Genomic DNA, 57,671 nt, shown 5'->3' on the forward strand with positions numbered 1-57,671 from the left:
TTATTATCTTCATTCCCTTTAAATCATTAATAGATGACCGCAATGAGATTTGAATCTCATTTTTATGTAATGAAAACTTTTATCATTGCAGTCCGTGAGGAGTTAATCACGAAATAAAACTATTATAAGGATCGAACATGAAGAAAATCACACTAACGTTAAGTGCAATTGCATTAGCGCTGAGCTTTACGGCAACATCTCAAGCCAAAATTCCAATGCCAGAAACAGTCAGTGCTGGGGTAACAGTTGCGGAATTAGCGGCACAACAACCGGTTCACTGGGTCTCTGTTGAGCAAATTAAACAGAGTTTAGAAGGCAAAGCGCCAATGGCGGTGGGTTTTGATATTGATGACACCGTTTTATTCTCAAGCCCAGGTTTTTACCGTGGAAAACTTGAATTCTCTCCAAATGATTTTAGCTATCTAAAAAACCCTCAATTCTGGGAAAAAATGAATAATGAGTGGGATAAATTCAGTATGCCAAAACAAGTGGGCATCGATTTAGTTAAAATGCACTTAGAACGTGGTGATAAAGTTTACTTTATTACAGGTCGTACACAGACTAAAACTGAAACTGTGACTCAATATGTGCAAGAAGGTATGAGAATTCCTGCAGATAAAATGAATCCAGTCATTTTTGCTGGTGATGAACCAGGTAAAAATAATAAAGTAAGCTGGATGCGTGACCATAAATTAACTATCTATTATGGTGATGCTGATGCGGATATTGCTGCGGCTCATGAGTTAGATATTCGCGGGATTCGTATTCTCCGAGCTTCAAACTCCTCTTACCAACCGTTGCCAAAAGCAGGTCGCTTTGGCGAGGAAGTTGTTATCAATTCCGAGTATTAATATTCGATAAAAAGTTAGTTAAAGGTGATTATTCGCCTTTAACTAACAAAATAGTGTTTATTTATTGATGACGTATTCCTGCGATTTAATATAACTTATATTAAATTAACTCTATTGAAAGAATCAAAGACGTCAATATTTGATATGTTATATCGTTTAGTTTTGGTGGAAAACGCAAACAATTCTATTTCTCATGCTGTTTTATAAATAGCGCTTATTTCGGAACACCTCCCTCAATAACTTTTTTCATCAATAAAGACAAAATTAGTCAATTCCTATAACATTCTTCTCAGAGTTAAATATAATCAAATAGTGTCACTATAATAAAAAATAATGTTATCCATGTAGTAACTTTAAGGTGGATGTATGGCAAAGAGAAGAGTGAAAGCTCTGCAGATCTCAGTATTATGTGGGCTGATGGCGATGCAGTTCCCTGCATTTTCCGCAGCAGAAAATACGCAGCAAAGCAGTATGGAAATTCAACAACCTCAATCAGTTGTCTCTGAAGAGGTGAGTAAAGTCACGGCAAAAGAGAGCTTGGAAAAGCTTAATGCATCTTTGCCAGCAGAAACAAAATTGGTGTTTGCGGACCAGTTGGCAAAAATTTATGCTGACAGGCAAATGCAATTGTTATGGCAAGATGAAACTGCAATTAGCCAGTTTCAACAGCAATTAGCTGAGCTTGCCTTAGCAGGTTTCCAACCTCAATTTAGCGAATGGTTAGTTTCATTGGAAAATAGCCAGCTGAGCGAAATGGGGCGAGATGCTATTTTATCCGACGCTATGTTGGGTTATTTACAATATCTGTCTTCCGTTGAGTCAACGGGACAATATTGGCTATACACCAGCCGTCCTTATAAAATTATTGCACCGACTGCGGTACAAATGAAACCGTGGTTAGAGGCTGAATCTGAACATCGTTTGGGTGAGTGGGTGAAGGCTCAAGCACCGAAACACACGATGTATCAACCGATGCGCAAAGAAATGCTAAAACAGCTCGCGTTGCCGGAAGATACACTAGAAATTACGGGTACAAAAGCGTTAAAACCGGGTCAAGCCAGCGATGATGTCATTACACTCCGTGAGATTTTAGTGCGAGATGGATTGTTGGAAGGCGCTGCGGTAGGTGAAGTCGTTGATGCATCCGCGCCGCCTGAAGAGATCAATAAAGTCACCGCCAATGCCCGTGTGTATAGCGATGACTTAGTGGACGCAGTGAAAAAATTTCAGCTTCAATATGGTCTAGAAGCCGATGGTGTGATTGGTAAAGGCACGCGCGTTTGGCTCAATATGCAGCCAAAACAAAAAGCGGGGCTGATGGCACTGAATATTCAGCGTTTACGGATTGTGCCTGAAAGTAGTGGTACAGGAATTTTGGTGAATATCCCTGCGTACACATTGGATTTTTATCTGAATAACGACATCATTTTGGATTCGAAAGTGATTGTGGGTCGAGCGGATCGTAAAACGCCAATTATGAGCAGCGCACTGAATAATGTGGTGATTAACCCACCTTGGAGTGTACCAACAAGTTTGGCACGCAAGGATATCGCACCGAAAGGTAAAATGGATCCAAGCTACTTTAGCCGTAAAGGCTATACGGTTTATTCAGGATGGGGGCAAGATGCTTATGAGATTGACCCTTATTCAATCGACTGGGAAAATATTACACCAGCGAATTTCCCTTATCGCATTCGCCAAGCACCAGGCTCAAGTAACTCTTTAGGGCGTTACAAATTTAATATGCCGAGTTCAGATGCGATTTATCTCCATGACACACCAAATCATAGCTTGTTTAATAAAAATGCGCGGGCAATCAGTTCAGGTTGTGTTCGGGTGAATAAAGCCAGTGAACTAGCAACGATTTTGCTCGGTGATGCAGGTTGGGCTCAGACTCGTATTGATGGGGCATTAAAAGAAGGCTCAACGCGTTATGTGAATATTCCAGACCGTATTCCTGTGTATCTTTACTATCAAACAGCCTGGGTTGATAAAGATCAGCAGCCGCAGTACCGGGCGGATATATATCAATATGATGGTAGTATTGATAACGCGGAAAAATATCTTCCAGCAATCAAAGCGATTTTAAAATAGTGACTATTACTCGAGGAGCTTAGGCTCCTCGATGCTATTTTCTGCATTAATTCCTAAATCTTCCTAACAATTCCGTTTTAATATATTTATATATTGAATGCATTGTGTTTACATATCATCCGCAGTAAGGAATTAAAGTCGTCTTAATCGGCATGTTATAAGTGATTTCACTCACCCTTTTGCATAAAAGTGATGGATTTTCCTTAATTTACGCAATTCTTTACATAATTATACATTAAAGCTAAATATCCTTTGCTAGACTGATGAAGTTGAAATGTATATTTGATGAATAATTAACACCTGAGTTATCACCTATGGATATGATTGATAAAAACCGCAGAAAGTGGTTGGGAATTGGTGCTGCCGCAATCGGTCTGGGACTATTACCTAATCATGTATTCGCTGCAATGAGTACGCCACGCCCAAGAATTTTACGTTTTCAGAATTTAAATACGGGTGAATTTTTGAAGACCGAGTTTTTCGATGGTCGCCGTTATAATAAATCTGAATTAGCTCGATTAAATCACCTTTTCCGTGATTATCGCTGCGATAAAGTGAAAACGATTGATCCTAAATTATTTGACCAAATTTATTTGCTGCAAATGATGATGGGTACAAATAAACCTGTTCAGCTGATTTCGGGTTACCGTTCATTAGAAACGAATAATGAATTACGTCGTAAAAGCTCCGGTGTAGCGAAACAAAGCTATCATACCCGCGGGCAAGCGATGGATTTTCATATTGAAGGCTTGCAGCTAAGCAACGTTCGTAAAGCGGCATTAAAAATGAGTGCTGGCGGTGTGGGTTATTATCCGAAAAGCAATTTCATTCATATCGATACAGGTCCAGTGAGAACATGGTAATCTGTGCATAGGTGACACAGATTATGGAGTGATTGTTCGATGAAATATACTATTATCCCAGTAACGCCGTTTATGCAAAACTGTCAGGTTATCTGGGATGAAACCTCGATGAATGCAGTTATTGTTGATCCTGGTGGTGAGGCTGAAAAGCTGATTTCTGCCATTGAAAGCCGTGGATTAACATTAACGAAAATCTTACTTACCCACGGTCATTCTGACCATATTGGTGCCTCAGCCCCCCTTGCAAAACATTTCGGTGTACCGATTTATGGTCCACAGAAAGAAGATGCTTTCTGGATTGAAAACCTCGCTGAGCAAAATGCGATGTTTTATATCGGTGATTGCCCTGATTTCACGCCAGATCATTGGCTAGAAGAAGGGGACAGCATCATGTGTGGGAACATCAAGTTTGATGTGCTGCATTGCCCTGGTCATACACCCGGCCACATTGTTTTTGTGAACCACGCTGACAAACTTATTTCCATGGGAGATGTATTGTTTAAAGGTGGTGTCGGGCGCAGTGATTTCCCTCGCGGTAATCATCAAGATCTTATCGCATCGATTAAAAACAAGTTGCTGCCTCTTGGCGATGATTATCACTTTATTCCGGGGCACGGCCCGATGTCCACATTAGGACATGAACGGATTAGTAATCCTTTTTTACAGGATGAATTACCGGTTTGGTGATTTTCAGTAAATATAAATTATAGCTACATAATAAAGCCCCTTATATGGGGCTTTATTATTTTTATTTAAAACTATCTCCTAATTAATGATTAGTCATCTAGCTATATTCTCTATCTTTGATATTTTCAATTATTAATAATTGAAATTTTAATTATTAAATAACTATTATCTATATATCAGAGGTATAAATGCCAAAGCCAAATATTGAATTACATTTTTCTCAAAGTGATTTTGTAAAACATTCCAACCAGTACGATAAAAAAGGTGGGTTATTTTCCGTAAATAATGCCAAAACTAGCGACCTAAAAAAAATGGTTACATGGAATGGTATAGATTATTCTCTATCGGATGGATACTGTTATGGGTTCTCAAGTGCTTTTCTATCGTATAGTTCAATAGGCAAAGGGGACGATTATTTAAATGCGATGAAGTCATTAATTGATATTGCTAATGATGAAAGCGTTTATGAAAATAAATACGATAAAATAAGAATCAAAGCTTTAAAAAAACATGCTGGAATATTACTTAATGAGCACATGCAGGATGTGATTTTTTCTCATAGACTAGAGGTTAATTTATCAACTATATATTCTAATTCATTTTATAAATATACTTCTGGAATTAGAGGTAGAAGCTTTATAGATTATATGAATGATTCAATAATGGAGGGGGCTGATTCATACAAAAAATATAAAGAAAAAAATGGGAATAAAATAAAACATAAATATGTGGATTATTTGAGTGATTTGCAAAAAATTAAGCTTAAAGAGTTTTTGAGTTCTTTAAATCATGAGTTTGACTATTTTGAGAAAACAAATGGTCAATTATTTAGAGACCCATGGTTTGGGGCGTTTCATAAGGCTTTCTATTCTCGTAAAGATACTTTGGGAGAGAATTTTACGATTAAAGATGCAAATTTTGCTAAAGAAATGATTTTAAAAAGTATTGCGTATGATGAGTATCATTATCAGAAGGAAGTAAATAAGATAAATGGTATCGATTTAAATCTAAAGCTTCATAGTTACAATGGGCGATTGAGCTATCGTAATGAAATAAATCTGAATGAATTTATTGATAAAATTTCAAATCATACGAGATCAAGTAAAGAAATACAGCTTTTCGAATTTAAAGCTCCAGCTCATTCAATGGCGTTATCAGTAAATTATAATGAGAAAACTAAATCATGGGATTATGCATTTTTTGATCCTAATTATGGAGTCTTAAAATATTATAATGAAAATGACTTTAATAAATTTCTTACCGATTTTGTAGAAAAGCATGCTGATTATTATGGTTTTCCAAAAGACAAGGATGGAGGATATGTTGTTGCATTCTCGGAGTTTCAAGTGAGTAAAAATAGGCGGATACCATTGAATGAGCTTAATCTAGAAAATGTGAGAATCACTGAAAACATCTTGTTGGCCGATGATAAAACAACAGTTTACTTGAATGAGAATAGAAAAAATAAAATCACCTATCAGAGTTTTAATGTGGAAAATAATATAGCTAAGGTTGAATTGAAAATAGAGGGTGTAAAAAAAACAATATATACAGATATACTGAATGTGGCTGAGCTCGTATCCTTGATAAATGAAAATATAAAAAGTGTCTCTAATGTTTCCGGGGATATTTTTATTTCTCATCATGATAACAAAGTCTATGCAGTGGATGGGGAATTTGATATTGATAGTGTGAGAGGAATATCTAAAGGAATAGATTATGATGATGTTAATTTACATATAAAACCAATATCTAAAAATAATAGAGAAATTCTTACTGGAATACCTGAGCTTCATCAGCAAGCGATTATGCAAGTTGCAAATGAGGAAAACATTATCATAGGTATTCGCCCTATTGATGAAAAATCAACGAGTTTAATTTTATCAGGGGAGTACAGTAGTAAAGGATTAAATATTAAGAGTAAAAGTGCCGATTGGGGACCTCACTGTGGCTTTATTCCTGTGCAACAGGAATATGCTAAACGAACAGGACGTGAAAATAAAAATAAATATAATTTATATACACAACAGGCGATTGATGACGGACATGCAAAATCGACCATTCTTGAGCTAACACCAGAGAGGGTTAATGAATTAACTGTATATAATGAAATTACACCATTAGAAAAAGTTAATGGTAGTGAATATAGTAAAACGACATCTCTTCTCGATGGGAAAGAAAAAATCTTTTTATTAAAAAAAATAAATCGAGATGGAAAATATTTTTGGCATGTATTCCATGAAGATGAAGGAAATATTAAACCATTCCATGTTATTGCGGATCCTCTAACTGGAAAAGCTTTAACGGCTGACTACGATCTTTTTACGGTTATTTTTCCTTTTTCTGATTTAGAGCATTACGTGAAAGTGATTGAAATGCCAAATTGGTCTGAGTGGAAATCAAGTGTTATTTATGATGAATTAACACTAGAACAGAAAAAGTTATATAATAATGAAGCAGAGTATAATAAGAAGGAAGGAAGGGATAATGGAATTACAAATAAAAGAATCAAAGAGATAAATAAAAAATTAAATAATAAAATTGGTCGTCCTGATGGGTTTGAACTTATTCATCATGGTGCAGATGATGCAAATCCTGCCAGTGTTATGAACGATAATTTTCCAATAACATTTTTTTTACCTGAAAAAATAAAAGGAAAAAATAAGTTATCAGGATCACCTGAACCTATCGATACTTATTTTAAGATGAATGCTCAAGGTGCCATTATTATTAATGATGTTGAACAGTTGTCAAATTTACAACAATTATTAATTAATCAAGGATATCGCGCGCCATTGAATAAAAAATGGAGTGAGGGAGATTTAGCGCAATATTTTGATAAAAAAAGAAAAATATCAGCAACCCATATTGAAAAGACAGCTGAAGTACAGCGAAAAATGAGTATTCCTCCAGATACTGTAAGTGGGCAAGAAATTAACATAGAAAAAATCCTTGGAAAACCAGTCATTCAATTAGATTCAGGTTTTGATGATGTGTATTTAAATTATGAAAAACAACACATTATGGAGGTTGCCGCAGGGGAACATTCACCTAATACGAATGCCATTGATCACTGGCCAGATCCTATGGCTCATTATTGGGATGTGAAATCTCGTGATGCAGAAACAAACAGAAGAATTAAACCGACTGAATACGATTATAACGTCATTATCCAACTCGAGAATGATGCGGTGATAAAACGGGTGGTTGCGAATGCGTTTTCTAAGCACCCTGATGATAGTATGGTTATCCAATATGATATACAAACTAAACAATGGAAAGTTTTGCATGGCGATTTAGACAGGGTTAAGCAAGGTAAGATTCGGTACATTACCGCAGGACATGGAGACTATAAGGGGCATAATCAATCAACACTATATGCGGGATATACTGCTAATCAGTATGCGGATGGTATCAATCATTTAAGGAAAAAGTTATTAAACAATAAAACCCCGGATAAATTGGTTTTAATTGGTTGTAATTTAGGTCGAGGTGGTGCTAGCGAAAACTTTGCTTTCAAGGCGACAAATGCATTAGCTGAGCATGGCATGTATATGCCAATCACTGCGTATAATCGACCGTTAATAAATATGTATTTGGGGAATAAGCTTATCGTTCCTGACCCTGCTATAAGGGAGAGTGTCAGTACAAAAGGTCATAAATTTATTTATCAGTACCTCCCTGATGCGCAGCAAATTCGCATTAACAAAAATTCATCAATACTCTATTTTATAAATGAATTTCGCCGTGGTGAGCTAAAATTAAATCAACTTAATAGCTATTCAGAGCCTGATGTATTCGCTGCATTTAGGCATCCAGAAACGAGAAGCTTAAATTTCGATTTGCTTAAAACGGTGGCTTATAATCCAGAAGTTTATCAACTATTTGTAAGTGAATTAAAACATCATAATGGCGTGCTACCAGAGAGCTTTTATCACGATTTCTCTCAGAAAGTGGATAGATTGCATATGCCATCAGTACCAATATGGAAAATGGTTGATGCACGACATATTCTGCATTATTCCTTATCCCATTCGACCCCTAATGATGCTTCTTTGACCGTCATAGTACGGGTCGTTAATGATCCTAAAGGGTTAGTACAAGCAGAAAAACTTGCAGCTAGAAATCCTAAAAATACATTGATTTTTCAGATGGATGCAGGTGCTAAAAATTGGGTATTGGAATATGGTAGCGCGGAGCTTTCTTCTTTGCTTGAAAGCCAAAAAAAGACCCAATGGGTAATTATTGGTGATGCCGCTACGGTGAGAAAACCCACCGATAATTTGGCATCAATGCTGTTAAGTGTTAAACACACCTATCCTTTCACTACACCTGAGCAAATCTTATTTCATTCGACAAGCCCTGCGATGATAACTGATTCTGGTGAACAACAATTATTTACATCAAATTTATCCACAAAACTCAAGCAACTTGGTATTGATGCCTCAGTATCATCAAAATTCACACCGACAGGCTCGTCTCGACCAATACACCCAGTAATACCAATGACGGATGTTTCATTAATTACGGATAAGGGGCTGGCGCGTAAAATTGGGCATTCTCAGATTCAATCTTTATTTGAAAAAATAGCATTGAAGGAAATTAATATCGATGATATCCGCTTAGTTGAACATCCTTATTTGGCAGACTATTTTACGAATGAAAATGGGCAATTAGATAAACAGAAAGTAAAAAATGTCGTTTATGACCCTCTCTTTAATATTGAGTTTAATCGTTATTTAAATGGTACAGAAAATAGTGCAACGAATGCGTCTGAATTATTTTCATTGTCATTACCGAAGGGATATGCGCAGCAAGCCGACCATATTCATACGTTATTAAGTGGAATCAAAGATGATTTATTTGTATTAAACCATTTAAGTCCAAGATCTAAAGCATTACTGCAAACTTTATTTCCTAGTGGAGATGGGATTGATAATGGCAAAATTCTTGATATTGTTACGGATAATAATAAGTTTTCATTATTAAGTGAGAAGTTAGTTAGATTTAGCCAATTAGGCGCTCATAATTTTGAAGGTGAAACTGCAGCGCTGAAAAACCTCACGTTTGAAGACGCATTTAACTTATATGATGCGGGGTATACTCAGCGTTTACAGCAATTTAACAGATTGATGAATCAGCAAAATACTGGAGATGTAGGATATCAGGTTGGTTTAGTGAATCATGGGGGAGTTCGGTCAAATCACTCATCTCATGCTAGGGATCAAGCGCTAGGTTTGGTATATGGTATTGAATATGCGCTTAGTGATGTGCATGTTGCACGAGATCTTATTGAGCGACAAGCGCAGCTAGAAGAAGCTAATTTAAAAAATAGACTTTCTCCAGTAGAAGAAAAATGGCTAATGGAGATAAAAAAATATAATCAGACTCTCAATGAGGTTATTAGCCGTGAAGGGATTTCAGTCGCTGATCAATCAGTGAGTAATCTGTTTTCCAGCCAGAGCGACATAAAAAATGGCATCACTTTCCTGAAAGGCACTCAAGCCGTTTATACCGTGATTAATCGTGAACGTAACGGCGTTTATGAGTACTGTCTATTTGATCCTCAAGGGATCCAGTTCAGTGTAAAACATGAAAATCGCCAATTAGCGAGACAACAATTTCAACAGCACGTTGAGGGGTATTTTGCTGAAAATATTCAATTGGCCGATGGTCAGCAGATATCTCGAGGAAAAGCTGCTGGTTTCAGCGTGATGAATAATGGTGACTTTAGAGGTGATATTCAATCTATCGATTTGGATGCCACTCATGTGAAAGCAATATTATCTAATTCATTAAATGAACGAAGTTTAATTCTTCAGAATAAGGCATTTATTACTCCCAAGAATTGCTGGGTTGAGTTTGGGAATGAGCGAATTGCCTTCGCAAAATTGCAGAATCTTGGTGCCACGATAAATGGCCAGCCATTATCAATGAGCGATCTTTCCATTGATAATTTGCACAAAAAAATCCGCTTCTCTCCTGAAAAATTAGCCAGCTATTTTACGCTAATGGAGGGGAATCAAGATGACTTAGCGTTTATTAAGATTTTTAATGAGCAAATGAAATCGAAAGATATCTATCAACTTGTGGATCATGAGGGCAGTTTTGCTGAAACCGCAGTGTTGAAAAAACAGCTTAATTATTTGGCAAATGATGTTGATCTCCAACAAGATGTTATTCCAGCTTCCACATTAAAAAACCTACAGCAAGTGGGCGTTAAGCTTCCACGATATCAACGAGTTGCAAACCGTTTTGGTCAAGGGATGGGCGCGGCAGGTGCGATACAATGCCTTATTAGTGCCCAGACGATTTTAAATCGATTAGACCACCCTGATGTTACGGATACAGAAGCGAAGGAGTTAGAAAAACAGTTTTATTTGCTATGTGCATCCGCTTTTTTCAATCATGGGGATAAAGTATTACAGCCGATGCTACTCAATATAGCCTCCAAGAGTGGGCCAACATCGTTACTTAGAGCGAGACTGGCATCGGGAACGGTGGTTGTGTTTAGTCTTGTGGGAATGGGCCTTGATGCTTATCAGGCCTATGACAGTCTATCGAAGCTAGATACGGTGACGGATCCTAAGCAGCGCCAAGATTTGATTGTCAATGCATCATTTTCTATTGCGAGTTTTATTGTCAGTGGTGTGGTGGTGGTTGGGATATTGATTGGAGCGTCAACTATCCCTGTTGTGGGATTAGCCATTGGCGGTGTTCTCATTGTTGGAGGATGGATTTATAGCGGTGTGCGTGCAGTGGAAAATATAAAAGAGGTCATTGATATTGATTGGGATCGAGAATTAGAAGAGGGCATTCGTGGTGCATTAGGTATAGAACCCACTCTGCGAACCCAACAAGAGATAAATGCAAAGCGGTATATTGATGCATTTAAACAACAAGATTGGAATATGGATCTTGCTCAATTTGAACAGCAGCTTTTACCTGCAGGTTTTGATCAGCACTTTAGTATTGTTGAAAAACCAATTCAGCGCAGTGAGGTTCGATTCTATTTAACTGATGATCATGGTAACTATTTCTTGGGGGGATTAAAGTATGCTAAATGGAAAAATATTCCGAAATCGCTGCCATACTTCAGTATAAAAGGTGCACTTTCATTTACCGAGGCTGATGTTGATTTTATTCTTGAAAATAAAAGCTATAAAAATACCGCTTGGTTTAGAAATCTGCCCTATGTTTATCGCGAGCATGGGCTACAAGTAAGAAAACATTTCTCGATAAAAAAAGAAGTTAAAGCCGTAAATGATTATGTCAAAGTGGGTTCAGAACCCACGAATGAACAGTATTTCCTGAATCCAAATTATCAAAATCCACTATTGGAACGCTTTAAGGCTCGTTTGCGTATCCCTGATGTATATACCCGGTCATCCATAAAGCAACAGTTGATGGTATCAAGTCCAGAGCAAATCAGCTTGTTTTCCCGAAAAAAGAAATACGGTGTATCTGAACCAGTGGTAGCGCAGGACGTATCAAAAGGGGAACAGTTTATTAATGATAGGGATCGCATCGGGTGGTATTTGGAAGATAAAAACAGTTCAGGGACAAGCTGGAATACAGCGAATGGAAATGATGTGATTATCGGGTACGCTGAGCAAAAAAATGCGTTTCAAGTATTATCAGGTGAAAAATATTTTGCGGGCGGAAATCATGATGACCTGTTTTATATCCGAGATGGCAATTTAGACTCATTGCAAGCTCGAGCCGATAACCAGCCAACTAAATACCTTGATGGGCAAGCGGGCGTAGATACCGTTATTGTCGACACCTTGCCGAAATATCATCATGTGTATGCGAATTTAGCCAAAAATACCCTGCATTATAAAAAAGAGGGCAATAATCCTTTTATTTCAGTCGCAAGTTTACAAAATGTAGAAAATTTCATTGTGAAAGGAAATAGCAATGATAGTTTACGCGGAAATAGTGAAGATAATATTTTAGATGGTGGGTATGGTAAGGATCTATTAATTGGTGAGGCAGGTAATGACAAGCTAATTTTAACCCAAGGCTCCGCGATTGGGGGGGAAGGTAATGATCGCTACCATGTTCGTCGTTATAAATGGTTCGACGCGGTAGATAACTTTTATGTATCGGATCGCTATTGGGATCGTAAAGAGAAAAAGGTTAAAACGCGTAGATATTTGTCTCCTGTTTATCAGACTATTACGAAAACGTATGAAGCTAATGTTGTGATAGAGGAAACGTCCCAATCACAAAGTATGATTAGTTTAGAATATTCCCTTGATGAAATTAAGCGTGTTTTTGTTGATGGAAAGGATCTTCATCTGGTTATCAAATTACCAAATGCTACGGTTGATGGGAAAACCTACGATAACATCGAAAGTGTAGTGACGATTGTACTGAAAAATGCAGTGGGTGAACTCGAAGGCCAGAAGGTGATTCATCATCAATACCGTGTACAAACTCAAGATGGGTTTATGCTGGAAACACGGTTTGAGGACAATCGACCGCATCAATATTTTACCCTTTGTTATGTGGAGTCTATTGATCAAACTAAGAGCAGTGAGCGCCAAGTTGTTAAGATTAATGAGGATCTGAATACCATTTTAGTGGGCGAAAATCGGCATTATATCAGCCCAGATTGGGGGTGGTTCTCCCATGTTGGGCGTGTAGATCAGTTAGAGTATCAGGGTAACGCACAAAATAATATGTTGCCTTTTTTGCAGGCGGGGAGCCATATTCAGGTGAGCCGAGGTGTTGATACCTATCAAGTGGTACAGACTCAGCCTGATGACCGGGAAATTACGTTCGATTTTTCAGCAGTAAATTCGCAATTTACTGAGAAAGATAAAATCATTCTGGTATTACCTAATGAAAATGGGTATATGTTGAAAATGAATGGTTTGAAGTTACAGCGTGTTGATAAACAAGGTAAAGCCCAATTAAGCATTCACTTTACGCAGGTGGGTAATGAGCTTGGAGATGCGGTACTGGTCCAAGATAAATACAGTAATTTGTTTAATGTGAATTTAAAAACACAAACGTTATCGCCGTTGAATCCAATTCCAGAAAGTACTGACAGTCAAGATGCTATCATCTTACCGATAGGATATCAGTCACCGTCGGCAGTGATTAATGGTAAGCAGGGTGACGATATTATCATTGACCGAAGTGGTTACGGTCATATTCTTACCGGTGGTGAGGGCGATGATAAGTTGCTGGCTTTAGAAGGTGAAAACGTGTTTATTTCCTTAGAAGGCGAAGATAATTTGACCGGGGGTAAAGGCGATGACTTGTATATTGTCAGTGCGCATGGTGGCGCTGATGGTCATGGTGACGTAATTATTTCTGATATTGAGGGGCACAACCAAGTTGTCCTCATTGATTTTAATCCGTATTCGGTGAGCCATCATCAGATTTCTGCTGATATGGCAGAAACCCGTTATCAATCAGAAAGTGGGCGGAGAGCCATTATACGGCACAGTAATCTCCTTAAATCAGAAGATAATGTCATGACGTTTAAACATTTAACAGGATATCAGTCATTAGCGAAAGTGAATGTGGAATCAACCGTTGATCGCTTAGTGCAATTGCTAGCGGAGCAGCGTCTTGCTGATGACAGTAATTTTGAGCCATCGGTGAGTAATAAAGATAACCATTATAAATGGGGAGCGGTGCAGGCAACTGAACGCTTCATCAATCAGCTAACCTAATGAAATTATTGTAATAAAAAACACCCCATGATGGGGTGTTTTGCAATTCATCAGACTAAAATTTAATCTTAAAGTACTTTCACAATGGCATCACACAGAGGAACCATGTTTTCCAGTGTTAAGCCAGCCACGTTGATACGGCCAGAACTTACTGCATAGATACCAAATTCGCTACGTAGACGCTCTACCTGCTCTTTAGTCAGCCCACTGAAGGAGAACATACCATTTTGGTTGATGATGAAGCTAAAGTCTTGTTTAGCGCCTTTCTCTTCTAATGTTTTAACCAGCAACTGACGCATACGTTTGATACGCTCGCGCATTGAAGTCAGTTCTTGGATCCACTCAGCTTTTAATGTTTCATCAGACAGGATAGTGGTAACAACCGCCGCACCGTGTGCTGGTGGGTTAGAGTAGTTAGCACGAATAACCGCTTTCGCTTGGCTAAATGCGCGCTCAGCGTTATCGCTATCTTTGGCGATGATGGTGCAAGCACCCACTCGCTCATTGTACAGACCGAAGTTTTTCGAGAATGAGCTTGCCACAATCATTTCTGGGTTGTTTTTGGTGAAAATACGTAAGCCTTCCGCATCTTCATCTAAACCTTTCGCAAAACCTTGGTAAGCGAAATCGAATACTGCTAATAACCCTTTTTCAGCACACAGAGCAGCCAGTTGAGCCCATTGCTCTGGCGTTGGGTCAATACCAGTTGGGTTATGGCAGCAGCCATGAAGAACAATGACATCGCCTGCAACTGCAGAAGAGAGGCTGTTCAGCATGCCAGCAAAGTCCATACCGTGGTTAGCCGCATCGTAGTAATTGTAAGTCAGCACTTCTAAGCCAGCTGCTTCGAAAATATTCTTATGGTTAGGCCACGTTGGGTTGCTTATCCAAACACGCTTTGCGTTAGTTTGTTTAGCAATGAAATCGGCTGCGATACGCAGGGCACCTGTACCACCTGGTGCTTGTGCCGTACGAGCACGTTGTGAGCTGATGATTTCATGGTTAGCACCAAACAGCAGGGCTTGAGTGACACGACCAAACTCCGGCATTCCACTAATCGCGAGGTAATTTTTGGTATTCTCGTTTTCTAGCAGGAATTTCTCTGCTTTTTTGACCGTGTCTAGAACCGGGGTTTTACCTGATTCGTCTTTGTAGACACCGATACCGAGGTTGATTTTGTTATCGCGAGGATCAGCACGGAAACTATCAGCAAGACCGAGGATAGGGTCAGCTGGGGCAGAAATGATTTTCTCAAACATATTGTCGATTCCAAAACTCTGTGGTTTAGCTGAAAAGAGGTATAACGGAAAATGTCGAGCCATCAGAGTAACTTGGAAGAGGGTTTTTGCCAATTGTTTTACTAAAAATTGGTGTGATCTTGTGAGCTAGATAGCCATTACATCAAATTTAACCAAAAATAGAGTATAGACCAGTGAGTTAATCTAATTAGTGGGATTATTAACAAATAAGACGGTTTGCAGATTCGATAATGGGGAGTTCAGAGAAGTCAGGTTTGGGGGAGTGCAGTAAGTTATCGGTAAAACAAAATTTATAAAAAACGATCTATTTATAAAAATAATCTATAAAGCTCAATTTATAAAACATGAGCAATAAAAAAGCAGCGCCGGAGCGCTGCTTTCAAAAACATGATTTACTGTTTTCAGATTATCCGTTAACGGATAATTAGAATTGGTAAACTAAACCTAAACCAACTACGTTGTCAGTCATCAGACCAGCTTCGTTAGTGAAGTCGTTGTCTTTCAGCAGGTTGATTTTGTAATCAACAACTGCAGACATGTTTTTGTTGAAGTAGTAGTAAGAACCTACAGAGATATATTTAACTAAATCTTGGTTCTCATATTTGTCACCAGCGATGCTAGTGAAACCTAATGATTTACCTTTAGATTGGTTATAACCGATAGATGGTTTCAGACCGAAATCGAACAGGTATTGAGCAACTAATTCAACGTTTTCAGTTTTGTTAGCAATAAGGTTGTCTGAACCATAGTGAGTAGTGTTCAGAGATTGACCGTACATAGCTGCTAAGTATACGTTGTTAGCGTCAAATTTAGCACCAACGTTCCATGCTTCAGCGCGTTCGCCACGAGCAGTAGAAGTCAGAGCTTTTTGAGCTTCAGTACGAGCAGAGTTAGAGTAACCACCACCCAGAGTCACGCCCCAACCTAAGTCATAAGCGGTAGAGAAACCGTAACCGTCACCGTTGTCTTTGCTAGCTTTGTCAACACCTGATTTGTTTGAATCAGTGTTTTTGCCTTGATATTGCAGAGCGAAGCTCAGGCCATCAACATAACCGAACATGTTGTTGTTACGGTAAGTCGCTAAGTTACGGTTACGTGAAGTCATGAACGTATCAGACTGAGCCATGGTGTCGCCGCCCCATAATGGGAAAACGTCGGTCCATGCGTTCGTGTCATAGATAACACCGTAGTTACGGCCGTAGTCTACAGAACCGAAATCTTTGAATTTCAGACCAGCGTAAGCTAAACGGTTTTTGTTTTCTGCGTTAACTTCAGTTTTGTTAGTCTTAGTTTCCCACTCGAAACGACCAAAACCAGTCAGTTGGTCATTGATCTGAGTGTCACCTTTGATACCTAAACGAACGCGTGAATCGTCGCCATCTTCGCCGCTTTCTGAGTTAGCGAAATAGTGACGAACGTCAACTTTACCGTACAGGTCTAATTTGTTGCCGTCTTTGTTGTAGATTTCAGCTGCGTTTGCTGCACCAGCAGCTAACAGAGCTGGGATAACCATTGCAAGAATATTGCGTTTCATCATTATTATTACCCTCATTGGTGTTATTCGGACACCTGCCACTGCCAAAAATAATCCATAAATTTCTTTTGAACTATTTATGAGAGATTAGTGTCGTCTTTAGTCGGCGTCCAGTGTTCCATTGGTAGATAAATTTATCCACCCCCAAAATGCTACAAAAACGAAGATTCTGAAACAAATGGTAACAGAGTGTTTCTAAATGTAAAAAATAGAGTAAAAAACAACCGCTCATCCTACCAGTTGAAAAAATTTTACAAAAAAGAGGGAACTTTTTTGAAAGACAAATTGAACTTTTTTCGAACGATATCATTCATTGATGAGGGAAAAGTGTACTGACAAATAAGAATGGCAACACGCTCAAAGCAGATTATTCTTAGTCGGAATAGGAATCGTTAATAAAAAAGCAAAAAATAGGGTAATAAAAGGAAAACTGTGACAGTGCTCTCAAAATATTCAGTCAGGGACAATAATTAGCGATAAATCAATGTTAGCGACCCTTTTGGGTATGACGTTTTGATAAAAACGAGCAATAAATAGTCGGGATAAAAATATCGGGCCACTCAGTGACCCGATATGAATAACTATTTAAGCCGTATGACGGGCAATTAGCATTAGAATGCTGCGTTTCTTGGGGTACGTGGGAATGGGATCACTTCACGTACGTTGCTGACGCCAGTGACGTAAGCAATTAAACGCTCAAAACCAAGACCGAAACCGGAATGAGGCACAGTGCCGTAACGGCGCAGATCACGATACCACCAGTAATCTTCTTTATTCATGCCCATTTCTTCTAAACGTGCATCCAGTCTATCTAAACGTTCTTCACGCTGAGAACCACCGATGATTTCACCAATACCAGGGGCTAAGACGTCCATCGCGGCAACGGTTTTACCGTCTTCATTAAGGCGCATATAGAAAGCTTTAATATCTTTCGGGTAGTTTTTAACCACCACTGGCGCTTTAAAGTGTTGCTCAGCTAAGTAACGCTCATGCTCAGAAGACATATCGACACCCCAGTAAACCGGGTTTTCGAATTTCTGGCCGCAGGTTTCGAGGATTTTGATCGCATCGGTATAGTCAACTTGTGCAAAATCAGAATTCACAAAACGTTCCAGACGGTTAATCACGTCTTTATCAACACGCTCAGCAAAGAATTCAAGGTCATCACGACGTTCAGTTAATGCCGCTTTGAACGCATATTTCAGCATTTTTTCAGCCAGACCCGCGATGTCATCTAAGTTAGCAAATGCCACTTCAGGCTCTAACATCCAGAATTCAGCTAAGTGACGGCTGGTGTTGGAGTTTTCTGCGCGGAAAGTTGGACCAAAGGTATAGATTTTGCTTAATGCAGTCGCATAAGCTTCACCGTTCAACTGACCCGAAACCGTTAAGAAGGCTTCGCGACCGAAGAAATCTTCGCTGAAATCCACTTCGCCTTTGTCATTACGCGGCAAGTTGTTGTAGTCCAGTGTAGAAACACGGAACATTTCACCCGCACCTTCGGTATCTGATGCTGTGATAAGTGGGGTTGATACCCAGAAGAAACCCTGCTCATCAAAGAAACGATGCAGAGCTTGCGCTAATGTGTGGCGAACTCGTGCGACAGCACCGATTAAGTTAGTACGTGGACGCAAGTGAGCGGCTTCACGTAAAAACTCGATGCTGTGGCGTTTGGCTGCCATTGGGTAAGTGTCAGGATCTTCAACCCAACCAACGACTTTCACGGACGTTGCTTGTAATTCAAAAGATTGACCTTGACCTTGAGATTCGGTCACGACACCGGTGACTTCCACAGAGCAGCCTGTGGTTAAATGCAGGACTTCGTCATTATAATTAGATAAATTATTATTGATGATAGCCTGTAATGGGTTAAAGCATGAACCGTCATAAACGGCGAGGAAAGAAAAACCAGCTTTTGAATCTCTCCTTGTACGTACCCAGCCTTGAACGGTGACTTCAGAGCCCACCGCCACACGGCCTTGCAGTACATCGACTACAGGCGCAACGATCATAAAAATTACTCTCTTTTAAATAATATTAACGATATGAGATGACGAGTATGCGTTATTGGGGTTGACTGCTTAAGGGTTTACTAAGAAACACTATATAAGAAGAAAACTCACGATAAGAAAAAGCGATAACCCGACATCTTTTCCGAAATCCCATATTTCAGGGGTAATCTGCTATGTTACTTGCCATTTGGCAGGAAACAAGTAAAAAATCGCTATCGGGTTATTAATTTGTTTTTAGCAGGCTTTTTCCATTTTAGGAAGGTCAAAGGCTTTGCGTAGCTGATTCACAAATTCATCATCTTCACAGATGGTTTTTCCGGGGCTATCGGATAATTTAGCAACGGGTTTGCCATTACATTCCACCAGCTTGATCACGATATTCATCGGAACCACATTCGGAATGTTGCAAGTGAGCCTTGTGCCAATACCAAACACTAAATTTACCCGTTTATTGAAATAGTGGTATAGCTCTAAGGCTTTTTGCAGGTCTAAATTATCGGAGAACACCAGTGTTTTACTCAGTGGATCAATGCCCAATTTCTGATAATGGGCGATAGCTTTTTCACCCCATTCAATAGGATCCCCAGAATCGTGGCGTAACCCTTGGTAACGATTAGCAAACTCGCGGTCAAAATCACGCAGAAATGCATCCATCGTAATACAATCGGTGAGGGCGATACCCAAATGATTTGGGTACTCATCTAGCCAGCTTTGTAGGGCTTCACGTTGGCTATTGGCGAGTTCAGGGCTTATCTGTTGATGAGCTTGGAACCATTCATGTGCTTGGGTACCTACAGGCATTAAGCCCAATTCACGAGCTAATTTGTAGTTACTGGTACCGACTAAATAAGGAAACTCTTGCTTGAGCATGCCCACGATAGCCGCTTGTACTTCATAGGAAAAACGCCGACGAGTACCGAAATCCATCAACTTAAAACCGGATAGATTCAATTGGCGTTCGCTGGCTTCTTGATAAAACAGTCCCAGTAATTTGCGCAGTTGGTTAACGGCAGCATCCGCGGTAATGGTAGGGTGTCTATCACGTTGAACAATTTCACTCACGAGCGCTAATAGTGGTACTTCCCACATAATCACTTCGCGCCATGGGCCACTGATTCGCATTGCCAGTTGACCATTATCAGCGACGCTGACGACAACTTGCTCAGGATTAAAGCGGAATGTTTTTAGCCACGAGAGGTAGTCTTCGGTGAAAAAGGGCAGAGTACGCAGGTACTGATATTCATCATCCGAAAGCGAAAGCTGTGCCATCAATTGGATCTGTTGTTCAATCTCATTGGCATAGGCACCTAAAATATCACTGCTACGGCAACGAAATTCAGCGACAACAGGCACTTGGTTGTAGCGGTGAAAAACGGCTTGCTGCATATGAAGCTTATAAGCATCGGTATCCAGCAGTGATGTAATAATCGGTGTTACGTCTAAATTCATGCGCGCAGAGTTCCTCGCGGAGCTGACTAATTGCTAAATCGTTAAAGTTGAAAAAGTATACCCGCTTTAACAAAAGATAGAAGTTTTATTCTATCTGTATGTTGTTGGAAGATAATTCAACTTTAATCCACCCAATTAACTGTTGAGTTAAACGTTTTAATATTGTTCTTTTATATAGGAGGCATCTTTTATTTACGGTTAGATAACATACTCAGAACAATAATCACCGAATGATACTAACATGTAAATTTAGATTTAATAGATCTATAGCACCAACAGGCAAACCGTACGCCTACAAAGTTGGATACTACTCTCATAAATTTGATGGGGAATTATAGAAAAATATCGCAATTTGTGATGGAAATGTTTCTCAAGTCCATTCACATTAGTTCATCTTATAGTATTGTATGCAGTAGAAAGAGACTATGACTCGGATATAACGAATAAAAAGGTTACCTATGACTCAGTTAAGACAAGCGAAATATCGTCAAGATTATCAATCACCTGATTATACAATTACAGAAATATCCCTTGATTTTGACCTTGATCCCGCCAAAACCAAAGTGACCGCTATCAGTAAGGTAAAACGCCTTAATCCGCAGTCTTCCACCTTAGAATTATTTGGTGAAGATTTAACTCTTATTAGCCTTGAAGTCGATGGTAAAGCGTGGACAAACTATAAAGAAGAATCCGGCAAGCTTATCATTGAATCGCTACCAGACGCGTTTACGCTGAGTATTGTTAATGAGATTAGCCCTGAAAAAAACAGTGCGTTAGAAGGTTTATATGTTTCTGGTGAAGCTTTGTGTACTCAGTGTGAGGCTGAAGGTTTCCGCCACATTACTTATTACCAAGATCGCCCCGATGTTTTAGCGCGTTACACAACCAAAATTACGGCAGACAAATCCCGTTATCCTTATTTACTTTCTAACGGTAATCGCATCGCAGAAGGTGAACTGGAAGATGGTCGCCATTGGGTCAAATGGGAAGACCCGTTCCCGAAACCAAGTTATTTATTTGCATTGGTCGCTGGGGACTTTGATGTTTTACGCGATGAGTTTGTGACTCGTACTGGTCGCAAAGTCGCATTAGAGCTGTTTGTTGATAAAGGCAACTTAGACCGTGCGCCATGGGCAATGAAATCCCTGCAAAATGCAATGAAATGGGACGAGGAGCGTTTCGGTTTAGAATATGACCTTGATATCTATATGATTGTTGCCGTTGATTTCTTCAACATGGGCGCAATGGAAAATAAAGGCCTGAACGTATTTAACTCGAAGTACGTTTTAGCGAAAAGCGAAACAGCCACAGATAAAGATTATCTGAATATTGAATCTGTGATTGGTCACGAATATTTCCATAACTGGACTGGTAACCGTATTACTTGTCGTGACTGGTTCCAATTAAGCCTAAAAGAAGGGCTGACCGTATTCCGTGATCAGGAATTTAGCTCAGATTTAGGTTCACGTTCAGTTAACCGCATTAATAATGTCAAAGTCATGCGAGCGGCACAGTTTGCGGAAGATGCGAGCCCGATGGCGCATCCAATTCGCCCTGAAAAAGTGATCGAAATGAATAACTTTTATACACTGACAGTGTATGAAAAAGGTTCTGAAGTTATCCGCATGATCCACACTTTGCTTGGAGAAGAGATGTTCCAAGCAGGGATCCAGCTGTATGTTCATCGCCATGATGGCAGCGCGGCAACCTGTGATGATTTCGTGCAGGCGATGGAAGATGCATCGAACGTGGATTTATCCCTATTCCGTCGCTGGTATAGTCAATCAGGAACGCCAGTACTGACAGTTCGTGATGAATATTCCCCAGAGAAGCAACAATATACGCTGCATGTTAGCCAAATGACGCCACCAACTGCCGACCAAGCAGAAAAGCAGCCTCTGCATATTCCGCTGGATATCGAATTGTATGGTGAAGATGGTGCAGTGATCCCGCTTAAGCGTGATGGCAGTTTGGTTAACTCAGTCTTAAACGTCACTCAAGCGTCACAAAGTTTTGTGTTTGACCATGTGACTTCTCGCCCAGTTCCTTCTTTATTACGTGAATTTTCTGCGCCAGTAAAATTGGATTATCCATATACGGATGCTCAATTAGCATTTTTAATGCAGCATGCGAGCAATGAATTTTCTCGCTGGGATGCGGCGCAGCAACTAATCAATAACTACGCCAAAATTAACGTAGAAAAACTGCACAAAGGGGAAGCGCTGGTTCTGCCTGAGCATGTTGTGGATGCATTCCGCGCTGTATTGCTCAGTGACAATATTGATCCTGCATTAGCCGCTTTAATTTTGACTCTGCCTTCAGAAAATGAAATTGCGGAGCTGTTTACCGTTATTGATCCTGTGGCAATCCATAAAGCGATTGATTTTATTCATTCAACGCTCGCGAATGAAATGCACGATGAGTTCTTAACGGTGTATCGCTCGATTAATATTGATGGGTATCGTGTTGATCACGGAGATATTGCGCTGCGTTCACTGCGTAATACTTGCTTGCAATATTTAGCGGCCGCGGACGACCGTGAGTTAGCAAACAAGCTGGTGGAAGCCCAATATCGCAGTGCGGATAATATGACAGATTCATTAGCTGCATTAACCGCTGCAAACGAAGCGGGCTTGCCATGTCACGCTGAGCTGATGACTGATTTTGATGATCGCTGGCATCATGATGGTTTGGTGATGGACAAGTGGTTTACGCTGCAAGGTACCAACCCAGCTAAAAACACACTGGCGAAAGTACGTGAATTATTAAACCACCGCTCATTTAGTATGACTAATCCGAACCGTGTGCGTGCATTAGTGGGGTCATTTACGGCAGGCAACCCAGTGAACTTCCATGCGGAAGATAGTAGCGGTTATCAATTCCTGTATGAGATCTTAGTGGATCTAAATACCCGTAACCCGCAAGTTGCTTCTCGATTAATTGAGCCACTAATTCGTTTTAAACGCTATGATGCGAAGCGCCAAGGTTTAATGCGTGAGGTTTTGGAAAAACTGAAAGGGCTAGAAAATCTTTCCGGGGATCTGTTTGAGAAGATAACCAAAGCGCTAGAAAGCTAATTCTTAGAATAAATGTATGTAAGCCCTTAGATTTTCGAGTCTAAGGGCTTTTTTATGGTAGAAGATCAAAACAATTAGCACTTTTAGTGATATTTTCATGGATTATTACCCCACAGTTGGGGTAGCATATGTGCCGTTTTATCAAGCCAATCTCACTTGTATGCTCACAAACCCTATTTGGTAAAACAGGTTTGGGGGTATTTTTGCACGCGCTGAGTTTGAGTGTGTCGTGTAGAGAAATGCATATTCAATCGTACTTAGACAGAAAGTAGGTTAATAGCTATGTTATATCACCTTGCCCGAAAGGCACTGTTTCAGCTCGACCCTGAAAAGGCCCATGAATTAACGTTTCGTCAGCTTCAGCGTTTAAACCACTCTCCTCTCCAATTTCTCCTCCGCCAATCTATTGCAACCAAACCCGTTACCTGTATGGGACTCTCCTTTAAAAATCCATTAGGCTTAGCCGCAGGACTCGACAAAAATGGCGAGTGCATTGATGCGTTTGGAGCTATGGGATTTGGTTTTGTAGAAATAGGAACCGTTACACCACGTCCTCAAGACGGAAATGACAAACCAAGATTATTCAGAGTTGTTGAAGCGGAAGGTATTATTAACCGCATGGGTTTCAACAATAAAGGGGTTGATAACCTTGTTGAGAACGTTAAAAAATCAACCTACGGCGGGATTATCGGGATTAATATTGGTAAGAATAAAGATACGCCCGTTGAGCATGGTAAAGACGATTATTTAATTTGTATGGATAAAGTGTATGCTCACGCAGGGTATATCGCGATTAATATTTCATCACCAAATACCCCTGGATTACGCACATTACAATATGGGGAAGCGCTGGATGATTTATTAAGTGGCATTAAAGAGAAGCAATTAGCACTGCAATCACTCCATCAGAAATATGTTCCTGTTGCGGTCAAAATTGCACCGGATTTAACTGAAGAAGAAATTGTGCAAGTTGCTGACAGTTTGGTGAGACATAATATTGATGGCGTTATTGCGACGAACACCACATTAGATCGTTCTTTAGTTCAAGGTTTAAATTATTGCAATGAAGCCGGTGGTTTAAGTGGTCGTCCCGTGCAATTAAAAAGTACCCAAGTCATTAAACTTATTTCCCGTGAATTAAATGGAAGATTACCAATTATTGGTGTTGGTGGTATTGATTCATTAACGGCCGCCAGAGAAAAAATGGAAGCAGGGGCATCATTAGTCCAAATTTATTCTGGTTTTATTTACCACGGACCAAAATTAATAAAGGATATTGTTAATCACATCTAAAAAATGGTGATTAATTATACAAGGGGGTTTATTTATTCCCCCTTTTATCCTATATTAAGGTTGAACATAAATTATATCCATTAAATGACAAGTTATACGTGTAGTTGTGCGGCATATAGTTATAGCTTTGCTACATATAGTTTTCGCTCATCTGATTAATTCGTTATTAAAAAGTCGACATTGACGTTTGCTTATATTGATCAGTCTATCGTGTATCTTTTTCTTTTAAGCTTCAGGATATAACAGAGATATGTTTAAAGGGATCTTAATAAAGGATCCAAACAAAGCTTATTTGCTTATAACATCGCTAAAGGATCGTTTATGAATATTAAACCTGATGATCATTGGCGTTGGTATTTTGATCGTGACCATGACAGAGTGATGTTAGATCTCGCCAACGGCATGATATTTCGGTCTTGTTTTCCAGCTAAAATGTTGACTGTTTCTGCACAAAATGAAATGCCTTTTAGTATCGAAGATGCAGCAGAGTTTTATTTATTTGATGAGCAAGCCAAAAGATTAAATATTAGTTATGAAGAGAGAGCGGAATTAGTCTTAAATAGCCTAGTTGCTTACCGCTTTTTAAAACCCCAAATGCCCAAAAGTTGGTATTTTTCCAGTTTCCATTTTATGAGTACGCCAGAACGCGGTCAGCTAATTCAGGTATGCTTAGAAAATACCAATGTATATTCAACGTTTATTATTGCAGAGGCGGGTGACTCAGCAAGCTTATGTTTATTAGCTGAACCATCATTAGAATTACCAGATCGTACTTTACGATTCTGTGATCCAATTAAGATCATGAACGATCGGATGATGCATTATCAATCGAGAACTAAGCGTCTATTATATGGAAACGCCATGTAATTGATCACTGATGATCATATTCGTATTTCGATTATTTTTATGCTGAATAAAGTTTTCTATGCAAAATAAATAAAATGAAAAAATAGGCATGATAAAATTTATACGATAAATGCAGCTGAAGAATATGAGAAGAATTTATCTTTAATTAAGAGCCTCAACTAAAAAATCATTTTCTTAGTTGAGGCTTTATTTTTATTTAATCAGCTTGATTAAAAGCAAGCTTGATGGCAGTTTTTGGAATACAGCTACAAGCTAAAATATCCCCATTGTCTTTGATAGCGCTTTGTTTTAGTGGGGAGACTTCCCCTTCAAGCAGTGAAATTCGGCAACGCCCACAAATCCCCGCGCGGCATGAATAAGGGATTGAAAGCCCATGAGATTCAAGCTGTTCAAGGATCACATGCTCTGTGTTTCCACTATATTCTATCTCTTCAAAAACTAACTTCACCGTCGTTGGAGTAGGTTTTGTGGTCTGGGTAATAGGGGCTTCTCTATCTCGTAATGGATACTGTTTTGGCTGCTTAGTTTCTAATACGGTGAGGGTATCCCCTACGCGGATGATCCCCGTATTTTCGATTAATACATTTTGCCCAAAATCTACATCACCGGAGTCATCCATACGGAAGGTTTGTAGTGTGGCGAGCGGTTCTGCTTGTGGGTGCTTGATCCCTTTTTCTGGGCTAACGGTGGTCAAAATACAGCGGCTACAAGGTTTATCTAAAGTGAAGATCACATCGCCAATTTGAATGCGTTTCCAGCTATCTTCTTCGAATGGCTTAGCACCGGTAATAATTAAGTTACCACGAAATTGTTCGAGTTTTACGCTAGCTGGGCAGCGGCGTTGCAGCTCTTGTACTGAGGCTTCATTGATCAGTAAAAATGGGTAGCCATCAGCGAAAGATAAGGGAACGTCTTGGTGCTTTTTGACTCGACGAGATAATTCAGGACTTAACCATCTTAGTTGGACTGGCTCGTCAAAAAAGCTGCTTAACCAACTATTTATCTCATTAGGTGCAATAAGTGCATGAAAATGATTGCCCCAAACTTCTGTAGGGCTCTGTTTCTCATTAAAGTCCTGATACAATACGGTGGCGCTTTCACCATTAGGTGCTTTTAGATAAAGCCCATTATTGAGCATCGCTGGGGTAAATAATAACATCTGCGGATATTTACGTGCAGTGATAAACTTACCTTCTAATGTGGTGACCATAAAGTTACGATCAAACGTCAATCCGCTGATATCAGCGTAACCATGAGATAGACGAATGCCCCTCATTGACTTGACTGGGTGTGTATACAGGCGCGAAAGCGTAATCATTTTTTAATCCTATAATTGTTGTGCAGCAACTTTATGACAAGTGCATGAGATTAGCTATAATGCGCAACAATTTTTCATCGAAATCGGTAATAAATACTATGAATTCTCTGTTTGCCAGCACAGCTCGAGGCCTGGAAGAACTACTGAAAACTGAATTGGAAGCGCTAGGCGCTAGCCAGTGCAAAGTGGCACAAGGGGGCGTCTATTTTCAGGCTGATGACCGTGTGATGTATCAAAGTCTACTGTGGAGTCGACTGGCATCCCGTATTTTATTACCGTTGAGTGATTTTGATGTCTATAGTGACCTTGATTTATATCTCGGTGTGCAAGCAATCGACTGGTCAGAAATATTCTCTGTAAATGATACTTTTGTGGTGCATTTCACGGGAACCAACGAAGAGATCCGCAACAGCCAATACGGTGCATTGAGAGTTAAAGATGGTATCGTGGATAGCTTTGTTCGCAAATTGGACCAACGCCCTGATGTAGCACGCCAAGAAGCTGATATTCGCATTAACGTCTACCTGAATAAAGAACGCGCAAGCGTGGCACTCGACTTGAGCGGTGATTCACTGCACATTCGTGGCTATCGTGACCTTGCAGGGCAAGCGCCATTAAAAGAGACGTTAGCGGCAGCAATTATTAGCCGTTCAGGTTGGCAGAAAAATACCCCGATGGTCGACCCTATGTGTGGTTCTGGGACACTGTTAATTGAAGCAGCAATGATTGCAGCAGATAGAGCGCCGGGATTATATCGCCAGCATTGGGGATTCAATGCATGGCTGAAACATAATCCTGAATTATGGCGTGAAGTCGTCACAGAAGCTCAGGTACGTTTCCGTCAAGGCTTGAAAGATACCACTTCCCGTTTCTATGGTTTTGATATTGATAAGCGTGTGTTGGATATGGCGCGTGCCAATGCTCGCCGTGCAGGATTGCAAGATTTAATCACTTTCAATCATGGTGATGCCGCGGCACTGGAAAACCCAGTTAAAACGGATATTAAGGGAACTATTATTAGTAACCCGCCATACGGTGAGCGTCTGGAAAGTGAACCTGCATTAATCGCATTACATAGCCAATTTGGCCGTATTGTGAAAGCGCGTTTCCCAGGCTGGCGTTTATCGATTTTCAGTGCATCCCCTGAGTTATTAAGCTGCTTACAATTACGTTCTGAGCGTGAATTTAAAGCGAAAAATGGTCCATTGGATTGCGTACAGAAAAACTACCAATTAGCGGAAACGCCATCAGAAACTATTGCGGAAATTTCCCCAGATTTTGCTAACCGTTTACGTAAAAACCAGAAAAAACTGGCGAAATGGGCGAAGCAGCAAGGTATTGAATGTTATCGTCTGTATGATGCGGATTTACCTGAATACAATGTGGCCGTGGATATTTATGGGGACAAAGTCGTTATCCAAGAATACGCACCGCCAAAAACCGTTGATGAGCGTAAAGCGCGTCAGCGCCTGTTCGATGTGATCACCGCAACGATGAATGTTCTTGAATTGACATCAAATCAGTTAATATTGAAAACGCGTCAGCGTCAAAAAGGGAAACAACAGTACGAAAAATTAGCGCAGAAAGATGATTTCTTCTTAGTGAATGAATATAACGCTAAATTGTTAGTTAACTTAACTGACTATCTGGATACTGGGTTATTCCTCGACCACCGTATTGCTCGTCGTATGTTAGGTGAAATGAGTCGTGGTAAAGACTTCTTAAACCTCTTTTGCTACACCGGTACTGCGACTGTTCATGCAGGGTTAGGCGGTGCGAAGAGTACTACCTCTGTGGATATGTCTCGTACCTATTTAGAGTGGGCAGAGAAAAACTTGCAAGCCAACCAGCTTACGGGTCGTCAGCACCGTTTAATGCAAGCGGATTGTTTGAATTGGTTAGCCAATAGTGATGAGCAATTTGACTTGATTTTCATCGATCCACCAACGTTCTCAAACTCGAAACGTATGGATGGAACCTTTGACGTTCAACGTGATCATGTGCAATTAATCACCAATTTGAAACGCATGCTGCGTCGCGGTGGAACCGTGATGTTCTCAAACAACAAACGCGGGTTCAAAATGGATCTCGAAGCACTGACTGAACTTGGCTTAAAAGCACAAGAAATCACCGCTAAGACACTGTCAGAAGACTTCGCACGTAACCGTCAAATTCACAACTGCTGGTTAATTAGCCACGCAGAGTAAGGAACAGAATTAATGGCTTTAATTAATTTATCGGGCGCATACCTCGCGTTTAGTGATGCGCCTCTGTTAGACAATACTGAAATTCATATTGAAGATAATGAACGCGTCTGTTTAGTGGGTCGCAACGGGGCAGGGAAATCGACCTTGATGCGCGTATTGACCAAAGAACAACCATTAGATGATGGTCAACTGATTTACGAACAAGATCTGATTGTTGCCCGCTTACAGCAAGATCCACCGCGTAACGTGGAAGGCACTATTTTTGATTTTGTTGCTGAAGGCGTCGCTGAGCAGGCGAAATACCTCAAGGATTATCACCATCAACTTAAATTGGTGGAAACAGATCCAAGCGAGAAAAACTTAAATAAGCTGGCGGATTTACAAGAGGTTCTGGATAACTTAAACCTCTGGTTATTAGATTCGCGTATTAGTGATGTGCTCAAAAAGCTGGGTTTACCAGCAGATGCAGAGTTATCTTCATTATCCGGTGGTTGGTTACGTAAAGCGGCATTAGGACGTGCTTTAGTAAGCAATCCTCGCGTGCTGTTCTTAGATGAGCCGACTAACCACTTAGATATTGAAACCATTTTATGGTTAGAAACCTTTTTGAAGGATTTCCAAGGTAGCATCGTCTTTATTTCCCATGACCGTTCTTTCATTCGTAATATGGCAACCCGTATTATCGATTTAGACCGTGGTCAGCTCGCCTCTTGGCCGGGTAACTATGATGATTATCTGATCAATAAAGAAGAAGCGCTGCGTGTTGAAGAGATGCAAAATGCGGAGTTTGATCGCAAATTAGCACAGGAAGAAACCTGGATCCGTCAAGGGATCAAAGCGCGCCGTACCCGTAATGAAGGGCGTGTTCGCGCGCTGAAAGCATTGCGAGTAGAACGCTCGGAACGCCGCGAAGTGATGGGTACTGCGCGTATGCAAGTCGGTGAAGCAGCACGTTCCGGTAAAATTGTATTTGAGTTAGAAAACGTTAATTATCAAATTGATAATAAAGTTTTAGTGAAGGATTTCTCTGCGCAAGTGATGCGTGGCGATAAAATTGCATTGGTGGGACCTAATGGTTGTGGTAAAACCACACTGTTACGTTTAATGCTGGGTGATTTACAAGCAGACAGTGGACGCGTTCACTGTGGGACTAAACTTGAAGTTGCGTATTTTGACCAGCACCGCGCAGCACTCGACCCAGACAAAACCGTTATGGATAACCTTGCGGAAGGTAAGCAAGAGGTTATGGTTAATGGTAAACCTCGTCATGTATTGGGTTACCTGCAAGACTTTATGTTTCCGCCAAAACGTGCGATGACGCCTGTAAGAGCGTTATCCGGTGGTGAGCGTAACCGCTTATTATTAGCGCGTTTGTTCTTAAAACCAAGTAACTTGCTGATCCTCGATGAACCAACCAACGACCTTGATGTAGAAACATTAGAGTTACTGGAAGAGCTGGTGGATGGGTATCAAGGTACCGTTTTATTAGTTAGCCATGATAGAGAATTCGTGGATAACAGCGTAACAGAGTGCTGGATTTTCGAAGGTAACGGCGAAATTAACCGCTTTGTGGGGGGCTATTATGATGCTCAACATCAAAGAGCACAAACCGTACGTCTGAAATCGGAGCAAACCAGTAAAGTAGCTGCGCCAGGAAAAGAGGCTAAGCCAAATGAAGCCCCTAAACGTGCAAATAAGCTTAGTTATAATTTATTGCGCGAATTAGAGCAATTACCGGCGAAATTAGAGCAACTTGAAGGGGATATTGAAGTTCTTCAAGCACAGATTGGCGATGCAGATTTCTTTAATCAGCCACATGATGTGACTGAACAAGCGTTAACTGCACTTGCCGCTAAAGAACAAGAGTTAGAGCAGGCGTTTGATCGTTGGCAGGAGCTAGAGCTGTTGAAAAACGGTTGATATGACGATTTGAATCAAAAGGAGAGAAAACACCTTGTGTTCTCATGAGCCCCATGAACATGTGCTCTGTCCACAGTGCGACATGATGGTTGCTGTTCCTGAATTGGAACAAGGCAATAAAGCCACATGTCCGCGTTGTGAAACAACACTCATATCCAAGTGGCGTTATCCTTACAGGCAACCCGCAGCATATGCATTTAGTGCATTGGTTATGCTGGTGATTGCCTGCCTTTTCCCATTTGTAAAAATGAGCGCCGCAGGTATTGAAAATGAAATCTCCATATTTCAAATCATCGAGATTATTATGGGGACGCGTTACAGCGGCTTAGCGCTGTTTTTTTTCCTGTTTTCTCTGATTATTCCCGCATTTTGCATGGTGACTATCATCTTGTTAGGGCTGCGGGTTCACCTTCCCAAATCAATAAAAGTGCTTATAACCCGGATTCTCTTTCAGATGAAATCGTGGTGTATGGCGGAGATTTTTTTGGCGGGGGTGTTAGTTAGTTTCGTTAAGTTAATTGCTTATGGAGATATTGGCATAGGGATGAGTTTTCTCCCTTATTGCGCATTTTGTATGATGCAAGTGCGCGCGTTTCAGTGCCTAGATCGACATTGGTTATGGAACAAAATTGAAGATGCGCCCAAACTCAATAAACCGTTGATTGTAGGACAAACCGGCATCAGCCAAAATGTGCGTTTATGCCTAGTTTGTACCGCGATTTTGCCTGCGGAACAACATGAATGTCCGCGCTGTCATTCCCATGGTAGTGTGCGTAAAAAGCAGAGTTTGCAGTGGACATTAGCGCTGCTGCTAACGTCAATCATGCTGTATATCCCCGCGAACGTTTTGCCTGTGATGACAACAAATGCTATAGGCAGTGATCTACCTTCAACGATTATGGATGGTGTGATCCTTCTCTGGGAGGATGGTTCATTCCCCGTCGCCATGATTATTTTTATTGCCAGTATTATGGTGCCTTCTTTGAAAATGATCGGTATAGCATGGCTATGTCTTGATTCTCAAGGGTTTGGCAACCGTGACCCCCATAGAATGCATTTTATTTATGAGCTGGTGGAGTATGTTGGTCGCTGGTCAATGATCGACGTGTTTGTGATTACCATTTTGACTGCATTGGTTCAAATGGGGCAGTTGATGAATATCGTACCTGACCAAGGCGTCATTTTCTTTGGTGTGGTGGTGATCTTGACGATGTTTGCCGCACTGACATTTGATCCTCGCTTAACATGGGATCGTTGTGAAAAGAGAGATGCAGTTAAAACTGTTGAACAAAAAGGAGCCGCAGGGTGACAGATCAAGAAACACCACAGGCCAATGCTAAAGTGAGTAAGTTAAAGAGCTGGTCACCGGTTTGGGTGATCCCGATTGTGACTCTACTCATCGGTGCTTGGATTATGTTCTACCATTTCAGCCATCAAGGCCCAGAAGTGACGTTAATCACTTACAGTGCGGAAGGGGTTGAAGCAGGTAAAACCAAAATTAAAAGTCGTAGCGTGGATATTGGGGTGGTTGAAAGCGTCACCCTAGATGCTAATTTTAGCCGGGTAATCATTAAAGCGCGTTTAAATCCAGAAATGGAAGATTTGCTACGCTCGGATTCTGCTTTTTGGATTGTGAAGCCTACGATTGGCCGTGATGGGGTAACAGGACTAGGAACGTTACTATCAGGGGCCTATATTGAATTACAACCGGGTGTGGCTAAAAAAGAACACTTTGAATTCACGCTATTAGATACGCCACCTTTAGCCTCGCCAGATGCCAAAGGTAAGCGCATTATCTTAACTAGCGACAAAGCGGGGCAGCTCAATGCCGGTGACCCTGTATTATTCCGTGGTTATCGTGTTGGATCCGTTGAAACCAGTAATTTTGACATGGATAAACGCGATATGCGTTATCAGCTGTTTATCAATGCACCATATGACAAGTTAATTAGTAGCAACGTACGTTTCTGGAAAGATAGTGGTATTGCCTTTGATATGTCTTCCCAAGGGGTGCATGTTTCGATGGGGTCGGTGGCGACATTATTGACTGGTGGCGTGAGTTTTGATGTGCCTGAAGGATGGGTACCTGGAGAAACAGTTAAAGAGAATGCGCAGTTCGAACTGTTTGATACTCAATCGAGTATTCAGGATTCGTTATATACCACATACCAAGATTTTGTGTTGTTCTTCTCTGACTCTGTACGCGGTTTACAGCCGGGCGCACCAGTAGAATTCCGCGGCATTCGTTTAGGTACAGTGGCACAAGTGCCGTTCTATACAGCGGGTCTGGATCAGTCTCTTGATAATAATTTCCGTATTCCAGTGTTGATCCATATCGAGCCAGAGCGTTTTTCTAAGGATGTCGGTAAAGATTTTAACCTGAAAAATGAACTGAATCTGGCGATGAAAAATGGCTTAAGAGCTTCGTTAAAATCCGGTAATTTATTAACGGGTGCACTGTATATCGACCTCGACTTTATTCCAGATGTACCAGAGTATAAAGGTCCTTATGTTATTGCAGGCTATAAAATTATTCCAACACACAGTGGTGGTTTAGCGCAGATCCAGCAAAAAGTGATTGCTGTGCTGGATAAAATCAACAATATGCCAATTGAGCCTATGTTGAAACAAACAACTCAAACATTAGCTGAAGGTCAAAAACTGGTTCAAGAAGCGAATGTGATGTTTACGCAGTTGAATAAATTAATGTCTAGCAAAGAGTTCCAAAGTTTACCTGTAGACATGCAAAAATCACTGAAAGAGATAAACAAAACCATGCAAGGCTTCCAACCAGGCTCTCCAGCGTATAATAAGATGGTTGATGATATGCAGCGTTTAGATCAGGTACTCCGTGAAGTTCAACCACTATTGCGCACGCTGAATAATAAGAGCAATGCACTTGTGTTTGAAGCAGAGCCAAGCAAGGATGTTGTTCCTAAAGGAGTGAAAAAATAATGAGATATCTATTAGCAATAGGTGTTTTTCTACTGGCTGCTTGTAGTAGCAGCCCTGAGAAAATGTACTATCAATTACCTATGAAGGCCCCTGAGGTTCAATCTGTGGCCGTGATGGACAAAGGCCAAATCTGGCTGCAGCGTATTACGCTAGCCGATGTGCTGACATCAAATGGGATCACTTACCAAACGTCCGATGTGGCTTATTCAAATGCGAGTGCGCATTTATGGGCTAGCCCGTTAGAGCAGCAATTAGGACAATCAATGGTGCGTGAGCTGTCTTCTGCGTTGCCAGATAGATTTATCTCTTTACAGCCTCTGCAAAACTCACCAGAGACGTTGGACATCACTCTAACGGCATTCAATGGTCGTTATGATGGGAAAGTTTTAGTGCAGGGATTTTGGACATTGATGCGTGGCGACAAAGTTGTGCGCCGCAACTTTGATATCCAATTAGAACAGCAAGAAGATGGTTATCCTGAATTAGTCAGAACGTTAGCGAGTGGCTGGCAAAAAGTGGCTACAGATATTGCCCAAGAGATAAGCAAGCCATAACTTGATAATGATTTTGTTGTTAAATGAATGCACTACCGTAAAACGTAGTGCATTTTTTTGTTATTTTACAATTCAAAAAGTGGATATTGAAGATTTTAATTGATTGATAAACAATAAGTTTATTTCTAATTGGTTGAATATCAGTAGGTTGTGATTATCTCGAAATGTAGGTCACATTTATCATAATTATGACAATAATATGAAATTCTTTACTTGCATTTCTTATGGACGGGCGCTATTTGTATAGTGTATCTATTAACAAAAATAGATGCTGTTTTCTTTTCCATTTAAATGATGAGGGAAGTAAGGCATGAAAAGACAGAAGCGAGACCGTTTAGAAAGAGCGTTATCAAGAGGTTATCAAGCAGGTTTAACCGGACGTTCCAAAGAATTATGTCCTTATCAGGCAGTAGATGCCCGTTCACATTGGCTAGGTGGTTGGCGTAAAGCGATGGAGGACAGGGCGGCAGTAGCCGTTTAATTAGCCATTTAACGAGGAATATTAAATTATTTTGCGGAAATTAATTGGACGCATAATTTAATATTATCCCCCTGAAATTATAAACCTCCGCATTTGCGGAGGTTTGAATTTAAGGCAAGCCGCGATTAGAACGCGCTTGTATCCTTAAATAAGCCGACTTTCAGGTCTGTTGCAGCATAAATCAGTTTGCCGTCTACTAGCACCTCACCATCCGCTAATCCCATAATTAACTTACGGTTAATCACGCGTTTAAAATTAATACGGTAAGTGACTTTTTTTGCGGTCGGTAATACTTGTCCAGTGAATTTCACTTCACCAACACCTAGCGCACGACCTTTACCTTCGCCGCCTAACCAGCCGAGGTAAAAACCAACCAGTTGCCACATAGCATCAAGGCCTAAACAACCGGGCATAACAGGGTCATTCGTGAAGTGGCAACCAAAGAACCATAAATCTGGATTGATATCCAGTTCAGCTTCAACGTAGCCTTTATCAAATGTACCGCCATCTTCGGTCATTTTGATGATGCGATCCATCATCAACATATTACCTGATGGCAGTGGAGGACCATTTTCCCCAAATAATTCGCCTCTTCCAGAAGCCTCTAAATCTTCTTTTGTATAGGATTCGCGTTTATCAACCATGATCTTCAGATAGCCTTTATTATGTGTAGGTCAACAGAATAGCTTACACTTGTACGCTGAACAACTCCGATCAGCTAATATTTACTCAATCTTTACTTAGCCCATCCACTTTAAAAACCAAGGTAATCTAGACTTATCCGGTGAATTTGCTTGGTTTATACGTTCTTGAATTAAAGCTAACAAGTGTACGTTATCACCTTCTACTTGTTGTTCAAAGTAAGGTTGTTTCGTTAAAATAGAAATCGCTTGAGCAACGTGTTCGACAGGCCAAATATGGAATTTCTCTTCTTTGACTGCCTCGATAACTTCTTGTTTCAAACATAGATGTCGCACATTAGACATTGGGATGATGACACCTTGATTACCTGTTAGCTCACGCTTGTCGCAGATATCAAAAAATCCTTCAATCTTCTCGTTAACACCGCCAATAGGTTGAACATAGCCAAATTGGTCAACAGCGCCAGTGACGGCAATTTGCTGGTCGATAGGCTGCAATGATAATGCGCTAATTAAGGCACATAGTTCAGCTAATGATGCGCTATCACCATCAACCTCACCATAAGACTGCTCAAATACAATAGAGGCAGAGAAGGGCTGCGGCTGTTCTAATTTTAATTCATAGTTAAGGTAGGCTTGCATAATCATCATACCTTTTGCATGAATATTGCCGCCTAATTCTGCTTTGCGCTCGACGTCGGTAAATTCGCCATCGCCCAGATGTGCTACGCAGGTGATCCGTGATGGTTCACCAATTGCATCAGGGTAACCAGGATACTGTAAGACGGATAGACCGTTAATTTGCCCGACAACTTCCCCTTCAGTTTTAATCAAAACTTGCTCTTGCAGAATGTCGTCTTGATTACGTTCAACAAGGAAGGAATGACGCCATAAACGATTTTCTTCGGCTTGAGAGAATGATTCCGCCGTTAAATGGCCTTCGTTAGCGTATTGAGCTGCATTGGTTAAGTTGCGAGTTAACCAATTAATATCAAGAGGCAAATTGTATTTGTCTTCACAACAACGCGTCGCTTGCAAAATAAACTCAGGCCAGCCGTCCGCTGCAATTTCTGGTAGCTGATTACTGTTAACAATGAATTTAATGAAATTCATCCATAAGCTTAATTGTTCTTCGTCTTCGAAAAACATGAGAGGCTCATATTCTGCATATATTGAACAATCAAATAGCTCAGGCGCTGCAAATTCAAACTCTTCTAATATAAGTCTATCACCGACAACAATCACTTTAAGTTCAAGTGGCTGTGGTTCAATTTCAATTGGCAGCGTTTGATTTTCACTATGTGGCAGCCATTCTAATTGACGGCGAGTCACCATATTTTTTAGACGAGTCCACATTAATGGCTGAGTGACTAACGCAGTTGCAGAAATAATGAGCACCCCACCGTTAATTTGGTGCAGCAAGCCTGGAACTAAATTTTGATTTGGCGTGATATAGCCGAACAGTTGTTCTGGTTCAATCCAGTGGCGGTAAGCAATTTTTTCATGTGAAGAAAAACGACCGGTAACATCGTTTTGCCACTGATATCGTTGTTTGTCTTCAGATAATTGATAATCCCCATTAATAAATTGGGTTTTAGTCAATAGCGGGGTAATAGAGTCAGTAAATAGTTTGAGATACTCTTCACTTTCGTCAGACTTGATGAACATAAAGCGCGTTTGAGCATTTTCACGAATGAAATGCTGCATCCCATCGAATAATCTTGGTTGAATATCAGCCAGTGTTGAGGGCGTCAACGTCGCTGAAGAGACAAATTTTGTCTGAAAAGACGATAAGTTAGGAGTTAGGCCTTGCCATGTTAATTCTTGACTGATCACTATAATTATCTGCTATTAGTATGGTTATCAATAAATGCCTGCCAATCAGCAGGTCGCATGTGCCTGAGTTTATTTCTGTACCGTCTGTTTTATATACAATTTCAGGCTAATTTATTACCTTAAAATATCTTCGGCTTAAGATTGTTATATTAGCCTCTGAGCGCTAATCTTGCAGCAATATTTGTCGAAATATCGAGTTAGAATAAAGAAAACATGAGGGCAACGGGTAAACTCAGTGGCCATGTAAAGCCAATCAGAAGCGCACTCAACAATCTCATGCAAAAACTAGGATCTTTGGTTACTAGCAGGGCGAATAACGCTGAACATACTCCTCCAATCCCATAGATAAGAAGTATGTGTTCAAAAGTGGACATGCGATTTTAGTGGTTTGTTAACGTGTGGATGCGAATTGTACACTATTTTTTTATTTACTGTTATTTTCTTTGTGTTAATCAATAGATAATCGATTAAATGAAATCCACCTTGAGCATTTTTCTTATATTATTGCTAATATAATGATAGGTACGATTTTCTTCGGGAAAAAATATGAAATATCAGCAACTTGAAAATCTTGAATGTGGCTGGAAATGGGAATATCTAGTCAATAAGGCGAGAAGTGGGGAGCCTATTACCCGATATATAGAAAGAAGTGCGGAGCAAGAGGCGATTGAGCTGCTGTTAAAGCTGGAAAATACGCCAGTGGATGTCTTGAAGTGGATTACAGAACATATGTCTCCACAATTGGATAACCGTATGAAACAGAGTATTCGAGCGCGTCGCAAACGTCACTTTAATGCTGAGCATCCACAGACTCGAAAAAAGTCGATTGATTTAAATTATTCAGTTTGGCAACGATTATCTAATTTAGCAGTAAAACGGAATAAAACCTTATCAGAGACGATTATTCAGCTAATTGAAGATGCGGAACATAAAGATAAGTATGAGAGCCAAATGAGTTTATTGAAGCATGATCTTCAAGCTATATTAGGTAAGTCGGAGAAAGAGTAACGATCTATAGTTGGCCAAATAGATTACTGTGACGGTCTTTCTTTCTGAGGATGAAAAAAAGCCCCAATAAATTGGGGCTTTTTATATTCAGCTCAAAATTCAAACTAGGGCTATAAATTAAGCGCCTGGTTGAGCTACAACTTCAGTTGTACCTTGAATTTCGATTTCAACGCGACGGTCTGGCGCTAAACACTCGATCAGAGCTGCACGGCCTTTAACTGCGTCACATTTGTTACCAGTTACTGGATCTTCTTTACCACGACCTTCAGCAGCGATTGCGCTTGCTGGAACGCCTTTAGCAACTAAATAATCTACTACTGACTGAGCACGTTTTTGTGACAGTGGCAGGTTGTAGTTTTGTGAACCGATACGGTCTGTGAAACCAACTACCAGCACGCGACCTTGAGTTGGGTCGATGTTGCTCAGTTCGTTGTACAGTTCGTTCAGTGCTTGCTGACCTTCTGGTTTCAGAGATGCTTTGTTGAAGTTAAACAGAACGTCTGAACGCAGAGTGAAGCGTTTGTTTTCAACAACTGGAGCTGCTGGCTCAGCAACTACTGCTGGAGCAACAACTGGAGCTGCTTCTTGACCGAAACGGTATGCAAGACCAACGCTCAGCATGCCGTTGTCTGGGCTAACACCGATGTTGTCTTTGTCACCCATGCGGCTAACCCACTGGTAGTCTAAACGAGTCGCTAATTCTGGAGTGATAGCATACTCAAGACCCAGTGCGTAAACTGGAGAAACGCCAGTGTCAGTATCTTTACCAAGGTCGTTAACTTTAGCTTCTGTACGGTAAACCATACCACCCAGACGAGTGTAAACGTCTAAGTCTTCCATGATTGGATAGCTCAGTTTAGTAGTCAGTGAAACACCCATTGAAGAAACGCTACCTGGGTTTTCACCTTTGTACTTCATTTTACCAAACCAGTCGTAGCCCATTTCGAAGCCCATGTACTGGTTGTATTGGTAACCTGCGTACAGACCCGCACCTAATTGGTCACGAGTTTTTTTACCAGTACCAACGGTCTCATCGTTGCTATCAGTAAATTTAGCGTGCTCGTAGTGAGACCAACCTAATTTACCACCAGTGTACCAAGTGTTATCTTTTGGAGCTGCTTGTGCAACAGTTGCAAACGCTGCTACTGCCACTGCTACCGCGATAGCTGTCTTTTTCATTTTTACGCCTCGTTATCATCCAATATTGGCTTGGCTTCGTGAGCCTTATTATTTGCCATTGGTTCAATTTAATTGCTAGGTTCAGCTGACATTATCCACAAAAATTTACGAAAAGTAAAAAAATAATGTCATAAGCTTAACAGGCTAAAGTCTACAACGAACTCCAAAAGATACAAGTATGGTAAGCAATAAAGGTTAAAAAAAGTCTTTTTTTACCGTTGAAATCAGAGAGATAAATATATTACCCATTTTGCTGTTAATAAATGTATCTTATTGTTTTTACAGAATTTAAATGTTTATTTTTATAATTATCTTCATGAATGTAAAATTTCGTAAGAAAAATCTTATTATTGTTTAGTGAATGTTATTGGCGTGAATCTTTAAAAGGTTTTGATGTCTAATATCCGCTGAACTTGTATTATATGTTTTTTCTGGTCTCATAATGAACCCCATTGAATGACCTACTTCTGCCGCATTTTGTAAAAGAATAAAATCTTGCTCGTTTATTTCTGGCAACCATCCTAATACGACGCTGTAATTACCACTTCTTAATGCTTTTTCCATGGCATCAATGGTTGTAATTGAATTAACTTGGTTAAGTTGCATGATTTTATTGACGGGTAAACCAGCTTGTTCTAACCAATGTTTACTCAGTTTTTTATCTGGGCTCAGCCATAATAGCCAACGTGATTGAATACCGAACTGGCGCAACATGGGTAGCAAGATGTAATCCATAATTGGGTGTTGTTCGTTATAAACTAACTCGCTCACCATACCTTGTTGCATTGAGCTATTTGCAAAACTCACTGTTGAGGTTGCATTGCTTAAATTGCTATGTGTAAGACGGTCATGCGTGAAGCTATCATTAGTAAAATGATTAAGAGAATGTTCTGCTGTATTGTTCCAAGAATAGATACTCATAATTCACCTCGCCATAATGCTGTATGAACATACAGTAACTGTATATTTATACAATATCAAGGCTATTTTTACAAAGCGCTTCGCAACTTTGTGGTTTTTATGCGAGTTATACTTGGCATTTTTAACTGAAACTTTAAAATCGATTAAACATAATTATATGTAAAAACAGTTGTTTTTTTATTGCTTGAACCTCAAGGACGATTGTATTTTTTTTATACATAAGGAGATGGAAAAGTGTCATTACAAAATGAAAGAAGTTCCCTTTTACAGCAAATTTTGGGTCAATTTGGAGTACTAAAAAAGAAAAACCATTTCGGTGGATACTGTTTGTGTATTGATAATGCACTTGTGGGGTTGGCACTGGATGGGCAATTTTATGTTCGTGGATGCCTATTTTCTCGTAGCTATTTTGAATCAGTTGGTTTTGAGCGGTTGGTATACAGTAAAAGGGGCATACCTCTAGAGATGCGCTATTACAAACTCCCGGAAGAGGCATGGTGTGACCCATCAATATTGAGTCACATCATTGAATTAGCTTATCGTTCAGCCATGGAAGAAACTCAACAAAGAGAGTCGGCGGCGGTACGTATCAAGGACTTGCCAAATATGAATATGGCAATGGAGAGGGCTCTTGGGAAAATTGGGATTTTCCATGCTGAAGACCTCATTATGATTGGCGCTAAAGCGTGCTTCTTGAAACTAAAACAACATGGGAAGCTGATACCAAGCGTAAAACAGTTGATTGGATTGGCTGCGGCTATTGAGGGTTGCCATAGTGAAGTATTACCTTTACGAACTCGGCAGGAGCTCATTAACTGGTTTAATAGCATGAACTAATTTTCATTCTTTCAAATAAGCGGGCATGGCCATTTATAGGTTTTAATGCCCGCTCATCAGTTTATTTTATAACAAGCTAATCTGTTTAATCATTGATTTTATTTCAGGTATTAATTCAACCAGTAATTTAGTCTGTTCCATGATCAAGACTGTTTTTTCATCGTCATCACTGGATGCGTGGTCAATGCGATTTAGTAAACTCACTCTTAGACGCTCTGACTTTTCGTCAATAATTGCGGGGTCTAAGGATGTGACTTGAATAGATGATTCGATATAGCAGATTGCATCATTTAATAAAGCGAGATTCGCTTCGTTTTGCATCTGCTCTCGATGGGCTCCGAGCGCAGAGATATAGCTCAGCAATGTATGGTTTAAACACAATAAGCGGAATGCTTGCTCCTGCGTGATTTGGTATGACTTAGGATCCGATGCCATATTTGAGACAATTGAAGCAAACTCTGCATCATTATTGTGGGCATCACGCCTCGCAACACGGTACTCCAAGCTATTATCTTTACCTTGATAATATTGCTGCAAAATAGCATCTAAATAACGGCAGTTACTATCCATCGTTTTCTGCACCACTTGCGGTAATTGTCGAAATTTCCAGTCAGGCCAAATAAAACTGACGGCAAGTAATGCAATAAAACAGCCTATTAGAGTGTCAATAATTCTAGGTAATGCGACTTCGAAACCTTCACCGAGTAAATTGAAGCAAAATAGGACCAGTAATGTAATAAACAGTGTTGCTTGTGCATATTGGCTGCTACGGAACATGAAGAACAGAAGCCCGGTGATCACGATCAGGGTGAGTTGCCCCTCAATGGATGGCACGATATTGAGCAAAGGTAAGCCAATGGCGATCCCTAACAAAGTACCAGTAATACGCAATGCTAGGCGGCGCTTGGTCGCATTATAGTTGGGTTGGCAAACAAATAAGCTAGTGAGTAAAATCCAATAACCACGTTCCAAATCAAATAATTGAATTATCAAATACCCAGTACAAAGCAAGGCTGACATTCTGACGGCATGACGAAACAGCGAGGACTTTGGAGTTAAATGATGTTTGAAACGGGCAAATACATCGCGAATACCCGAGACGGATTCATCAGATAATTGTTCAATTTGCTTATTATTTTGCTGCCACGACGCTTGACCTAAGCTTAAGCCTTTTAGTTGGACATCAATTCCTTTGAGATTTTTTAGCAAATTTCGTAATGCTTTGATTTCATGCAATTCAGGAGATTGTTGCTGGAGTAGCTGCAAGGAGTTTTCAATATACGTAAACGTGCGTTCAAAGCGTGGATTATGTTGATACTGTTTACGCCATAACACGGATTGGGCGACCTGCTGGCAGGCTCTGGCTTGCATGGTTAATAAGCGTTGAAAGCGAAATAAAATATCACAATGACGTAAACGACGGCTAAGCTGTTGATATTGAATATGTGATGAACTAGCTCGTTCATGAATGTCTTGAGCGACAAAGTAATATTGCAATGTATTACGCGTGCCTCGCTGGCCTCTGTCGCCTTTCAATCGACTGAGTAGCGATATTTTTGCCTGATTCATTGTACTGACTAATGTACTGTTTACTAAGGCTAAATCATAGACTGATTGCTGATAGTCATCTTCAAGGTCAGGATCAAATAAGTTTGCTTTTGCATCAAGATAAGCTGAAAGCTGCTGATAACATTGCGTAATAGCATCTTGTAGTGGGCGAACAGGGAAAAGGATATGCCCAATGAGAGTGAGAATGTTGTACCAAATCGCACCAGTTAATAACAGCGCAGGCTGGATGTACCAAGTATCAAAAATAGGTACGCCAAGCATGGTGTATATTGCAATTAGCAGAGCACCAAAAGCGATAGTGGCATAACGTTGCCCTAATGCACCAAGTAAGATAAAACCACAGGTTGAGAATGCTAACCCAAAAAAGAATAAAATAGGGTAAGGAAAAAGTAACTCAATAGAGACTGAAGCAATTAAAAAACAGAATAAAGTGATAATTAAATTTTTTATTCTGCCAGTCAATCTATCATCTAAGTCAGTGAGTGCGGCAGCGACAACGCCCAGAGTTAAAGGGATCGTGACTTTAGGCTCTAAGCCTAAAAGCCATGGAACCAAGGTTGTGCCTGTCAGCGCAATTAAGATTCGGATATAATATAAAATATGGCTGTTATAGAGCACACGACGATAACTGGTTAGCAGCGTTAGCACAAAGTACCTCAGTGGTAAGACAAATCCTTATCTATATAGAATAACGTGTTTATCTAGAATAAAAAACTATTAGCAATTATGCTTTGATTATTTTCACGAATGATTCACACAGGTGCAGAACGTATGGAACTGAAATCGACACAGATTGGACAGCGCCTGGCTCAGCATCCCTATAATCGGGTTCGCTTACTTAATGCAGGCATCGAAGTTAGTGGTGAAAACCATCAATATCTTATTCCCTTCAATGAGCTAATCGATATTCGCTGTAAGCGTGGGATCGTCTGGGGGGAGTTGGAATTTGAAGTTTTAGATGAACAAGTCGTTCGTTTGCACGGTACAGAGTGGAAACAAACTCAGCGTTTCTACCATTTTTTGAATGAAAAATGGCAGCAATGGAGCGTTGAAATGAGCGAGGTCAGTGCTCAAGTATTGACATCTTTAACTCAGTCGATTTTACAACAAACTCAGCAAGATGCATGGTTAAGTTTACGTAGTTTACAATCGATAAAAGAAAGGATCACTCAGCAATTTTCATCACTTCCTTTACCTCTTGTTCGAATGCCTTTATTTGAAAGCTGCGCCGCACATTACCAATTTTGCAGGCAGTGGCTAACGAATAGTGAACAATGCCGCAAGCAAAATAACCAAAATTGGTGCCAGTCAGTTTTAACGCGCTACGATGATTTTTTCCAACATATTGAATCCTCCCCATTAAATGACTCTCAATCATTATCAGTCATTAATGGTGAAGAAAATGTTTTAGTTTTAGCGGGAGCGGGTAGCGGAAAAACATCGGTACTGGTTGCAAGGGCAGGATGGCTTCTATTAAGGGAGCTGGCTAAACCTGAGCAAATTTTATTATTGGCGTTTGGACGTAAAGCCGCGGAAGAGATGAATGAGCGAATTCAATCTCGTTTACAACAAAAAGAGATTGAGGCGAAGACATTTCACGCACTTGCGTTGCAGATTATCCGCGAGGGTAGCAATAAGTCACCGGTAATTAGTACGTTAGAGTCGGATACCGAAAAACGCCAATCTCTCTTGTTGAATGAATGGCGAGTGCAGTGCTCCAGTAAAAAAGCCCAAGCGAAAGGTTGGAGAGAGTGGCTATCAGAAGAATTGCAGTGGAATATTCCTGACGGTGAGTTTTGGAATGATGAAAAAATTAGTCGCAAAGTGGTCATTCGACTGGAACGCTGGTTGAATTTGATCCGCTCTCACGGCGGCAGCCAAAAAGAGATGATTGATAATACACGGGAAGAAATTCGTGCGTTATTCCAAAAACGAATTCGTTTAATGGCTCCGCTATTGAAGGCTTGGAAGAGTGCTCTCAAAAATGAAGGCGCGATTGATTTCTCCGGTCTCATCCATCAAGCAGTCAATATTATTGAAAAAGGGCGCTTTATTAGCCCGTGGAAGCATATTTTAGTTGACGAATTCCAAGATATTTCACCACTGAGAGCCAAATTATTACATGCATTACGCCAACAAAATAAGCAAACCTGTTTATTTGCAGTCGGTGATGATTGGCAGGCAATCTATCGCTTTAGCGGCGCTGAATTGGATTTGACGACGTCATTTAAAACGCATTTTGGTGAAGGGGATTTATGCGCATTAGATACAACATACCGATTTAATGAACGCATTGGTGATATCGCAAATCGCTTTGTATTACAGAATCCAAGCCAGTTAGATAAGCCATTAAATAGCTTAACAAAAGGTAATAGAAAATCAGTCGTTTTATTGTATGAAGATGCGCTAGAGCGTTTGCTGGATAAAATGAGTGGTTATGTTTTAGATGATGAAAATATCTTAATTTTGGCTCGTTACCATTATTTAAAGCCGGAAATTATAAAGAAAGCGGAAACACGTTGGCCGAAATTGAAAATTCAATTTATGACCATGCATGCATCGAAAGGTCAACAGGCGGATCATGTCATTATTTGTGGTTTAAATGGTGGTAAAGAGGGCTTCCCAGCGCCTGCGCGGGAGTCGATTATTGAAGACGCTTTGCTGCCACAACCTGAACATTTTGAACATGCGGAAGAGCGACGACTATTTTATGTGGCATTGACGAGAGCTAAGCAGCAAGCATGGTTATTGTATAACCCTGATAATCCATCCGAATTTGTTGAAGAGCTAAGGCAAATGGGCGTACCTCGGCAGAAAAAGCCTTAAAACTTGAAGTACAAAACGGCGCAATTGAACCTATTCGATTGCGCCGTCTTTCTATTCATCGACTTATCTATTCATCTACCTATGGCAATTTTCTCTTGTGCGACTAATTAGTGCGTTTATTTAAATAGCTTTGATAATCAGGGATCACAATATCAATTTCCCCATCAAAGAAAGGGGAGGTAATGAGAAAATCAGCGGTAGCTGGGTTGGTGGCAACAGGAATATTCCACACAGTGGCTAATCGCAAAAGTGCTTTTACATCAGGATCGTGAGGAACGGCATTTAATGGATCCCAAAAGAAAATGAGTAGGTCGATTTTTTGCTCTGCAATCATGGCACCAATTTGTTGGTCACCACCCATTGGGCCGCTCAACATACCGGTAACGGGTAAACCAGTTTCTTTATTGACTAAGCTCCCAGTGGTACCAGTTGCAAACAGCTTGTGTGAGCTTAATTTCGTTTTATTTTTGGTTACCCAACCGAGTAAGGATGATTTACAGTGGTCATGGGCAACTAAGGCAATATTTTTTGAAGCTGTGATTTTACGGGTGGTAAATTCCATGAGGTTCCCTTAAACAAGATTGGCATCACTAATAGATAGCTGTCACGCATCTTAAAAATTGAGTGAACAAAGATGTACAACATATATCATAATGCATATGAATAGTTTACTGATTTTGGGAGATATTTTGATGAGAGATCAAGAAATTGCTGAAATTCTAACGAGCGTTAAGACGATAGCATTAGTTGGCGCGAGTGACCGTACAGACCGCCCAAGCTATGAAGTTATGGAATACCTCTTACACCAAGGGTATCAAGTTATTCCGGTGAGCCCGAAGCTCGCGGGGCAAAGCCTATTAGGGCAACGAGTCTATGCACAACTGAGTGAAATTCCTAACCCTGTTGATATGGTTGATGTTTTTAGAAATGCTGATGCTGCTGTCGGTGTTGCCCATGAAGCCGTCGCTATTAAAGCTAAAATTTTATGGCTGCAAAAAGGGGTTATTAGTGAAGAGGCGCAAAGAATTGCTGTGAATGCAGGGTTACAGTGCGTGATGGATAAATGCCCCAAGCAAGAAATTCCAGCGTTAGGTTTGGAGAAATAAGTATCGTGAGTTCATCAGCGGTAATGTAAAAAATAAAGCAGCTAGTGGGCTGCTTTACTGGATTGCGTTCATGATTAGTTACGTAGACGCGGAGCTTGTAATTGGGATCTTATTGATTCTGCTAACTCATCCATAGAAGGTTGTTCTGGATGGTCATCAGTCATCTCATAAGTAATCTGTGCTTCTGCTAAATAAGTATGAACCGCTTCCCCATTATCATCTTCCATGACGACATGATACCAAGGCAGATCGCGTAATGTACTGTTGGATGCAATGTCATCATCATGTGGTTGGTCGAGCGAGTATTCAGGGTCAACATCAACGACTACCCCAAGGTAGCCGAGAAGTTTGTGTCTGACTTGTTGCCCGATTCCATATTTACTGGTGATCATCATAGCGACCTCCTTAAAAGCCTTGCTTGTGCTGTAAACTACATGTGGGCAGTGCTGTGCGTTTTCAAGCCAATGTGTGGACAATTACTTATAACGCAATACACTGTCTTTAAGTAATAACGAAAAGCAGTGCCTCAATAATCAGATTATCTGCTGAATGAATAAAAAACAACTGCGCCAGAGGGTTTTAATTGATTAAGTAATGACATCGGAGGCTTATATGACAGCAACAGGTCGTTATTTCTATATTTATGGACGAGTCCAAGGTGTTGGGTTTCGTTACCAAACCTATCATTGGGCGAATCAAAATGGGGTCAAAGGTTTTGTTTATAACAGGGATGATGGCAGTGTGAAACTGGCTATTTATGGTTCCGAGCAGGATATTGAATTCGTCGATGACTGGCTGAAAGCGGGCGGGCCTCCAGGTGCTAAAATTGATCATTACTTTAGTGAAAGTTGGCATACTGAACCAATAGCGGATTTTTCCGTCCGCTATTAACGTATTCTTAAATGATTAGCAGGTTCTTAAATGCATTTTACGGGCTTAGGAAGACCTGCAAGTTTTGTCGCTTGCTTCGCAGGACCTTGAGGAAACAGTCGGTATAAATAACGGCTGTTGCCTTTTTCTTCCCCAAATTGCTGAGAAACCGCTTTAACTAACATTCTGATCGCTGGTGATGTATTAAATTCTAAATAGAACGCACGAACGAAACGGATAATTTCGAGATGCTCATCAGTGAGTTCAATTTCTTCTTGTTCAGCGAGTAGCGGAATAAGATCTTCGCTCCATTGTTGGCTATCAAGTAGGTAGCCTTGCGAGTCTGTTTCAATTTCTTGATTATTAAAAACCAACATACTTAATTTCTATCCAAACAAAAGTAGACCGCAAATTTAGCAAAAAACCAGCAATAACCCAAGTAAACCCTGTTGGAATAGGAAAAAATGTTGATAATTTCATCCATTGAATCAATGTGCGTCTATTTTTAAAGCGAACGAACAAATTAGGGGTTTACATTGAAAGCGCAGATGATTATAGTGCTCGTCATTGCGGAGGGGTGGCCGAGCGGCTGAAGGCAGCGGTCTTGAAAACCGCCGATGGGAAACCATCCGAGAGTTCGAATCTCTCCTCCTCCGCCATCTTCACTTCCAATCAAGTCTACTAAAGTTTTTCAATTCCAAGTAAATTTCAAATAAACCCCAAAATTTATCAATCAATCACTTTGGCAAAATTTCATTTTACCGATGTTAATTTATGCTTTTCTGAATGGCCATAATATGGCTATGCGATGGTGATGATTTATCGTGCTAGCCGATAGGGCAACTCAGTTTATCTAGCTAAAAGAGATTGTCTACTCCCTATCAATTAAGTCTTCTATATATAAACTAACTCCAAATTATCTGGGAAATCTGAACCAATCCGCTGGATTTTAGTTACAAGCAAGCCCAATTAAGACATAGTTAAATGTAATTATACACAGTGTAATGGCATCTCTAATTTGGAGCCTCAATATGATAATTCATTGCTATGATAAAAAAATAAGTGAAAATAAAATCGATGAGCTTGTTAACTTACTTTATAAGTGCGTCCTTGGCGGTGCGAGTGTTGGATATACTGATGCAGAAGCTCAAATTAATGAGATGAGAAACTATTGGATTGACGTCAATCATTCGTTATCAACGAATAACTTTAAGCTGATCTCAGTAGAGCTAGACAATCAAATTATTGGGGTTGTTGGTCTTGAATTATGTACAAAGCCAAATGGTAAACACCGAGGAGAAATCTGTAAGTTATTGGTGTTACCTGAATATAGGCGTAAAGGACTTTCAAGAAAATTGATGCAAGAGGCTGAGCAAGTTGCATGGGACTCAGGATTGAGGCTTTTAACATTGGATACCAATACTAAAGGAATAACGGTTAGTTTATATAATTCCCTTGGATGGCAGGTAAGTGGTGAAATTCCAGAATTCGCTCAATCGGTTGGTGGCATTCTTGAATCCACGACTATCATGTTCAAGCGCAAGCCCGAAAATGAAGCGTTAAATAAGATTGATTAATAGCTGCCTTTTAAAGAATATGGCCATAGGGTACTTTAAAAAATCAAAGAATATCAATTTAATTAGGAAATATTATGTCTCTACCGGAACGTTTAAAACCGATTAAAGTTAGCCGTACCACAATGAATAAAAAGCTAGAGTTACTAGAGCAAATTACTATCAAAATTGATAATGGCACCAATGAAAATGACAAAGAACTGAATTCTATGATGAGTAATTGGAATGAAGGGGTAGTAAATTCATGTGAATATTCAGATTTTCGTGATTATAACTCGTGGATAAGCGCGAAAGAATTTACACGTATAGCTTTTAATTACTGCAAATATATTGAAGATCTAACATACGGCGAGTTAATTAGTATCATTGATTTTGTATGTAGTGCAAAAGGTAAGGAATCTGAACAATCTTATGCACTTAATTTACTAGAAGAAAACTTTGATGCTAATCCATCAGATTTAATTTATTGGCCTAACGAGTGGTTTAATAATGAATCTGTCGATGATTTATCATCGGAAGAAATCGCTGCTTATTTGATGGAAAAATCTAATCGAAAATTATCCGATGCTCCTCTAGTGGAATTAAAATACATCATACCTAGTGATGTAGGATAATGTCTTATTTTCAAATGTTATGATAAAAATTAACCATCTGATTTATATGAAAATACAAGTAAAGCCCTACCATCCCCAGAATGCAGAAAAACTGCATGAAATATTTTATACCTCGGTTCATCGTATTGCAGCTGCGTATTATACAGAAGAACAGCTTGAGGCTTGGGCACCTGATTTATATGAGCGAGAGCAGTGGCAAAATAAAATGGACATATTAAAGCCGTTTATTGCATATCTCGATGAAGAGATTGTTGGATATGCAGATCTTCAAGATGACGGATATATTGACCATTTTTTTGTGACGAAACCTCACTGTGGAATTGGCTCCGCACTTATGAATAAAATTCTTGCAGTGGCTAATATTAAAGGTATCAAAAAGTTATGGTCACATGTGAGCTTGTCAGCGGAAGAATTTTTTAAAAGTCATCAATTTGAAATAGTTGAACGTCGAGAAGTTATTGTGAAGGGAGTACTACTTCATAACGCAATGATGGTTCGATTGACATCCTAGTTAAATGATTCTAAGTATTGATAGAGACTTTGATGTGAAAAGTCGACCTCTAACGTTTTTGTACCATGGTCATGATTCACGGAATTAAACATCTGTTCTGCAATATATATCCCACCTATGTACCACTCATCAAATCAGCATTTCTTACTAAGATAGTGAGTTATTTAGATGTAATCACATAATGTTAGCCTTAAAGTGTGATTATTTCATAACGATAAGCATTAGTTGTCAATGAATAATAATCTAAAAATGATGGATTATTATGTATTTCCCTTTAAAATCAAACGGCTATTATTTTTTTATTAAAAATACAATTAAATCAATCACTTCTAATGGGATGATATGGCATTTGGAAATTAACAAATGAAGTTTTCATTTATTTAAATTTGATTAATTAGACAAAAAATTGGTATTACACACAAAATAAACATGATTTACTAATAGTTTACGAATGATTAACAAATAATATAAAATGGCGATATTGTTAGGTAAGTAATATTGATCGTGTATAAGGAATAGTGTCGAAATGGCAATAACCAGAAGAAAATTTATTATTGGTGGTTCTGTAGTCGCTGTCGCGGCGGGTGCTGGTATTTTAACTCCGATGTTGACTCGTGAAGGGCGATTTGTTCCGGGTAAACCACGTGTTGGTTTTGTTGAAGGAACGCCTGGCGCATTGCCACAGCAATCTGATGTTGTTGTTATTGGGGCTGGTATTTTAGGGGTAATGACAGCGATAAACCTTGCTGAGCGTGGTTTATCTGTCGTGATTGTAGAAAAAGGGAACATTGCGGGAGAGCAATCATCTCGATTCTATGGTCAGGCAATTACATATAAAATGACTGACGAAACCTTCTTATTACACCATTTAGGCAAACATCGCTGGCGTGATATGAATGCGAAGGTGGGCGTTGATACCACTTATCGTACTCAAGGCCGCGTAGAAGTGCCTCTGGATGAAGAAGATCTGGCGCACGTTAGACAATGGATGGATGAACGTCACAAAAATGTTGGTTCTGATATTCCATTTAAAACACGTATGATTGAAGGCAGTGAGTTAAATCAACGTCTTCGTGGTGCGACGACTGATTGGAAAATCGCTGGTTTTGAAGAAGATTCAGGTAGTTTCGATGCAGAAGTCACAGCATTCGTAATGGCTGAATACGCGAAGAAAATTGGTGTTAAAATTTATACCAACTGTGCTGCGCGTGGCTTAGAAACGCAAGCGGGTGTGATTTCCGATGTCGTAACAGAAAAAGGCGCAATTAAAACGTCTCAAGTCGTTGTTGCTGGTGGTGTTTGGTCTCGTCTGTTCATGCAAAATCTGGGTGTTGATGTCCCAACATTACCAGCGTATCAATCACAGCAGTTGATTGGCGCAGCACCAAATGCACCGGGTGGAAACGTTGCTCTGCCGGGCGGAATTTTCTTCCGTGAACAAGCGGATGGTACTTATGCCACTTCTCCACGAGTTATCGTTGCGCCTGTGGTAAAAGAATCCTTCACTTATGGCTACAAATATTTGCCATTGTTGGCATTGCCTGACTTCCCTGTTCATATTTCATTAAACGAACAGTTAATTAACTCGTTTACTCAAGAAACCAGTTGGAAGTTAGATGAAATTTCTCCATTTGAGAAAAACCGTGATATGACGGCATTACCAGACTTACCAGAACTGAATTCATCTCTGGAAAAACTGAAAACCGAGTTCCCTGCATTTAAAGACTCTAAATTAATTGACCAGTGGAGCGGGGCGATGGCTATTGCACCGGATGAAAACCCAATTATTTCTGAAGTTAAGGAATATCCAGGTCTGGTTATCAACACAGCAACTGGCTGGGGTATGACTGAAAGCCCAGTATCTTCTGAAATGACCGCAGATATACTGTTAGGTAAAGAGCCAGTCATTAACCCGAAAGCATTTAGCCTGTATCGTTTCTAAGTTAAATACAGCCTATTGTTGATATAAATATCGATATAAAAATACTAAGGCCCTCAATATGAGGGCTTTTTTGTATCAACAGAAAGCAAAAATTAGATCCAAACAAGGTAACAGTTCTTTGTAATTTCTCAACGATATAGGTTTGACCGAAAAGCAATCTTACTCTAAATCGCCAAAATGCTGAGTAAACTGTGTTTCGTGCTGACCTATAAATTGCTCTAGTTTTGCTGGGGTATCTTTGATGTCGGCTTCGGTAATCCCTGCTTTTGCCATTGCCGCTTTTAACTTGGCTTCAGTGCCATCATTGATATCGATATTCGCAATCACAAGGAAAATGGTTTTTAAATCATCACAACCGCTTTTGGTTTCACACACTTTCGCGATTTTTTGCTCATTAGACATATAGATAGAATAGCTAAAGGCATCTTTGGTACATACAACGTCATTTCTCTCTTCTGAGGTCATATCTTTAGTTATAGCACTGAAAACGCTATTCGTGACCTCAGTGTAATTTGCAAAAGAGGTACTATTTTTAGGGGTTGGCAAACCACTTTTTGTTAAACTTTGATTAGTTACAGGCAAACAGGTTGAATTGGCCATAGCACCAGAAACAACGGTGCCGCTTAAAATAAGGGATAAAAGTAATTTTTTAAACATAACTAACCTTTCGTTTTTGAAATGATAAAGTAACGTACAATTTAAGTGTAATGGAGGATATAGGATTAACGGTATTCTTTAGATTTTATTTAGACTTTGTAATTGATATCTAAATATTTAATGGAGTTGAGACTTTTAGGTGTTTATAAAGGTTGTTTAAGCATACTATTGGCACGATATTTTTATGACAAAAACGAAACTATGTTAGCAAAATACATATTAGGTATCATGGAAAAGCAGATTTCATGCGAAGTTATATTTGAGCAGCATCTGCAAGATGCCCAGTCAGAAGTTATGCAAGTTATCCGGCAGTGGCGTTTTCATGATGGTGTTATTCTTCAATGTACTGAAGAAATTGAATTGTCCATTCCAGATAATGATAGTCAATGTCCTGAGCGTTGGATTATTTGGCAAGTTATTGATTTTGCTGAGCGTTCTGTTTTACCTCACAGAAAAGAGTTTTTTAACGCATGCCAACAAACGTTTTGGCTAAAAATGCAAATGGCAAAAGCGTAGGAAAATTGAGATTGCTAGTCTGATTACGTATCAAGAACATTCTGAAATACACGTAATTTTACCAGATGAAATAACGTAATGATTACTTTTGATGATGCAATAAAAAAAGCTAATAAATACTTGAAAAATACTGATTCTCCATTAGTAATTACGTTGCAAGGACGCTTTTCTGAAGGGTGGTTCTTTTGTTACCAATCCAAAGAATACCTTGAAACAGGAGAATTTTCCGCTCAGCTCGCTGGAAATGCACCTTTTGTTATAGATAAAGATACAGGGGAATTGCATGAATTAGGAACCGCATTTCCTTTAGAGAAATACTTACAAAATTATGAAGAACAAAAAAATAGTAAAAAATAAGAATATAAAAATTATTTTTACTTATAGCTTAACTTAAAATAAATAGTTAGAGCCCAGCCCCATGCTGGGATCTCCTTAGCCGCCTTACTCCCTCTCATTCAGCCGGATAATCAACTGTCCGGCTTGGCGGGTGAGGGGGAAATTGTTATCCGCGATAAGGATAATCAGCAGCAAAATGTGTCGGATTTAAGCCGTGATACGGACAATGCCCATGAAAAACTCAATACCATTTTTGACAAAGAAAAAGAGCAAAAACGGATTGAGAAAGTGCAGTTAATTGTATGGAAGTCAAAAAACACCTATATTCAGAAAAATAAGCTATCTACAAATTACTTTTTGCATATTAACTGATTGAGAGTAATCTTCTGGTAAATTTAGGTACATTAATTAAATTAACTGCGTTTTTATAAACACGTTTTAAATATCATATATAGCAAGATTTGTAAGTGAGCGTGCCACATGGCGATGGATAAAATTAAAGAATTATTTGTGAATAACAGGGAATGGGCAACGTCTATTAAAGAACAAGACCCTGGCTTTTTTCGACAACTATCAAAAGACCAACAACCTAAATTTTTATGGATTGGTTGCTCAGATAGCCGAGTACCTTCTGAAAAATTAATTAAAGTTGGCCCCGGCGATCTATTTGTTCATCGAAATATAGCGAATCTCGTGGTTCACACCGATCTCAACTGTTTATCTGCTATCCAGTATGCTATTGATGTGCTCAAAGTAGAGCATATTATTGTCTGTGGGCATTATGGCTGTGGTGGTGTTGAGGCAGCGATCAACAATAAGGAATTAGGTTTAATTGATAATTGGCTGCTGCACATTCGAGATATTTGGTTTAAACATGGCAGAATGTTAGGTGAGCTCAAACCAACAGAACGTATTAATCGCTTATGTGAATTGAACGTTATTGAGCAAGTTTATAATCTGGGCCATTCCACTGTATTGCAATCTGCATGGAAAAGAGGGCAGGATATTATGGTTCACGGCTGGATTTACGGTATTAATGATGGCTATTTGGTGGATCTGGATATTACGGCGGATAGCCGAGCAAAACTGGAACTTTGTTATCGCGAAGCGATAGCGGCTTTAACCACAAAAGCACCGTTTACGACAGGTTGCTCTGCGGACTAATAGAACACCTATAAATTAATTTTACGAAAAAGACCCATTGATAAACCGATATCAGTGGGTCTTTTTTAGTTTATATGAAGGTATTTTTGAGTGGGAAATAAGACTAAAAACCGACTGCAATACCAGCCCCGTAAACTGCACTGTCTTCATTATTCCAACTAATGGAACTACGAATATTGACATTATCATTGACATTATATTGTCCACCGAAGGCGGCAGCGTTGCCATTGCGATAATTTCCTAAACCTATTCCCATACTAAAATTGGTATTGTTGGTATACGGGATGTTAGCCATGGCAGAAACAGATGCGATACCTGCGTTAGCTCGGTCAGCATTCTTATCCATTTTGTTATCCAGTGAGTTGAGTCTGCCATTCATATTTTGTTCTAACATATCAACTCGTTGATTTGTATAGTTTCTGCTATCACTGATTGCTTTTGATTGAGCACTTTTAATTGAGGTATTTAATTGATCAGTTTTTTGATTTGTATAATGATGACTCTCTGTTATCGCGTTAGATTGCGATTCTTTAATATTATTATTTAATTTTTGAGTTTTCTGATCAGTATATTGATTGCTTTCGCTGACAGCATTAGATTGTGACTCTTTAATATTATTATTCAGTTGCTGCGTTTTCTGGTCAGTATATTGATTGCTTTCATTGACTGCGTTGGATTGCGACTCTTTAATACTGTTATTTAATTGCTGCGTTTTCTGGTCAGTATATTGATTGCTTTCATTGACTGCGTTGGATTGCGACTCTTTAATACTGTTATTCAGTTGCTGCGTTTTCTGGTCAGTATATTGATTGCTTTCATTGACTGCGTTGGATTGCGACTCTTTAATACTGTTATTCAGTTGCTGCGTTTTCTGGTCAGTATATTGATTGCTTTCATTGACTGCGTTGGATTGCGACTCTTTAATACTGTTATTTAATTGCTGAGTTTTCTGATCAGTGTATTGATTGCTTTCGGTGATAGCATTAGCTTGGGCATCTTGAATATTGGAATCTAAAATTTTCACTTGTTCATCAGTATAATTGATACCAACGCTAATAGCTTGAGTGGTGGAAGTTAAAATTCGAGTATTTAACTCAGTCACTTTTTTATTTGTATAGCTTTTATTGTTTTTTTCAGAAACCTCTATTGCGGTATTTAATTCTTCCGCCTTACTATCGGTATATTGTGTACCAATCCGAATGGCTTCCACCGCTGCTTTATTAATTTGATTTTGAATATCATAGGGTTGTAGGCTAGTTAGTACTTTACTTGAAAATGAGTCGTTTTTTGATTCGCCCGCAACAGCATTAAAGGTTAATAAAATTGACATAATAGAGAGTAAATAGCTTTTTTGAATTTTTCTCATTTTAACAATCTCTTAAATAAAATAGTTAATTTTTCTGTTTATAATAATGTGGAATTAATTAAAGGTTTCTTGTTGATTAAATTATAGTGAATTCACGTATTGCACAAACTAAATAAATTGTTGCTACCTTTTGATTTTTTTCATTCAAATTTAAATAAAAGTAAGATTATTCCCATGAAAATAAAAATTAAGATATGCTGGTGAGATATTAATTAAAAAATAAGAAACAAAGATCTAACAGTTGAAGTTTAAATTTTACAAATAGGTGTTTTTTTATAAGAACAATAGAATTTATGGCTTCAAAGCCTAAATGTGATTCTCCACTCATTTGCAGGGATTAAAAATTTTGACTGTTTGTAAACAATATTTAAAAAGCTTACTATCGATTCAATGTTCACTAGTCTTCCATTAAATGGGGTTTTCTATGTCAATTTCAGCACGTAATCAGCTTACAGGAACGGTCGAATCAGTTGTGGCTGGTGTCGTTAATGATGAAGTGGTTTTAAGCTTAGGTAATGGTGAAACAATTTCGGCGGTGATCACGAAAAATAGTACCCAGTTGTTAGGCTTGGCGAAAGGTAAGCAGGCTGTTGCGATTATTAAAGCACCATGGGTTGTCTTGGTCTCGGATGAGCATGAGTATCTCTTTTCGGCTCGTAACCAATTCAACGGGCGTATTGATTCGATTGAGACGGGCAGCGTTAATGCTATTGTCCATTTGACGACAAGTGCAGGTACTAAATTATCTGCAGTGGTAACGAATAATAGCGTTGCTGAGATGAAACTAGCGGCAGGAAGCAAAGTCACTGCTATCGTGAAAGCATCCAGTGTGATTTTAGCGACGAAAAAATAGGTTAGATCACCCAATATTACCAAGGTCGTAGTTTTTCTACGACCTACTATTTTCTTACAACTTATCTATCAGAGAGTTGCTGCTTATAAAAAATAACTCTCTCTGTTTCTATAACTCCAAGAGATTGATAAAGTTTTTGTGAAATTTCGTTATCTAGACTGGCATCGGAAGCTAGTTCTTTGCATTTATTCTCAATCGCCCATTATTTGACATTGTTGATCAGCTCTTTAGC

Annotated in this window: 45 protein-coding genes and 1 tRNA gene; 29 read left to right on the plus strand and 17 right to left on the minus strand. The window is 39.6% G+C overall.

Annotated features, from left to right (window positions below):
* Positions 1 to 137 precede the first annotated feature (137 nt).
* From aphA to LDO73_RS05895, 5 genes are all read left to right on the plus strand, one after another.
* Entirely contained in the window at positions 138 to 851 is a 714-nt protein-coding gene (gene aphA, locus LDO73_RS05875) for an acid phosphatase AphA (protein WP_224060601.1), read from the plus strand.
* 366 nt (positions 852 to 1,217) lie between these two features.
* A complete protein-coding gene (gene ldtD, locus LDO73_RS05880) occupies positions 1,218 to 2,945 on the plus strand; it encodes a L,D-transpeptidase (protein ID WP_224060602.1) in 1,728 nt (575 codons plus the stop codon).
* A gap of 314 nt (positions 2,946 to 3,259) precedes the next feature.
* Positions 3,260 to 3,808, plus strand: coding sequence for a YcbK family protein (locus LDO73_RS05885; protein WP_224060603.1), 549 nt, complete (start codon positions 3,260 to 3,262; stop codon positions 3,806 to 3,808).
* Between the two features lie 39 nt (positions 3,809 to 3,847).
* Positions 3,848 to 4,495, plus strand: a complete 648-nt coding sequence (locus LDO73_RS05890; protein ID WP_224060604.1) for an MBL fold metallo-hydrolase — start codon at positions 3,848 to 3,850, stop codon at positions 4,493 to 4,495.
* Between the two features lie 188 nt (positions 4,496 to 4,683).
* A complete protein-coding gene (locus LDO73_RS05895) occupies positions 4,684 to 14,187 on the plus strand; it encodes an anthrax toxin-like adenylyl cyclase domain-containing protein (protein WP_224060605.1) in 9,504 nt (3,167 codons plus the stop codon).
* Positions 14,188 to 14,255: 68 nt separating this feature from the next.
* Here LDO73_RS05895 and LDO73_RS05900 read toward each other — a convergent pair whose 3' ends face one another.
* From LDO73_RS05900 to pncB, 4 genes are all read right to left on the minus strand, one after another.
* Entirely contained in the window at positions 14,256 to 15,446 is a 1,191-nt protein-coding gene (locus LDO73_RS05900) for an amino acid aminotransferase (protein WP_224060606.1), read from the minus strand.
* A 424-nt stretch (positions 15,447 to 15,870) separates the two neighbouring features.
* Entirely contained in the window at positions 15,871 to 16,983 is a 1,113-nt protein-coding gene (locus LDO73_RS05905; protein ID WP_282560773.1) for a porin, read from the minus strand.
* Between the two features lie 608 nt (positions 16,984 to 17,591).
* Entirely contained in the window at positions 17,592 to 18,992 is a 1,401-nt protein-coding gene (gene asnS / locus LDO73_RS05910) for an asparagine--tRNA ligase (RefSeq protein ID WP_224060607.1), read from the minus strand.
* Positions 18,993 to 19,226: 234 nt separating this feature from the next.
* Positions 19,227 to 20,441 carry a nicotinate phosphoribosyltransferase gene (gene pncB / locus LDO73_RS05915; RefSeq protein WP_224060608.1) on the minus strand — a complete coding sequence of 405 codons (1,215 nt, stop codon included), beginning with the start codon at positions 20,439 to 20,441 and terminating at the stop codon, positions 19,227 to 19,229.
* A 458-nt stretch (positions 20,442 to 20,899) separates the two neighbouring features.
* Between pncB and pepN the strand changes: the two genes are divergently transcribed.
* The 3 genes from pepN to LDO73_RS05930 all read left to right on the plus strand — a co-directional run bounded on the left by pepN (position 20,900) and on the right by LDO73_RS05930 (position 25,678).
* Positions 20,900 to 23,518: an aminopeptidase N gene (gene pepN / locus LDO73_RS05920; RefSeq protein WP_224060609.1), complete on the plus strand. Its 2,619-nt coding sequence runs from the start codon at positions 20,900 to 20,902 to the stop codon at positions 23,516 to 23,518.
* 282 nt (positions 23,519 to 23,800) lie between these two features.
* Positions 23,801 to 24,811, plus strand: coding sequence for a quinone-dependent dihydroorotate dehydrogenase (gene pyrD / locus LDO73_RS05925; RefSeq protein ID WP_224060610.1), 1,011 nt, complete (start codon positions 23,801 to 23,803; stop codon positions 24,809 to 24,811).
* A 321-nt stretch (positions 24,812 to 25,132) separates the two neighbouring features.
* On the plus strand, positions 25,133 to 25,678 hold the full coding sequence (locus LDO73_RS05930; RefSeq protein WP_224060611.1) for a cell division protein ZapC: 546 nt from the start codon (positions 25,133 to 25,135) through the stop codon (positions 25,676 to 25,678).
* A gap of 196 nt (positions 25,679 to 25,874) precedes the next feature.
* On the opposite strand, the gene LDO73_RS05935 is transcribed toward LDO73_RS05930, so the two are convergent.
* Positions 25,875 to 26,996 carry a YcbX family protein gene (locus LDO73_RS05935; protein ID WP_224060612.1) on the minus strand — a complete coding sequence of 374 codons (1,122 nt, stop codon included), beginning with the start codon at positions 26,994 to 26,996 and terminating at the stop codon, positions 25,875 to 25,877.
* A gap of 98 nt (positions 26,997 to 27,094) precedes the next feature.
* On the opposite strand from LDO73_RS05935, the gene rlmKL reads away from it, so the two are divergent.
* From rlmKL to rmf, 6 genes are all read left to right on the plus strand, one after another.
* Positions 27,095 to 29,203: a bifunctional 23S rRNA (guanine(2069)-N(7))-methyltransferase RlmK/23S rRNA (guanine(2445)-N(2))-methyltransferase RlmL gene (gene rlmKL / locus LDO73_RS05940; RefSeq protein WP_224060613.1), complete on the plus strand. Its 2,109-nt coding sequence runs from the start codon at positions 27,095 to 27,097 to the stop codon at positions 29,201 to 29,203.
* A gap of 12 nt (positions 29,204 to 29,215) precedes the next feature.
* Positions 29,216 to 31,123 (plus strand): ABC transporter ATP-binding protein, encoded by a 1,908-nt coding sequence (locus LDO73_RS05945; protein WP_224060614.1) that lies wholly within the window; start codon positions 29,216 to 29,218, stop codon positions 31,121 to 31,123.
* A 34-nt stretch (positions 31,124 to 31,157) separates the two neighbouring features.
* Positions 31,158 to 32,432, plus strand: coding sequence for a membrane integrity-associated transporter subunit PqiA (gene pqiA / locus LDO73_RS05950; protein ID WP_224060615.1), 1,275 nt, complete (start codon positions 31,158 to 31,160; stop codon positions 32,430 to 32,432).
* Positions 32,429 to 34,078 (plus strand): intermembrane transport protein PqiB, encoded by a 1,650-nt coding sequence (gene pqiB, locus LDO73_RS05955; protein WP_224060616.1) that lies wholly within the window; start codon positions 32,429 to 32,431, stop codon positions 34,076 to 34,078. Before pqiA ends, pqiB begins: the two co-directional genes overlap by 4 nt.
* Positions 34,078 to 34,632 (plus strand): membrane integrity-associated transporter subunit PqiC, encoded by a 555-nt coding sequence (gene pqiC / locus LDO73_RS05960; RefSeq protein WP_224060617.1) that lies wholly within the window; start codon positions 34,078 to 34,080, stop codon positions 34,630 to 34,632. Before pqiB ends, pqiC begins: the two co-directional genes overlap by 1 nt.
* 310 nt (positions 34,633 to 34,942) lie before the next feature.
* A complete protein-coding gene (rmf, locus tag LDO73_RS05965; protein ID WP_036951696.1) occupies positions 34,943 to 35,113 on the plus strand; it encodes a ribosome modulation factor in 171 nt (56 codons plus the stop codon).
* A gap of 125 nt (positions 35,114 to 35,238) precedes the next feature.
* On the opposite strand, the gene fabA is transcribed toward rmf, so the two are convergent.
* The 3 genes from fabA to LDO73_RS05980 form a co-directional block, all read right to left on the minus strand.
* Positions 35,239 to 35,757, minus strand: coding sequence for a bifunctional 3-hydroxydecanoyl-ACP dehydratase/trans-2-decenoyl-ACP isomerase (gene fabA / locus LDO73_RS05970; RefSeq protein ID WP_036951692.1), 519 nt, complete (start codon positions 35,755 to 35,757; stop codon positions 35,239 to 35,241).
* 96 nt (positions 35,758 to 35,853) lie between these two features.
* Positions 35,854 to 37,590: an AAA family ATPase gene (locus tag LDO73_RS05975; protein ID WP_224060618.1), complete on the minus strand. Its 1,737-nt coding sequence runs from the start codon at positions 37,588 to 37,590 to the stop codon at positions 35,854 to 35,856.
* 197 nt (positions 37,591 to 37,787) lie between these two features.
* Positions 37,788 to 37,964, minus strand: coding sequence for a GhoT/OrtT family toxin (locus tag LDO73_RS05980; RefSeq protein WP_071992149.1), 177 nt, complete (start codon positions 37,962 to 37,964; stop codon positions 37,788 to 37,790).
* A 172-nt stretch (positions 37,965 to 38,136) separates the two neighbouring features.
* Between LDO73_RS05980 and matP the strand changes: the two genes are divergently transcribed.
* Positions 38,137 to 38,598, plus strand: coding sequence for a macrodomain Ter protein MatP (gene matP / locus LDO73_RS05985; RefSeq protein WP_224060619.1), 462 nt, complete (start codon positions 38,137 to 38,139; stop codon positions 38,596 to 38,598).
* Positions 38,599 to 38,715: 117 nt separating this feature from the next.
* On the opposite strand, the gene ompA is transcribed toward matP, so the two are convergent.
* Positions 38,716 to 39,777: a porin OmpA gene (gene ompA / locus LDO73_RS05990; protein WP_224060620.1), complete on the minus strand. Its 1,062-nt coding sequence runs from the start codon at positions 39,775 to 39,777 to the stop codon at positions 38,716 to 38,718.
* Between the two features lie 354 nt (positions 39,778 to 40,131).
* Positions 40,132 to 40,698 (minus strand): SOS-induced cell division inhibitor SulA, encoded by a 567-nt coding sequence (sulA, locus tag LDO73_RS05995; protein ID WP_224060621.1) that lies wholly within the window; start codon positions 40,696 to 40,698, stop codon positions 40,132 to 40,134.
* A 234-nt stretch (positions 40,699 to 40,932) separates the two neighbouring features.
* Here sulA and LDO73_RS06000 point away from each other — a divergent pair, with 234 nt between their 5' ends.
* Complete coding sequence (locus LDO73_RS06000; RefSeq protein WP_224060622.1) at positions 40,933 to 41,535, plus strand: TfoX/Sxy family DNA transformation protein; 603 nt, start codon at positions 40,933 to 40,935, stop codon at positions 41,533 to 41,535.
* A 66-nt stretch (positions 41,536 to 41,601) separates the two neighbouring features.
* Here LDO73_RS06000 and yccS read toward each other — a convergent pair whose 3' ends face one another.
* Positions 41,602 to 43,752, minus strand: coding sequence for a YccS family putative transporter (gene yccS / locus LDO73_RS06005; RefSeq protein WP_224060623.1), 2,151 nt, complete (start codon positions 43,750 to 43,752; stop codon positions 41,602 to 41,604).
* Positions 43,753 to 43,875: 123 nt separating this feature from the next.
* Between yccS and helD the strand changes: the two genes are divergently transcribed.
* On the plus strand, positions 43,876 to 45,930 hold the full coding sequence (gene helD, locus LDO73_RS06010; RefSeq protein WP_224060624.1) for a DNA helicase IV: 2,055 nt from the start codon (positions 43,876 to 43,878) through the stop codon (positions 45,928 to 45,930).
* Between the two features lie 103 nt (positions 45,931 to 46,033).
* On the opposite strand, the gene LDO73_RS06015 is transcribed toward helD, so the two are convergent.
* Entirely contained in the window at positions 46,034 to 46,492 is a 459-nt protein-coding gene (locus LDO73_RS06015; protein WP_224060625.1) for a methylglyoxal synthase, read from the minus strand.
* A 130-nt stretch (positions 46,493 to 46,622) separates the two neighbouring features.
* On the opposite strand from LDO73_RS06015, the gene LDO73_RS06020 reads away from it, so the two are divergent.
* Positions 46,623 to 47,036: a CoA-binding protein gene (locus LDO73_RS06020; RefSeq protein WP_224060626.1), complete on the plus strand. Its 414-nt coding sequence runs from the start codon at positions 46,623 to 46,625 to the stop codon at positions 47,034 to 47,036.
* A gap of 74 nt (positions 47,037 to 47,110) precedes the next feature.
* Here LDO73_RS06020 and hspQ read toward each other — a convergent pair whose 3' ends face one another.
* A complete protein-coding gene (gene hspQ / locus LDO73_RS06025) occupies positions 47,111 to 47,431 on the minus strand; it encodes a heat shock protein HspQ (protein WP_006813539.1) in 321 nt (106 codons plus the stop codon).
* Between the two features lie 217 nt (positions 47,432 to 47,648).
* Between hspQ and LDO73_RS06030 the strand changes: the two genes are divergently transcribed.
* Complete coding sequence (locus tag LDO73_RS06030; RefSeq protein ID WP_224060627.1) at positions 47,649 to 47,927, plus strand: acylphosphatase; 279 nt, start codon at positions 47,649 to 47,651, stop codon at positions 47,925 to 47,927.
* A 26-nt stretch (positions 47,928 to 47,953) separates the two neighbouring features.
* Here the strand turns inward: LDO73_RS06030 and LDO73_RS06035 are convergent, their stop codons facing one another.
* Positions 47,954 to 48,283: a TusE/DsrC/DsvC family sulfur relay protein gene (locus tag LDO73_RS06035; RefSeq protein ID WP_224060628.1), complete on the minus strand. Its 330-nt coding sequence runs from the start codon at positions 48,281 to 48,283 to the stop codon at positions 47,954 to 47,956.
* A gap of 194 nt (positions 48,284 to 48,477) precedes the next feature.
* On the opposite strand from LDO73_RS06035, the gene LDO73_RS06040 reads away from it, so the two are divergent.
* The 4 genes from LDO73_RS06040 (at position 48,478) to LDO73_RS06055 (ending at position 50,605) form a co-directional block, all read left to right on the plus strand.
* Positions 48,478 to 48,565: transfer RNA gene (locus LDO73_RS06040), tRNA-Ser, on the plus strand.
* Between the two features lie 372 nt (positions 48,566 to 48,937).
* Positions 48,938 to 49,483 (plus strand): GNAT family N-acetyltransferase, encoded by a 546-nt coding sequence (locus tag LDO73_RS06045; protein WP_224060629.1) that lies wholly within the window; start codon positions 48,938 to 48,940, stop codon positions 49,481 to 49,483.
* Positions 49,484 to 49,557: 74 nt separating this feature from the next.
* Positions 49,558 to 50,094, plus strand: a complete 537-nt coding sequence (locus LDO73_RS06050) for a hypothetical protein (RefSeq protein ID WP_224060630.1) — start codon at positions 49,558 to 49,560, stop codon at positions 50,092 to 50,094.
* 46 nt (positions 50,095 to 50,140) lie between these two features.
* Positions 50,141 to 50,605, plus strand: a complete 465-nt coding sequence (locus LDO73_RS06055; protein ID WP_224060631.1) for a GNAT family N-acetyltransferase — start codon at positions 50,141 to 50,143, stop codon at positions 50,603 to 50,605.
* On the opposite strand, the gene LDO73_RS18190 is transcribed toward LDO73_RS06055, so the two are convergent.
* Positions 50,602 to 50,697, minus strand: a complete 96-nt coding sequence (locus tag LDO73_RS18190; RefSeq protein WP_224060632.1) for a KTSC domain-containing protein — start codon at positions 50,695 to 50,697, stop codon at positions 50,602 to 50,604. The two genes, LDO73_RS06055 and LDO73_RS18190, sit on opposite strands and share 4 nt — an antisense overlap.
* Positions 50,698 to 51,131: 434 nt before the next feature.
* Here LDO73_RS18190 and LDO73_RS06065 point away from each other — a divergent pair, with 434 nt between their 5' ends.
* Positions 51,132 to 52,547 (plus strand): NAD(P)/FAD-dependent oxidoreductase, encoded by a 1,416-nt coding sequence (locus LDO73_RS06065; RefSeq protein ID WP_224060633.1) that lies wholly within the window; start codon positions 51,132 to 51,134, stop codon positions 52,545 to 52,547.
* A gap of 159 nt (positions 52,548 to 52,706) precedes the next feature.
* Here LDO73_RS06065 and LDO73_RS06070 read toward each other — a convergent pair whose 3' ends face one another.
* Positions 52,707 to 53,204 (minus strand): hypothetical protein, encoded by a 498-nt coding sequence (locus LDO73_RS06070; protein WP_224060634.1) that lies wholly within the window; start codon positions 53,202 to 53,204, stop codon positions 52,707 to 52,709.
* Positions 53,205 to 53,324: 120 nt separating this feature from the next.
* Between LDO73_RS06070 and LDO73_RS06075 the strand changes: the two genes are divergently transcribed.
* The 4 genes from LDO73_RS06075 to can all read left to right on the plus strand — a co-directional run bounded on the left by LDO73_RS06075 (position 53,325) and on the right by can (position 55,220).
* The gene (locus LDO73_RS06075; protein WP_224060635.1) at positions 53,325 to 53,720 is read left to right on the plus strand and encodes a hypothetical protein; all 396 of its coding nucleotides are present in this window, start codon (positions 53,325 to 53,327) and stop codon (positions 53,718 to 53,720) included.
* Between the two features lie 78 nt (positions 53,721 to 53,798).
* On the plus strand, positions 53,799 to 54,077 hold the full coding sequence (locus LDO73_RS06080; protein ID WP_224060636.1) for a YrhB domain-containing protein: 279 nt from the start codon (positions 53,799 to 53,801) through the stop codon (positions 54,075 to 54,077).
* A gap of 177 nt (positions 54,078 to 54,254) precedes the next feature.
* A complete protein-coding gene (locus LDO73_RS18095) occupies positions 54,255 to 54,428 on the plus strand; it encodes a hypothetical protein (protein ID WP_224060637.1) in 174 nt (57 codons plus the stop codon).
* A 108-nt stretch (positions 54,429 to 54,536) separates the two neighbouring features.
* Entirely contained in the window at positions 54,537 to 55,220 is a 684-nt protein-coding gene (gene can / locus LDO73_RS06090) for a carbonate dehydratase (RefSeq protein ID WP_224060638.1), read from the plus strand.
* A gap of 103 nt (positions 55,221 to 55,323) precedes the next feature.
* Here the strand turns inward: can and LDO73_RS06095 are convergent, their stop codons facing one another.
* Complete coding sequence (locus LDO73_RS06095) at positions 55,324 to 56,586, minus strand: YadA-like family protein (protein ID WP_224060639.1); 1,263 nt, start codon at positions 56,584 to 56,586, stop codon at positions 55,324 to 55,326.
* 424 nt (positions 56,587 to 57,010) lie between these two features.
* On the opposite strand from LDO73_RS06095, the gene LDO73_RS06100 reads away from it, so the two are divergent.
* Positions 57,011 to 57,439, plus strand: coding sequence for a TOBE domain-containing protein (locus LDO73_RS06100; RefSeq protein WP_224060640.1), 429 nt, complete (start codon positions 57,011 to 57,013; stop codon positions 57,437 to 57,439).
* Positions 57,440 to 57,671 lie beyond the last annotated feature (232 nt).

The organism is Providencia alcalifaciens (genome assembly GCF_915403165.1).
In the GTDB taxonomy this organism is placed as follows: Bacteria; Pseudomonadota; Gammaproteobacteria; order Enterobacterales; family Enterobacteriaceae; genus Providencia; species Providencia alcalifaciens_C.

Coding starts and splice junctions, on each gene's coding strand:
- aphA (WP_224060601.1), top strand. CDS start 138: ATGAAGAAAATCACACTAACGTTAAGTGCAATTGCATTAGCGCTGAGC.
- ldtD (WP_224060602.1), top strand. CDS start 1,218: ATGGCAAAGAGAAGAGTGAAAGCTCTGCAGATCTCAGTATTATGTGGG.
- LDO73_RS05885 (WP_224060603.1), top strand. CDS start 3,260: ATGGATATGATTGATAAAAACCGCAGAAAGTGGTTGGGAATTGGTGCT.
- LDO73_RS05890 (WP_224060604.1), top strand. CDS start 3,848: ATGAAATATACTATTATCCCAGTAACGCCGTTTATGCAAAACTGTCAG.
- LDO73_RS05895 (WP_224060605.1), top strand. CDS start 4,684: ATGCCAAAGCCAAATATTGAATTACATTTTTCTCAAAGTGATTTTGTA.
- LDO73_RS05900 (WP_224060606.1), bottom strand. CDS start 15,446: ATGTTTGAGAAAATCATTTCTGCCCCAGCTGACCCTATCCTCGGTCTT.
- LDO73_RS05905 (WP_282560773.1), bottom strand. CDS start 16,983: ATGATGAAACGCAATATTCTTGCAATGGTTATCCCAGCTCTGTTAGCT.
- asnS (WP_224060607.1), bottom strand. CDS start 18,992: ATGATCGTTGCGCCTGTAGTCGATGTACTGCAAGGCCGTGTGGCGGTG.
- pncB (WP_224060608.1), bottom strand. CDS start 20,441: ATGAATTTAGACGTAACACCGATTATTACATCACTGCTGGATACCGAT.
- pepN (WP_224060609.1), top strand. CDS start 20,900: ATGACTCAGTTAAGACAAGCGAAATATCGTCAAGATTATCAATCACCT.
- pyrD (WP_224060610.1), top strand. CDS start 23,801: ATGTTATATCACCTTGCCCGAAAGGCACTGTTTCAGCTCGACCCTGAA.
- LDO73_RS05930 (WP_224060611.1), top strand. CDS start 25,133: ATGAATATTAAACCTGATGATCATTGGCGTTGGTATTTTGATCGTGAC.
- LDO73_RS05935 (WP_224060612.1), bottom strand. CDS start 26,996: ATGATTACGCTTTCGCGCCTGTATACACACCCAGTCAAGTCAATGAGG.
- rlmKL (WP_224060613.1), top strand. CDS start 27,095: ATGAATTCTCTGTTTGCCAGCACAGCTCGAGGCCTGGAAGAACTACTG.
- LDO73_RS05945 (WP_224060614.1), top strand. CDS start 29,216: ATGGCTTTAATTAATTTATCGGGCGCATACCTCGCGTTTAGTGATGCG.
- pqiC (WP_224060617.1), top strand. CDS start 34,078: ATGAGATATCTATTAGCAATAGGTGTTTTTCTACTGGCTGCTTGTAGT.
- rmf (WP_036951696.1), top strand. CDS start 34,943: ATGAAAAGACAGAAGCGAGACCGTTTAGAAAGAGCGTTATCAAGAGGT.
- fabA (WP_036951692.1), bottom strand. CDS start 35,757: ATGGTTGATAAACGCGAATCCTATACAAAAGAAGATTTAGAGGCTTCT.
- LDO73_RS05980 (WP_071992149.1), bottom strand. CDS start 37,964: ATGTCCACTTTTGAACACATACTTCTTATCTATGGGATTGGAGGAGTA.
- matP (WP_224060619.1), top strand. CDS start 38,137: ATGAAATATCAGCAACTTGAAAATCTTGAATGTGGCTGGAAATGGGAA.
- ompA (WP_224060620.1), bottom strand. CDS start 39,777: ATGAAAAAGACAGCTATCGCGGTAGCAGTGGCAGTAGCAGCGTTTGCA.
- sulA (WP_224060621.1), bottom strand. CDS start 40,698: ATGAGTATCTATTCTTGGAACAATACAGCAGAACATTCTCTTAATCAT.
- helD (WP_224060624.1), top strand. CDS start 43,876: ATGGAACTGAAATCGACACAGATTGGACAGCGCCTGGCTCAGCATCCC.
- LDO73_RS06015 (WP_224060625.1), bottom strand. CDS start 46,492: ATGGAATTTACCACCCGTAAAATCACAGCTTCAAAAAATATTGCCTTA.
- LDO73_RS06020 (WP_224060626.1), top strand. CDS start 46,623: ATGAGAGATCAAGAAATTGCTGAAATTCTAACGAGCGTTAAGACGATA.
- hspQ (WP_006813539.1), bottom strand. CDS start 47,431: ATGATGATCACCAGTAAATATGGAATCGGGCAACAAGTCAGACACAAA.
- LDO73_RS06030 (WP_224060627.1), top strand. CDS start 47,649: ATGACAGCAACAGGTCGTTATTTCTATATTTATGGACGAGTCCAAGGT.
- LDO73_RS06035 (WP_224060628.1), bottom strand. CDS start 48,283: ATGTTGGTTTTTAATAATCAAGAAATTGAAACAGACTCGCAAGGCTAC.
- LDO73_RS06045 (WP_224060629.1), top strand. CDS start 48,938: ATGATAATTCATTGCTATGATAAAAAAATAAGTGAAAATAAAATCGAT.
- LDO73_RS06050 (WP_224060630.1), top strand. CDS start 49,558: ATGTCTCTACCGGAACGTTTAAAACCGATTAAAGTTAGCCGTACCACA.
- LDO73_RS06055 (WP_224060631.1), top strand. CDS start 50,141: ATGAAAATACAAGTAAAGCCCTACCATCCCCAGAATGCAGAAAAACTG.
- LDO73_RS18190 (WP_224060632.1), bottom strand. CDS start 50,697: ATGTTTAATTCCGTGAATCATGACCATGGTACAAAAACGTTAGAGGTC.
- LDO73_RS06065 (WP_224060633.1), top strand. CDS start 51,132: ATGGCAATAACCAGAAGAAAATTTATTATTGGTGGTTCTGTAGTCGCT.
- LDO73_RS06070 (WP_224060634.1), bottom strand. CDS start 53,204: ATGTTTAAAAAATTACTTTTATCCCTTATTTTAAGCGGCACCGTTGTT.
- LDO73_RS06075 (WP_224060635.1), top strand. CDS start 53,325: ATGGAGTTGAGACTTTTAGGTGTTTATAAAGGTTGTTTAAGCATACTA.
- LDO73_RS06080 (WP_224060636.1), top strand. CDS start 53,799: ATGATTACTTTTGATGATGCAATAAAAAAAGCTAATAAATACTTGAAA.
- can (WP_224060638.1), top strand. CDS start 54,537: ATGGCGATGGATAAAATTAAAGAATTATTTGTGAATAACAGGGAATGG.
- LDO73_RS06095 (WP_224060639.1), bottom strand. CDS start 56,586: ATGAGAAAAATTCAAAAAAGCTATTTACTCTCTATTATGTCAATTTTA.
- LDO73_RS06100 (WP_224060640.1), top strand. CDS start 57,011: ATGTCAATTTCAGCACGTAATCAGCTTACAGGAACGGTCGAATCAGTT.